We start from the raw sequence: 42,133 nt of genomic DNA, 5'->3' as shown, positions 1-42,133 counted from the left end.
AAACGATGATCAGCAGCGGCACCAGTGTGAGAAACCCCAGCGCCGCGAAGCCCAGCGAACGCGGCCCCAACTCCAGATCGCTGCTCCGACGCCACGCGCGGCCGACTGGTGAATGGCTGATCGTGCCCGTCGCCAGTACGCCCCCAGGGCTTGGCCGGCATCATTGACCTCTCGAAGTGCGACCAACAGCCCAGCATCCTGAGACAGGTTCTGTATACGTGCGGTCGCCAGACGGTGGCTGGCTAAGTCCCAGTCGACCACGCGGCCCTCAAGGTTCAGCACGCGCTCTTCCCAGACGCGGTTGAGGAGATCTCCGCTGGAGGCCGCGACGTGAGCGCACGCCTCCATGAGCAACTCCACCGTCCTAGCACGTGCCTCACTGCGCTTGCGTGCTCCTGGACCGGTGCGTGCCGTCCGCTGCCGTCGATGGCTGCGGCACGTCTCTAGGCAGGGACGCGGGCATGCCGGAGTGGTGCTCCGGCCTGATGGAGACTTGCGAGGGCCAGCCGGTAGGAGGTGATCAGCCCGGTCTCCACGTAGTCCAGACCCAGTTCCTGGCAGTAGCGCCGCACGATGGTTCGGGCCTTGGGCAGGTTGGGGCTGGGCATGCTGGGAAACAGGTGGTGCTCGATCTGATGGTTCAGCCCGCCCAGTGCGATGTCGGTGAGCCTGCCGCCGCGCACGTTGCGTGAGGTGAGCACTTGGCGGCGGAGGAAGTCCGGGCGGTCTTCGCCTGTCAGGATCGGCATGCCTTTGTGGTTGGGCGCGAAGAGGGAGCCGAGGTAGACGCCGAACAGGCACTGGTGGACGGCGAGGAAGGCGATCGCCATGCCGGGCGGCAGCAGCCAGAGCAAGGCGGTCAGGTAGGCCGCGAAGTGCGCGAACAGCAGGGCGCCGTCGAGCGTTCGGTGCTTGAGTGAGCGATTGGCCAGCGCCTTCACGCTCGACACGTGCAGGTTCAAGCCCTCCAGGGTGAGGAGCGGGAAGAACAGGAACGCCTGCCAGCGGCCGATCAGGCGGGGGAGACCCTTGGCGGCCCGGGCCTGATCCTGGGACCAGACCAGCAGGTCGGGGTCGAGGTCGGGGTCGAGTCCCGCATGGTTGGGGTTGGCGTGGTGGCGGGTGTGTTTGTCCTGCCACCACCCGTAGCCCATCCCGATACCGGCCCCGGCGATCCGTCCGGACACCTCGCTGGCCCGGCGTCGCCGGAACACCTGACGGTGGGCTGCGTCATGGGCGAGCAGGGCGACCTGGCCGAAGACAACGGCCAGGAAGACGGCGACCGCCAGTGTCCACCAACTGTCGCCGAGGAGCGCGACGGCGACCCACCCACTGACATACAGCCCGGCCACCACCGTGATCCGCAGCGCGTAATAGCCGGGACGGCGTCCCAGCAGGCCGGCATCAGCGATCTTTCTCGACAATCGGGCGAAGTCACTGCCGGACGTCTCCGAGAGCGGGGGACGGACCGTGGTGTTTCTGCTCATGGTGGTGAACTCTCTCCGAAGGAGGCGGATGGCTCGGCGCCGCCTTGGGAGCCGCTGAGACCGGGCCGCAGGTAGGGATGCGCTGCCTCCGCTGCGGGAATCGCATCGCGGGGGCTAGGACGATGCTTGGTCAGCCAGCGGCCGCGCAGGCCCTACATATGAACGCGGGTTCCCTGCCAGGCAGGTCTCACACCGTGACATGACAGGGCTTCTGGAGCGGTCCGCGCGCTTTCATGGCAGAACCGAACGCGGCCGGTAAAGCGGGTCAGCTCAGCACGGTGATGGCCGAAGGGCGTAGAGCGAGCTGCCGTTGACGCCTGGCTGGCTAAGCCACGGTTTCTGTGATCAGGACGGCGGCGGTGACCGGGCCCGCGGTGTCAGTGGTGGCTGCGGCGGCTACGGCGTCCCGGACGGCGCGGGCGACTTCCAGTGGATGGTGTCCGGGGGCGACCGCGAGGTGGATTTCGATGTGTCGGCCGGGGGGGTGGATCGTCATGGTCCGCCACCTTGACCGGGCGGCTTCCCAGCACGGTGGTTAGGCGGGCGACACCTGGAACAGCCGTCGTGACGTCCGCAAACTCCCTGGCGGGCCCTTGCATGGATCCTGTTCCGGTCATCGGGGGCGAGCTTCGCGGGGCCGCCGCTTCCGGCTCCGACGTCACGGCCCTCGTTGCGGTCCGCGACTTCGCGCCTGTCTCCGGGCCCTCATGGAGATCCGTGACGCGTAGGTCAGCTGTCACGGCGGCCAGGCCGAGCCGTTCGGCGGCCGCATTGAGCAGTGCGCTCCTCAACTGGTCGGCGGTCTCGGGCAACGGTTGCTCGAGGGATGCTGTGAAGGCGGCCTCGATCGATCCTGAGAGAGCCAGGCGATAGCGCGCTGGCCGGCGGACGGACGGCCGGCTCGGACACAGGCTCGAGCGGCGCCGATCCTATGCGCAGAGAGTCCAGCCACACACCGGGAATCTCAGCGGCAAGTGGTGAACCCGCCGCACGAGCGGCCCAGGCCCTCGCCTCCCGCACCACCTCCACCAGGCGGGCGACGAGGCTCTGCCACGGCGTCTCGTCCTGATGTTCTGGTCCTTCGGCCCCCTTCGACTCGCGTGCCGGCGGTGGGTCGGTGCGTGCACCCGCCGCATGCTGATGAGCCCGCACGATGGTGGAGTCGACCGAGATGTCCCCGTCGACCTCCCCGCGGCATCGGCCTCGGCCTGGACCTGCTGGAGCAGTCGCTCCCACCTGTCGTCTGCTGACCACAGCCGGAGGCGTTGATAGGCCCTGCCCGGGCCGAACCGCCCGGGCAGGTCACGCCAAGCACTCCGGTTCGTACCCGGTGCAGAATCCCGTCGATCACCTGCCGGTGGTCCCGCCACCTGCGACAACGCCTGTCGCTGACCGGCAGGAACAGCCGCAGCCGTTCTCCAGTCTGGCAGTTCTGCAACACGTTTTAGGGTCGGAGCCACGCTGGGCCGTGGTCAATGCCGCCTGTCAATCGAGGCGGCGGCAGCTGCGCCGCCTTGTTCGCCGGCCTCTTGTGCGAACCGGTCAACAAGGATCATCGCCACATCGTCCGCCAGACGGCCGTCGGTGTGGCGGATCAGCCCTTGGTGCAGTTCTTCCAGGAACTCGTGCGGAGCGCGGGTGTGCAGCGCCTCCATGGCCTCGGGCAGGGGAAAAAAGTCGTTGTCGCGATTGCGTGCTTCGATCACGCCGTCGGTGTGCAGCAGCAGACGGTCGCCGGGTGCGAACGGATAGGTATCCGTCTTGCCAGAGGGACCGACGATGAGGTCTTCCAGGCCGAGTGGCGGGAAGGGCGAGGTGGGCATCAGGGCCTGAACCGTGCCCTGGCGCAGCACCAGCGGAGGGGGATGGCCGCGGTTGACCACTTGGAACTCGTGGGTATCGGGCACCTGGGCCACCAGTGCGGTGACGAAACCCTCCAGCAGAACGATCTGATCGACCGCCCCGCGCAGGGCGACCTCCCGTCGCAGCGCGGCCGCACAATGGTTAATGACCTCCACGAGGTCATCCTCGTAGTGCACAGCTTCCCGGAACGCGCCCAGCACGGCTGCGGCCGCGCGCACGGCAGGCAGCCCCTTGCCCCGGACATCCCCCACGATCATGCGGACCCCGTACCGGGTCTGCACAGCCTCGTACAGATCACCGCCGATCTGCGCCCCCGTCTCAGCCGCGAGGTACATGCTGGCCGCCCGCACCGGGCCCAGCCGAGCAGGCACAGGCCGCAACAGGACCTCCTGGGCTGCCACGGCGATTCGTCGGACCTGGTGGAGTTCTTTCTCCCTGAGAGAGCGAACGGCGCTGCTTCCCATGACGGCGGCCACGGACACGACGAGAACAGCCAGGAAGTTGGTGTAGACCTGCTGGGTGCCCCATGCCTGGTTGTAGGTCGCGGTCGTCACGCTGACGGCCAGAGCGAAAACCGCTGCCGAGACAGTGCCCTTGGGGCCCATCGTCACCGCGGCCAGCGCCGGCGTCGCCGTGAGCATGGGACCCGTATACAGAAAGTGCACAGGCGAGAGCTCAATACCCACCACGACCAGCGCGATCACGAAAGGCACACACCGCGCCAGCGTGACAGCGACCCCGCTATGGCCGCTTACCCCCGGCCCAAAAGAGCGGAATGGCGACCGCATGGCTACAGCCTGCCTCGCGGAAGCCCAACGTTCCACTTGGCCTGCACGGCCTCGCCCCATTCAGCGACCCCTGACCAATCTTCGGCGACCCGACGGAAACGACATCCCCCAGAAGCCAGCACAAAAACCCGCTCACCGTGCAGATCGCCGAGTCCTCCGAAGCACCCCGGAGCAGCAGCGCACACGCCTCCAACGGCCCGGGTACCGGCAAGGAGTACGCCGGTCAGCCCAACGGCAGGGCCGCTCGCGCACGGCCCTGGGGTGTCCGATCCGCTACGGGACGCGGCGGGCCCGACGGCTCGCGATCCCGAGCGGGGTATCAGGCCGTACGGGACAGGATGCCGACAGCGGCAGCGTTTTCGGACTTATAGCGCCTGCCACCACTTCCGTGAACACCGTACGTGAGCGGACGACTATTTTCGGTCATAGGCGCGATCGCCACCTCAGGAGGCGGGGTCGACCAGGCATTCGCCAGGCGCGCGGGGCAGCGATCGTCCCGCCCCAGCCCCCTTGTGTGATGCATTCATCCGGACTTTGCCCTCATCCGGCGAAGAATTTGCTGTTCTGGTGAAGGAAGTGGAGAAGAAACGACCGAAAGTGGCGTTTGTGTTTTGACTGATGATCGGGGTGGCGGTGAAGGTCTGAGGCATGGCCCCCTCCCCTCCTGTCGCCGCCAGCACTCTGCTGCGCATCCGCGATTTCCGTCTCCTGCTCGCCGGCGCGGCCGCCGGACAGGTCGGCGCTCAAGTCACCTTGGTCGCCCTGCCGCTGGTGGCGATTCTCGTGCTGAAGGCGCCGGCGTTCGAGGTGGGACTGCTGACCGCGGCCGAGACCGCCGCGTTCCTGCTGATCGGACTGCCCGCAGGCGCCTGGGTCGACCGCATGCGCAAGCTCTCCCTGATGATCCGTGCCGATGTGGTCCGCGCCGTGGCCATGGCCAGTGTGCCCCTGGCGGCCGTGGCGGACGTCCTGACGATGGCGCAGCTCTACGTCGTCGCTCTGGTCACGGGGGCGGCAACGGTGTTCTTCGATGTCGCCCACCAGAGCTATCTGCCCGAACTGCTCCCCAAGGAGCAACTGATGGCGGGCAACGGTGCACTGGAGACCGTCCGTTCGTCGGCCCAGGTCACTGGCCCGGGCCTGGGCGGCGGACTCGTTCAGCTGGTCGGAGCGCACCTGGCGATCGTGGCCGACGCGATCGGCTACGCCGTGTCCGCGCTGTTCCTGCTGGCCATGAAGCGGGCACCGGAGAGCCCGCCCGAGCCGGTTCCGGGGGCCTCGCTGCGCTCGGACATCGGGGTAGGTCTGCGCTTCGTCCTCGGTCACCCCCTGTTGCGCGTCATCGCCATGACCACCGGTCTCGGAAACTTCTTCACCGCCGTGCTGATGGCCACTCAGACGGTGTTTCTCGTACGAGTGATCGGGCTGGCGCCGACTTCCGTCGGGCTGATGCTCTCGGCGTCCGCCGCGGGCGGACTCGTCGGCGCGCTGAGCGCCGGAACCCTCGCGGGCCGCCTCGGCCAGGCCCGCATCATCTGGCTCTCCGCGCTGGCGACGGGCCCGTTCGCGCTGTTGTGGCCGCTGTCCGGACACGGCGGCGCCGCAGTCCTGTTCGCCGTCGGCTCGGGGGTGGTCGCATTCGGCGCGGTCGTCTACAACGTGGCGCAGGTCAGCTTCCGGCAGACGCTCTGCCCGCCCCGGCTGCTCGGCCGTATGAACGCCACGCTGCGCTTCCTGGTGTGGGGCACCCTCCCGCTCGGAGCCGTGCTGGGCGGTGCGGTCGCGGGCGCGCTCGGCGCGCGTGCCGCACTGTGGCTCTGTGCCCTCGGCTTCCTCGTCGTACCGATTCCGCTGCTGTGTTCTCCCCTGCGCCGGATGCGCGACCTCCCGGCCCCTCCGGACGAGCCGGCCGTGCACGGCGACGGCAGTGGGGCCGAACGCGTCACCGTCGCCTGACACTCCCCTCCACGATCCGGCCCGCCCACACGTCTCGCCGCCCGAGCGTCCTCGGGACGACCACGCGCGTCGCATGACCACGCCGGACGCGTCCACAACCACGACAGAGAGGACCACGTGCACACGAGCATCACCGGCCAGTACCTGGCCCGTTTCCGACGCATCGCCGAAGCCGAGGCGGGTGCCGGACTGCTGCCCGTCACCGGCGCCCAGAGGCGCTTCGTCCTGGTACGGGCCATGGACCCTGCGGGGCGGCCGGACACGGTCCCGATGTTCTTCGCCTACCCTCGCGGCACCGTGGACGCGGTACGGCTGCGAGCGGCAGCGAATCACCTGGCGGCCCGTCACCCGGTGCTGCGTGCCCGCCCCGAGGTACTCCGGGGCACCCCCGCGCTGCGGCCTGTCGCGCCCGACGTGCCCCTGGAGCGCGTCGGTCCCGCCCCTGGTGAGGATGCGGCCGACGCCCTGCGCCGAGCCGTGAGCGCCTGGACCGCGCACGGATCGGCGATGCGGCTCTACCTGACCGAGGACGCGCGCACCGACGAGGAGATCCTGGGCATTGTCCTCGACCACACCGCCTGCGACGGCCAGTCGCTGGCACGCGTCGTCGAGGAGCTGGGCGGCGCCTACCGCGACCGGCTCGGACCGGCGGACCTCGCGCCCGCCGACGCGGAAGCGGAACTGGCGGCGTACGGCGAGGCGGTCCTGCTGCAGCTCGATGCCGAACAGCGAGCGGGCTCACCGGCCGCGCTCGGATACTGGGGCGACCGGCTACGCGCTGTCCACGAATGCGCACCGCTGCCCCGCCCGCAGAATCCCGTCCCCGGCGTGCTGCCCACCGGCGCCGCCGAATCACGGCAGGGCGCTCCGGTCGGCGGCGTACCGTTCCCCGCACTGCTCGACGCCTGCCGGTCGGCGGCCCTGGTCCTGTACGGGCCCGGGCACGTACCGCCGGTCGGGTACCCGTGGGGCGGGCGCCCGGCAGGCGCAGCGCAGGTACTGGGCTGCTTCCTCAACACCATCGTCTTCCCCGCCGGTACCGACGGCGCTCCTCACGGCTCCGGGGGCGACGCTCCCAGTGGATCCGAGGCCACGGCCGCCGCCTGGTGGGACGACCTCGACCGGGCGGACACCCCGTTCGACGAGGTGGTGCATGCCGCCCGGTCGGCGGGATCCACGTGGTCCGGCCGACTGGACGGCCTGCTGACCGTGGACGACGCACAGCGACGGCCCTTGCTGAGCCTTGGCGGAGTGCTGGGCCGCGAGGTGCACGTCGACGGGCGGCCGGTGCGCGCGCCGTTCGCCGTGTCCCTCACCCAGGGGCCGGAACTGCACATCCGCATGGTGTGGGACCGCTCGGTGCTGGACGACGAAGCGGCCGAGGACGGCTTCGCCGCCTTCTGCCGGGCCCTGCCCGCTCCCCTATCGGCAGCCCACACCGGCTGAACCGCAGGGAGGCCCCCGGGCTCCCCGCACACCACCGACATTCCACTGCACCCCGGCACGGAACGACGAACCGCAACACACTGCACGGCTGGACCGTGCATTACGGCCGCACCGCGCGATCCGCGAACGGCCTGCGAACTCCGGGCGGGAACACAACCGTTCCCGGCCGCCCCCCGCACCACCCGACCCGACAACCTCAGGGATCGCCCATGCTTCCCCTCTCCTCCTCGCAGGAGATCGTCTGGCTGCACGAACAAGTGCAGCCCGGCAGCCGCGCCTACAACTTCACGGCCTCACTCGACCTGTGGGGGGCGCTGGACGCCGAAGCCCTTCACCACGGGCTCGCCGCCGCCCTCGAACGCCACCCCGGACTCCGGCTGGAGCTCGTGGCCGTACCCGGCGCCATGCCCGCCCAGCAGGTGGCCGACGTCTGTGCGCCCCGTCTGCGCACCGTGGACCTGACCGGCGAGACCGACCCGGAGGCCGCCTTCGACGCGCTGCTGCGCACCGAGGCGGAGACACCACTGGACACCTACGAGGCACCGCTGCTGCGCTGGACCCTGGCCCGGCTCGCCGACGATCAGCACCGGCTCATCCACGTCGAGCACCACCTGATCCACGACGGGCACTCGTTCGCGATCCTGCTCGCCGACGTGTTCACGGTCTACCGCGCCCACGTGCTGGGAGAGCCCGTCGTCCTGCCTCCCGCGACGTCCTACGCGGACCATGTGCGCGCCCGGACCGGCGACGCCCGCTCCGCGGTGCGGCAGCAGAGCCTCGCGTACTGGGCCGAGGAACTGCGCGACGCCTCCTACGACATGCCCCTGCCGGGCCTGTCCCGTCCCGGCGCACGACGCAGGCACCACGGCGGTCAGCTGCGGCAGTCCATCGGCGCCGACCTCTCGCAGCGACTGCGCGGCCACGCCCGTGAGCGCGGTCTGACGCCGTTCTCCACGTTGCTCGGCCTCTTCGCGGAAATGCTGCGACGCCACAGCGGCCGCTCGCAGATGGTCGTCGGCACCGCCGTCGGCAACCGCCCTCGTGGCTTCGAGGACGCGGTGGGGATGTTCGTCAACACGATCCCGCTGCGGCTCCGCCTGGACCCGCTGGCTCCGGCCGAGGACACCATGGACGAGGTGACCGACACCCTGATCCGGGCTCTGCCGCACCAGGACGTGCCGGTGCAGGAGCTGACGCGTGCGCTGGGGCTGCACACCTCGGGCGCCGACAACCCGCTGTTCAGTGTCATGTTCAGCGCCCACGACGCTTCCCTGCCCGAGATCGACGTACCGGGCCTCGACGTCACCCTGTTCGAGGGCTTCAACACCGGCACCACCCGTTTCGACCTCGACGTGGTGCTGCTGCCCGACGACCGGCGCGGCGTGAGTCCCCGGCACGGCGCACCCGGCATGACCCTGGTCTGGGACTACGACGCCGACCTCTTCGGCGAGGACACCGCAGAGCTGCTGGCCGAGCGCTTCCTCGACCTGGTGCGCGCCTACCTCGACGCTCCTTCCACCGTCCTCGCCGATCTCGCCCCTCCGGCCGCCGCCGACGAACCCGCAGCCGTCACGGCGGCAGAGGAATCGGCGGGCGGTACGGACCTGCTCGACCCGGCCGCCGCGCACGACCCCTCGCTGCCCGCCCTGCTGATCGGGGCGCGCAGGCTCACGTACGGCGACCTGGACGAGCGGGTCGCGTCCCTCGTCCGGCGGATGCGCGCCGCCGGTGTGAGCCATGGGCAACCGGTCGCCGCCGTACTGCCGCGCGGCGCGGCGTCCGTGGTGGTGCTGCTGGCGTGCCTGCGGACCGGAGCCGTGTACTGCCCGCTCTCGCCCTCCGACCCCGCGTCCAGGCTGGAGCTGCTGCTCGACCGGCTGGGCCCCGCGCTCGTCCTCACGTCCGCCGACGCCGGAGTGACCCTGCCGGAGCACCTGCCGGCCGCCGACGTCGACGCGGACTCCTTCCCTGCCGCGCGTCCGGCCGACGTGGTGCCCGGGGCGGCGTACATCATCCACACCTCCGGATCGACCGGCATACCCAAGCCGGTCGCGGTGGGCAGGGCTGCCCTGGAGAACCATCTGACGGGCACGGCCCGGCGGTTCGGCCTGGCGGTCGGGGACCGGGCGCTGCTGTTCGCCCAGCCGTCGTTCGACGTGGCGCTGGAGGAAGTACTGCCCTCGCTGCACGCGGGCGCCTGTCTCGTGGTGCCGGACCGCGAGGTGCCCACCGGCGCGGAGCTCGCCGATGTGCTGGCCACGGCCCGCGTCACCGTCGCCAACCTTCCGACCAGCTACTTCCTCGCCGTCCGGGACGAGTTGCGCCCGGCGCTGCGCGAACGTCGCTGGGCGCCGAGGCTGCTGGTGCTGGGGGGTGAGCGCATTCCGGCGGACGCCCTGACCGGATTCCTGGCCGACACCGACGCCACCGTGCTCAACGTCTACGGGGTGACCGAGGCCGCGATCAGTTCCACGGTGCACGAGATCACCCGCGACCGGCTGACCGGCGGGGCGGAGATCCCGCTGGGCACCGAGCTGCCCGGCGAGAGGATCCATGTCCTGGACTCGGCTCTGCGGCCCCTGCCGGTCGGCGCGGTCGGTGAACTGGCCATCGCGGGCGCCGGTCTGGCCGAGGGTTACGTCGGCAACCCGGACGCCACCGCGGCGCGCTTCGTCCGCGTCGAGGCGCTGGGCGGCGAACGCGTCTACCTCACCGGTGACCTCGGCTACCGCGGCCGTGACGGGGCAATGCACTTCCTCGGGCGGCGCGACCATCAGATCAAGCTGCGGGGCTACCGCATCGAACTGGAAGAGGTGGAGGCTGCCGCGTCGGCCGTGCTCGGCGGCCGCTCCTGCGCCGTCGTCCTGGACAAGGCCGCCGTCGGCGGGCCGAGGCTGGTCGGCTTCGTGGAGGGCGCCGACCCCCGCGATCCGTGGGACGAGCAGGCCCTGCACGTCGAACTGGGCAGGCGTCTGCCCGCGGCGCTCGTCCCGGCCCGCTGGGCACGACTGGACGCCATGCCGACGCTCGCGGGCGGTAAGCCCAACCGCGCACAGCTGGCCCGACTGGCTGTTGGTTTGGAGGCTTCGGCGTCGGCCGAGGAGATCGCGGACGGGCATGCGGGCCCGGCGGAGTTCACCGACCCGACGCTCGCCCTGGTCGCGGAGGGCTGGCGGGAGGTGCTGGGCCACGACCGCTTCACCGAGTCGTCCCACTTCTTCCACTCCGGCGGGCACTCGCTCCTCGCCGCGCAGCTGGCGGCCTGGCTGGAGCCCCGGACCGGCTCCCGGCCGCCGATGCGCCTGCTCTTCCAGAACCCCGTACTCGCCGACCAGGCCCGCGCCCTCGGGCCCCTTTCCGCGGCGCCCGTTCCCGCCCACGCCGCAGCGACCGCCCCGAAGGAGTCCTGATGACCGACATGCTGAGTGACACGCACCCGTCCACCGCCTCCGCGCCGGTGAACGGCCACCGGACGGCCGAACCGAGCGTCCTGCACGGGCTCCCCCTGCCGGCGTCCGCCGCGACCGGTGTGTTCTCCCGTTACGAGGAGTGGGTACGCCGCACCCCCGACGCTCCGGCGGTGGTGGACGGAACCCGCACCTGGAGCTACCGCGACGTGGACGCGGCCGCCGACGAGACCGTACGCGCACTGAACGGACGCGTACGCACCGGTGACCTGGTCGGTGTCTGCCTGGACCGTTCGATCGGCCTGGTCGTCACGGCGATCGCGCTGGCGCGGATGGGCGCCGTCTATCTGCCGCTGGGGCCGCGTCCCGGTGAGTGCCGGATCCAGGCGGTGACCGAAGACGTCGACGTGGCCTGTCTCATCGGCGATCCGACCGTACTGCCGGCCCGCCATCAGGCGGCCGAACAGCTCATCCTTCCGCTTCCGGGTGCGGGCACGAACGCCGCCCCCACGGCCGTCGCCGCGTTCGCCCCGTCCGCCGAAGGGGCACGCCCGGCCCCGCCCGAGTCCTTCTACGCCGTACTGACCTCCGGATCGACCGGGCGACCCAAGGCCGTCGCCGTCGCGGAGCCCGCCCTGTCGGCCCTGCTGGACTGGTATCGCGCCGAGACCGGACTGGCCCCCGGGGACCGCCAGTCCCTGCTGATCGGCGCCGCGTTCGATCCGCACCTCATGGAGCTGTGGGCCGGACTGACGTCCGGCGCGGCACTGGTCCCCGCGCCGGACGCCGTCCGCTGGGACCCCGCCGAGCTCACCTCGTGGTGGCGCGACGCCGCCGTGACGGTGTCCGTGGCCGCCACGCCGATGGCCGAACCGGTGCTGAACCGGCCCTGGCCGCAGGACCTCCCCCTGCGCCACCTCGTCGTCGGCGGCGACCGGATGCGCCGCCGGCCGGGCGCGGACGTGACGGCCACCGTGCACAACGCGTACGGGCCCGCCGAAGCCACCGTGGTCACCACCACCCACGCCATGCGCCCCGACGACGACCGCGCCGGGGACGACAGTGCCCCGCCGATCGGCACCCCGATCCCGGGCGCCACGGTCCTCGTCACCGACGCGGACGGCCACGTCGTCCCCCGCGGCGAGGCGGGAGAACTGTGCGTCGGCGGCGGTTGCCTCGCGCTCGGCTACCTGGACGCCGGGCTGACGGCCCGCAGGTTCGTCGCCCCGCCGCAGGGTGCCGGCTTGGAGCGGGTGTACCGCACCGGGGACCGGGTGCGCATGCTCGACGACGGGAACCTGGAGTTCCTGGGCCGCCTGGACGACCAGGTGAAGATCAGCGGTGTACGCGTCGAACCGGCCGAGGTGGAGGCTGCTTTCGAACAGGACCCGGCGGTACGCAGCGCGGTCGTGACGGCGCCCCGGTCCGCCGACGGAAGCGCCCGGCTGGTGGCCTTCGTCGTCCCCACGGACAACGCGCCGGCCCCCGACGCACTCCTGAGCGCCGTACGGGCCTGGCTGCCCGAGCAGGCCGTGCCCTCGGCCGTCCGGGTCGTCGACGCCTTCCCGCTGGACGCCAACGGGAAGGTCGACCGAACGGCGCTGCTGCGCGACGCCGCGGCCCTGTCCGTACCGGCCATTGCGACGGGGCACGACCGCGACGACGAGTCCGTGACGGACAGCGAGCGCCTGGTTTTGCGCCTGGTACGCGACCTGCTGAACTCCCCCGGGCTCGGACTCGGCGCCGACTTCACCGAATCCGGCGGCACTTCGCTCGTGGCGTCCCGGCTGCTCGCCGCGCTCGAGAAGGAGAGCGGCGTCCGGCTGCGCGCACCGGAACTGCTCCGCCAGCCCGACCTGCGCGCCGTGGCCGCCGTACTGGACAAGCGCCGCTCCTCCGCGACGGCGGTGGCTTGAGATGGCGACCGTCCTCACCGGCACGCCCGCCCTCCACACCCGACACCTCACGGAGGAGCGTCACGTGTCCGCCGACCCCGCGCCGGCCGGTCCCGCCCCGTCTCTGCCCGCCCTGGTGGCCCGGCACGCCGAGGAGACCCCGCACGCCCTGGCCGTGATGGACGGCGACACCTCACTGTCGTACGCCCAGTTGGTGTCGTCGGCCCGCTGCCTGGCCGCCCATTTGCGCGCCCACGACGTCAGACCGGGTGACCGCGTCGGGCTGCTCGTGCCGCGCTCGGCCCGCACCGTCGTCGCGCAACTCGCCGTGTGGTGGGCGGGTGCGGCCTGTGTGCCGCTCGATCCGGCGCATCCGCGTCCTCGTACCGACGCGATGCTCACCGACGCCGGAGTGACTCTGACCGTCGGTGACAGCAAGCTCCTCGAAGGGCTCGGCACAGCCGGTCCCACACTGGCCCTGCCCGACGAGCCGCTGCTGACGGGCGAGGCGTCGGCCCCGCCCCACCACGCCCCGCACTCGACAGCGCTCGTCCTGTTCACCTCCGGCTCCACCGGGCTGCCCAAGGGTGTCTCCGTCACCCACGGCGGCATCGCCGAGCTGGTCGACGCCCCGCGGTACGTGACGGTGACGGCACGCGACCGGGTGCTGTACCACTCCCCCGCCACCTTCGACGCCTCGACGTTCGAGGTCTGGTCGGCGCTCGCCAACGGCGCTGCCGTCGTGGTGTGCACCGTGGAGCGGCCCTCCTTCGAGGACCTGGCGCAGCAGGTGGAACGGCACGGCGTGACTGTCGCGTTCTTCACCACCGCGCTGTTCCACCAGCTCGCGGCGCGGCGTTCGCGTATGTTCTCGGTGCTCCGCACGGTGGTGGTGGGAGGTGAGGCGCTGGCCCCCCAGCACGCCCGGGCGGTGCTGCGCGCCTTCCCCTGGCTGGAGCTGGTCAACGGCTACGGGCCGACCGAGACAACGACGTTCGCCACCTCCCACCGGGTGACGGACGAGGACTGCGACGGACTCGTGCCCATCGGCCGTCCGATCGCGGGTGCCACCACCCACGTTCTGAACGCGGACGGCCAGCCGGTGGAGGCAGGCCGACACGGTGAACTGTGGATCGGCGGCAGCCGTCTGGCGAGCGGCTACGTGGGGCGCCCCGAGCTGACGGCGGAGCGGTTCGTGGACCATCCGGCCCTGGGCCGTGTGTACCGGACCGGCGATGTGGTGTCGGCCCGCCCGGACGGGCTGCTGGAGTTCCACGGCCGCGCCGACGACCAGGTCAAGGTACGCGGATTCCGCATCGAGCCCGGCGAGATCGAACACATCCTGCGCGAGCAGCCGGAGGTGGACGACGCCGCGGTCACCGTGCGCCGGCCGGCCGATGACGACGCACGCCTGGCCGCCTTCGTCGTCGCGTCGCCCGGGCCCGTGCCCCGCGCCGAGGCGCTCCGGGCACGGCTCGCGCAGCGGCTGCCCGCGCACCTGGTCCCCGACGAACTGACCTTCGTGGAACGGCTGCCCCTGACGGTCTCCGGCAAGGTGGACCGCCGCGCCCTCACCGCGTTGCACGGCACCCCGGTCACCGGCGACGCCGTCGAGCCGCTGACCCCGCTGCAACAGGCGGTCGCCGACGTGTGGAGCCGCAGTCTGGGGTGCGAGGTGAGCCGGCCGGACGCCGACTTCCTCGCTCTCGGCGGACATTCCCTGCTCGCCCTGGTCGTCACCGACGATCTGCGCGAGGAGCTCGGAGTGGAGCTGTCCCTGCCCGACTTCTTCGCCGCCCCCACGGTGGCAGGACATGCCGCCCTGGTCGAACGCGCGCTCCTGGTCGACCACAGCGACCTTCACCCCGACGCCCCCGAGGACGACACCGATGGCCACTGATTCCACACCGAGTTCCGTCGCGTTCCAGGAGGCGTTGCTGCGCCGCGCCCGCGCTCGCGCCGGCAACCGCCCGGCCGCTCCGGCGCCGGAGCCGGTCCGCGGACCGTCGCCCGCCCCGCTCTCGCACGCCCAGCGCCGCATGTGGCTGATGGACCGTCTCGGCCAGGGCGGCTCGCTGTACAACGTGCCGTTCGCCACCCGGCTGCGCGGGCCGCTCGACGTCAATGTCCTGTCCGCGGCGCTCACCGCGCTGGTGCGCCGCCACCACATCCTGCACACCCGTTACGGGCAGCGCGGTGACGAGGCGTACCAGGAGGTGCTGGCGACACCCGACGCCCTGGACGTGGCCTTCGTGGAGTGCGAGGGCGACGGAACCCATCTCCTCACGGAGGAGGCCCGGCGTCCGTTCGACCTGAGCACTGGTCCGCTGCCGCGTGCCCTGGTGCTGCGGCACGGTCCGCAGGACCACACCGTGCTGCTGACGTTCCACCACATCACCATCGACGGTGCCTCGCTGGAGACCGTCGCCGGGGAACTGGCCCAGCTGTACGCCGCGGCCGTGGGCGGACGTCGGCTCACACTGCCCGAGCCGCCGCAGTACGGGGACTTCGCACGCCGGGAGCACGCGGCCGCCGAACGGCTCGGCCAGGGCCTCGACCACTGGGTGCGCCGCCTGGACGGTGCCGCACCCGTGCACCTGCCCCGGCCCGCGCCGGCGCCCCGCTCCCCGCGCGGGGCCGTCGCCCGGAGCACGGTACTGGAGCCCCGGGTGCTGCCGGCCCTGCGCGAACTCGGCCGACAGCACCGGGCCACCCTGTTCACCGTGTCCCTCGCGGCCTCGTTCGCCGCGCTGCACCGGCTGACCGGCGAGACCGACCTGGTCATCGGCTGCGCCGGCACCCACCGCGAGGGCGCGGCCATGCGCGACCTCGTCGGGCTGTGTGTCAACACCCTTCCGGTACGGGTGGACCTGTCCGGCGACCCGGGCTTCAGGACCCTGGTGGAGCGGGTGCGGGACGCGCTGCTCGATGCCCAGCAGCACCGTGACGTGCCGTTCGACCTGATCCTCGAGCGGCTCGGCGCCGGTGCGCGGGGAGCCGACGGTACACCGCTGGTCCGGGTCTCCGCCGACGTACTGCGGGAGCCCACCGTGCTCCGGCTGCCGGGAACGGTCGCCGAACCGGTCGACGTCGAGCTGGGCGAGGCCAAGTTCGACCTGTCGTTCGGTCTGGTGGAATCCGACACTCCGGCATGTCTTGTCCAGTACGGGCAAGCGGCCCTGGAAAGGGGAGCCGGAGACCGGCTGGCGGACGACTTCGGCGCTCTGCTGACCACGGTCGCCGAGAACCCGGATGTCGCTCTCTCACTGCTCCCCGGTGGGCGGCCGACACTCCCGGCCGACGGGAGCGGCCATCCGGCCGAAGCGCTGCTGCGGGGTCACCCTGCGGTCGCCGACGCCGCGGTGCCCGTACCGGCTGCCGGTCCGCTGATCGCCTACGCGGTGCTGCGTGGGGCCGTCGGCCCCTCCCCCGCCGAGTTGCGCTCCCACCTGCGGGCAGCACTGGCCCGGGACTGCGTGCCGGCGGCTGTGACACTGCTGGACGCGATGCCCCGGACTTCCGACGGCTCGCTCGACGCCACGGCGCTGCCGGGGGCGGGTGAGGCGCCCACGCCGACGCCCACCTTGGACGGGCCTCGTGCCCGCGCGGTGACGGCGGCCTTCGCCGAGCTGTTGGGCCGGACGCCCGCGCCGGACGACGACTTTTTCGTCCTCGGAGGGCACTCGTTGGTCGCCGTGCAGCTCGCCGAACGGCTGCGTACCGGGCTCAAGCTGCCTCTGACCGGCCTGGATGTGATGCAGCACCGGACTCCGCGCGCGCTGGCCGCGCTCCTGGACGAGCGGGAGAAGGAGCGGGCCGCTGTCCTCGCCACGGCCGCACAGGCTGCCGGCAAGCGGCGGACACGCGCGGGCACGGTGCTGGTGACGGGCGGCACCGGCGGTGTCGGCGCCTTCGTCCTGCGTGAACTGGCGGCCCAGGGGCGGCCCGTGCTCGCGCTGGCCCGGCCCGAGTCGGCGCACCTGGTGGTCGGCGACGGTGTCGACGTGGTCGAGGGTGATCTGACGGATCTGGACGGTCTGCGCGCCGCCGTGGAGAGCGTGGACGCGGTGATTCATGGCGCGTGCACGTTCACCCGCCCGGAGGTGGACGTCGCGGCGATGGAGGCGATGGTCGCGGCCTGGAGCCGAGGGCCGTTCGTCTTCGTCAGCAGTGTGGACGCGTACGGGCGGCCCGCCGGCCTCCGCGTGGTCGAGGACGCCGTCTCCGAACAGCCGCTGAGCGCGTACGGGCAGGCCAAACTCGACTGCGAGCGGATCCTGTTGAGGGCCGCCGGCACCGGAGGCCGCGGGGGCGCGAGCGTGGTCCGCTCACCCCTTGTGTGGGGGCCGCACGACCGTCTGCGCGATCAGCTGCGCTGGGGCGCCATCGGAACGCTCTACCAGGCGGCGCTCGCCGGGCAGCCCCTTCAGGTCCCCCGGCCCGGCACCACTGGGTACGCCTGGTACGGCGCGCCCTGGGTCCACGCGTCCGCACTGGCCCGCGCCGTGACGGCCTGCGTCGACACACCGGTCCACGGGACCGCCAACGCCGTGAGCGGTCACGTCGCGTGGCCCGACCTGGCGGCCGAACTGGCCGGGCTGCTCGACGGTGACAGCGAGGTCCGTCTCGTGGACCGGGTACATCCGGACCTGGACCACCGCTGGCACTACCAGGCCGACCGGTTGGCCCCCGCACTGCGCGAACTGCCGGGCGAGGACTGGCGGTCCGTGCTCGCCACGATGGTCGGGCGTCCCGGACGGGAGCGGGGCGAGCGGTGACCCGAGGGACCGGCTGCCGCAGCACTTCGGCGGCCGGTCCCCCCGGGGGCCTTCGTGAGCTCATAGGCCGGAAGGCTTTCCAACCCGAAGCGCCACTTCGGGAGCATCACCGCAGGCGGGTGAGTGGGGCGAATGCCAGAGCGTGCAATGCTCTCTGGCCACCCGCGACCGCGACCAGCCATCCGTGGTCGCAGGTGACCAACTGGTAAGCCGGAAAGGCCTCAGTGAGCGCCCCGCTCGTAGTTCGTATCGAGGGGCGTGATGACATCCACCCCTGACATCAACGTCGGCAGACGGCAGCAGCGCGGCGAAGGTCGAGCGAGCAGTCAGTCGGACCAGCATTCTCACGACTGGCAGCCGTACGCAACGGTCCGGGGCATTGCTTGACGGACTTGCCGCAGGTCAGGCAGGTGTTGCCCGTGATGCAGACCTGACGGAGCGGCATCATGCACCAGTCGTCGGGCAGGAAGCGGTCGGCGCGCCGGGCCCGGCGACTGCGGCCCGTCCGTCGGGGCGGATCAGGGCGTGAGGGAGCCGCTCTTCACGGTCGTCCAGCTGCCGCCCTTCACCGCGTACACCGTCAGCCGGCGGTCGACCGTGTCGCCGTACTTGTCGAAGGCCACGCGACCCGTGACGCCGTCGAACCTCAGTCCCGCCACCGCCTGCGGCATCTTCGCCCGAGCGTCCTTGGGGAGACCTCCGTGGGCCGCCACGACGGCCTTCACCGCCTCGATGACAGCCCAGGCCGCGTCGTACGCGTAGGGGCCGTACGAACCGGCCGCCTCGGGGTACCCCGCCTTTCGGTACTGCGCGAGGAAGGTCTCTCCTCTCGCCAGGCTCTCGGCGGGTACGCCGATGTTGGTGGCGAGGTCGCCCTCGGCCTTCGGATTGGTCGTGAGGAATTGCTGGTCGAAGACACCGTCGCCGCCCATCAGCGGGATGTTCAGGCCCGCCTGCTTGAGCTGCCGGGAGAGCGGCGCCGCGGTGGTGTAGTAGCCGCCGAAGTAGACGGCCTCGGCGCCGGAGCTCCGGACCCTCGTGGCGAGGCCCGCGAAGTCGCTCTCCGCAGGGTCGACTTGCTCGGTGCCGACGACGGTTCCGCCGAGCTTCGTGAATTCGGCCGTGAACCCGGAGGTGAGGCTGGTGCCGTAGTCGCTGCTGTCGTCGATGACGTAGAGCTTCGTCTTCCTCACTTCTTCGTGGAGGTACCGGGCTGCGAACGGCCCCTGGTCCACGTCCGTCGCAACGGTGCGGAAGTAGGTCTTGTACGGGCGGGACTTGGTGCCCTCGGCCCAGTGGGGGCCCAGTGTCAGCACGGGGTTGGTGTTGGCCGGCGACACGTTGACCAGGTTCGCCTGTGCGAGCGGTTCCGCCATGGTCCGGGCGACACCGGAGTTGAGTGGTCCGACAACGCCCAGCACTTTCTCGTCGGCGACGAACTGGGCCGCGTTAGGCGCGCCCTTGGCGGGAGAGGAATCGTCGTCCAGGGCCTTGATCTGAAAGTTCACGCCGGGTACGTGGCGGGTCCGGTTAGCGGTCTCGGCTGCCAGGTCGGCGGAGTTCTTGATGCCGACGCCCAGGGAGGACAGGGCGCCGCTGAGCGGTGCGTCCACCCCGATCACCACGGTCACGGGGGAAGCCGCAGAGCCACTGCCGGCCGCACCACCGCCGCCGGGCGGGGTGTCGCGATTGAAGGTCCAGGTCAGGACGGAGCCGACGGTGAGCGTGGCCACGGCCACCCCGAGGAGGGTGGAGCGCCGGGTGAGTGCGCGCCGCCGGGCGGTCACCCCGTCGGCGCGCCCCTCTTGGTCCCTCCCACCGAGCGAGACGACGTCCTCGGCCTCGGCCGTGGGAAGGGGCACGGGCGTGGTGGTCGGCCGGTTCGGTACGGGCCTGCTTGGGGAGTCGGGGGCGGATGCGGAGTCCCTGACCGTGGGCGTCGGCCGGGGTGGCGGGGACGGCAGTTCCGCCTCCCGCTCCGTCGGGGTGGGGGCGTGCTCCGTCGCCGCGTCCGGAACAGGTGCCGGATCCGGTGCGGGTACGGGTACGGCCTCGGGCTGGACGCCCTCGGCGGTTACGCCTGCCCGGGACCGGGAGGACCGCAGCGCCGACGCCAGCAACTCGGCGGCCTCGGCGACCCCCGGTCGATGCGCCGGGTCCTTGGTGAGGAGCGCGTCCAGCACGGGCGCCAACGGGCCGGCGTGGGTCGGCGGCCGGTGGGGGCGGGTGAAGACGGCCACGGCTAGGGCGTGGAGCCCCTCGGCGTCGAACGGCGGCTGCCCCTCGACGGCGTGGTAGAGGGTGGCGCCGAGCGCCCACAGGTCGTTGGCGGGGGTCGGGCGCTTGCCCTCCAACTGCTCCGGCGGCATGTAGTGCGGGGTGCCGATGACGATCCCGCTGTGGCTGAGCTTGGTCGTGGCGTCCGCGAGGTGGGCGATGCCGAAGTCGGTGAGGACGACGCGGTCCTTGGTCAGGAGCACGTTGTCCGGCTTGATGTCGCGGTGGACGATCCGCGCGGCATGTGCCTCGGCAAGCGCGTCGAGCATGGCGGAGCCGATCTCCGCCACCCGCTGCGCGGGCAGCCGGCCCTGCTGGCGGATGGCCGCGGCCAGGGACTGTCCCCGGATGAACTCCATGACGATCACGGGAGCGCCCCGGTGCTCCACGACGTCGTGAATGGTGATGATGCCGGGATGGCTGAGAGTGACCGCCGCACGGGCCTCGCCGGTGAAGCGCCGGAGCAGTGTGGCGCGGTCGCCTTCGTCCAGCCCCACCGGGAAGAGGATCTCCTTGATGGCGACCTCGCGTCCGAAGAGCTGCTGGTCGACGCCCCGCCAGACCCGGCCCATGCCGCCCTGGCCGATGCGTTCGACCAGCTGGTACCGGCCGGCGATGAGTTCGGAGTTCTGCTCGGTCACGCGCATACTCTAGGTCCTGGTGGGCCGATCAGGTGACGGAACGATGGCCTGATCACGGCCGTCGCCGGGGTGACACGGTGAGGCCGCTGGAAGCGGCCCCGCCCTCCGCCGTCGCCCGTCTGCCCGGAATCGTGCGCAATGCGCTGGAGCCACCGCCTGGCAGGACGCCGGCGACCTGATGACCGGCGGGTTGGCCAGGCAACCTTTCTCACCCCATTCGTCCCAGTGGCCCCTGCCTCGGAAATCTTGAGCCCGCCGTGACCAGTCAGCACTTCACGGGCCCACGCGAACAGCGCGTGTCGCCATCCGCACGCGCTGCCCGCCGCCGAGGCACCCGTACCACCTGACCGCACCTGCGCACCACGAACTGATCAGCCCAGGTCAGCGTGGCAACCCAAAGCCCGGGCTACAGCACTGAGGCTTCCTGCCTGGCACACGGCCACGAAGACGCGGCGGTCACCGAAGCGGGCCCCGAGTTGCAGCTTGGAAGTAGTGAGCAATTCCCAGGGTTGACTGGGATGAACGGTGCCGGGAAGATCACCACCGGGCGCCGGGCGGCAACCCGCCCCGCATCTTCGCGAGGATCCGGACTGAGGTAAGTCGCCAGGCGGGTGCTGACCCCACCCACCGAAAGGAAGCCGGCCTGTGACCGCTCCCGTTTCCCCCACCGACCGGGCCGTCTCGCTTCTGCGCCGACTCGGTGCTCAGGGCATTGCCCACCCCGGGGGCACTCTCCTCGCCCACCTTCAGCGCGTGCGCGCGCAGCTCGCTGCATGGGAGGCTCGCCCCGCCCTGCAACTCACCGGCCTGTGCCATGCGTTTTACGGAACCGACGGCTTCCCCACCGCGTTGCTGCCTCTGGACCGCCGTACCGACCTGGAGACCGCGATCGGCACCGAGGCCGAGGCCGTCGTCTACCTCTACGCCTCCTGCGACCGAAGGGCCACCCACCCGGTCCTCACTGCGCACGACGTCCCCTTCCGTGACAGGTTCACCGGCCTCACCCATACGCCGTCGGCGCAGGCGTGCCGGGACTTTGCCGAACTGTCCGCCGCCAATGAACTCGACCTCGCGCGTATCGACCCAGCCTTCCGCGAGAGGTGCGGTGCCGATCTCCTGGCCCTCTTCACCCGATGGCAGAACCTGCTCAGCGCTCCCGCTTGGCACGACTGCCGCACGGTGCTCGCCGTGGCGTAACCCCCCTCTCAGCCACTCCCCTGGAGGACCTCTCGCCAGGACCATCTCCACTGCGACAATAGCGACAAGGCGCCTTCCGCCCGAGGACCGCAGCCGCCCTCGGGCCTGATCGAGTCGGCCAGTTGCCGGGCCGTTTCGTTGAGCCCCTGACTGGTCACGACTTCGAGGTGGAACAGCCCACCCGAACCGGTGACCCCGCCAGAGCTATCGCCCGACTGAGCAGTGTCTCCGGTTGGGGCCCCGGCGGCGACGCCGGCACGATGGGCAACTCCCTCTCCCTCGCCCGCTTCTGCCGAAGAATCCCCGGCGCAGGACGCTAGCTCAGCGTCTTCAGCGCCGCCGCGTCGTACGGCTTCAGTTCCTCGACCCGGCCCGCCAGGACCTTCGCCGCCCACTCCGGGTCGTGGAGCAGCGCGCGGCCGACGGCGACCAGGTCGAACTCGTCGCGCTCCAGGCGGTCGAGGAGGTTGTCGATGCTGCCGACCGCGGCACCCTCGCCCGCGAACGCGCGGAGGAAGTCGCCGTCGAGGCCGATCGAGCCGACGGTGATGGTAGGCCTGCCGGTGAGCTTCTTGGTCCAGCCCGCGAGGTTCAGGTCCGAGTCCTCGAACTCCGGGAGCCAGTAGCGGCGGGTAGAGGCGTGGAAGGCGTCGACGCCGGCCGCGGCAAGCGGGGTCAGGATCGCCTCCAGCTCCTCCGGGGTCTGGGCGAGCCTCGCATCGTAGGCTTCCTGCTTCCACTGCGAGTAGCGGAAGATCACCGGGAAGTCGGGCGAGATGGTCTCACGGACCGCGGCCACGATCTCGGCCGCGAACTTCGTACGGGCCACGGGGGCGCCGCCGTAGGCATCGGTACGGCGGTTCGTCCCCGCCCACAGGAACTGGTCGAGGAGGTAGCCGTGGGCGCCGTGCAGTTCGACGCCGTCGAAGCCGATGCGCTCGGCGGCCGCGGCAGCCTCGACGAAAGCGCCGATGACGTCGTCCAGGTCGTGCCGGGTCATCGCCTTGCCGGTGCCCTCGGTACCGTCGACGCGGAGGCCGGAAGGGCCGACGGCGGGGGCGTCGACGTAGGGCGCATCGCCCTGCTTGCGCACCATGCCGATGTGCCACAGCTGCGGGACGATCGTGCCGCCCGCCGCGTGAACGGCCTCGGCGACCTTCGCCCATCCCGCCAGCTGTTCCTCACCATGGAACCGCGGCACACGGTCACTCTGTCCGGCCGACTCGTGGCCGACGTAGGTCCCCTCGGTGACGATCAGGCCCACACCCGCGGCGGCGCGACGGGCGTAGTACGACCGCACGTCCTCACCGGGGACGCCGCCCGGGGAGAACATGCGCGTCATCGGCGCCATCACGATGCGGTTCGGGACGGTCAGGCCGTTCAGCGCGACGGGCCGGGACAGGATCTCGGCCGCGCGGGGGGCCGAAGACGCAGTGACGGTCACGGAGGTGCTCCTCGTAGGTACTTGCTAACTTTGATGGTTGATAACTTCAAGCAACGAGAAGACGGTAAATGTAAATATTTGAGAATGTCAAGCTTCCTGGGTAAAGTGACGCCCATGACAGGAACCGCCCGCGTCGATATGGCCCGGCTCATGGAGCTGCTCTCGGTGTGCCTCGGTGCCTACTACGGCGACTTCACCGTCGCGGCGGCGAGCGAGAACCTCACCGCGAGCCAGGGCAAGGCACTGACCGTGCTGCGCCGGGGCCCCGCCGCGATGCGTGCCCTGGCCCACACCCTGACCTGCGACGCCTCCAACATGACCGGGATCGTCGACCGGCTGGAGAAGCGTGGCCTGGTGCGCCGCGAGCCCAGCCCCTCCGACCGGCGCATCAGGAACGTCGTCCTCACAGCCGAGGGCGAGCGCGTCACCGACACGATTCGCGCGAAGATGCGCGCCACGCAGGAGGGCCTGGACAGGCTCAGCGACCAGGAGCGGGACTCCCTGCACACCCTGCTGGAACGAGTTTTCATTTCCCAGGCCGCCGCCTGAACCGGGGGTGGCGGCAAGACCCCGTTGAGAGCTCCGACGCTGCAGTCGAGTCGGGGTTACGCGTAACCACTGCCGCGCGCCGCGACTGCAACAGCACCGGGCCGCCCGGCCAGGCCGGCAAGCTCTTCGACACTCTCCTGCGCAGTGGCCGAGCGGCGCTGTCTGGCGCGCGCCCGGCCGCTGGCCAGGCCGGCCGCGGTCTCCAGCAGGTCGTCCCTGATGCCGATTCCGATTTGGTTCTGCCCTCAGTTCGGCGTTCAAGCGGAAGATGAAGACGCTACCCATCCTCGCGAACTGCTTGCAGCCACGCGAGGGATGTTGCGGGTCCGCCTGCAGGCGTCGGATCGCCTGAGTCGCAGCCTCGGTGACGGCCCTGGCTGCCTGCGCAAGTCCAGGTCAGCGCCAGCCGCGAAAGCCAGCCGTCTGCGCCTGGAGGCGGTTGCTTCTCCTGACGTTCCGGCCCACGACCCTGCCCTTTGCGATGGTGCTCGCGGACGACAGAACGCGGCGGGCATTCCGCGACGTTCACGTCTAGAACCCGACTCCGGGCCCAAGCGCGGGCGGCGACACGGCGGCGCGGCGAGATGGTGTCCGACGGCAGGCCGGCGCCGAGCGACGGGCGGCGGCAAGGCGGGCGGGCGGGCGGGCGGGCGCCGGACCGTCGCGGGCCCGGCGGGCACAGCGACACGGAAAGCGCAGGCCCCGGGCCCGGCGGCGGCCCCGGCGGGCCGCGGAACGCGGGGCGGATGGACAGCGGCTCGGGCCGTCGACATGGAATGGCGTGCCCGGGCACCGGCCGGGGCACCAAACGACAGCGCGGCGGAAGTCCAGGCGGCGGACGGCGGACGGGCGTCGCAACGCACAGACCCAGCGGCGACACGGCGGCCGGGCGCGGCGAGCGCAAAGCGGCGGGCGGCCGGGCCCCGCCCTACACCGCCCCAGTGGCTGCGGGGTGCCTGGGTGGGCGTCCTCGGGAGTCACCCCACCGCCGTCATCGAGCTGACGCACACCACCCCTGAGGGCTACCGGCTTCGGGTGGTGACCTGGATCAGGCATACCGGCGAGATCCGCGACCCCGCAGGCACACGCTCCGGCGGGTACGCCCCCTGCAACCACCTCATACCGTCTGGCCGGTCCTGCCGCACTGAACCGCGGCAAGCACAGCGAGGAACCCGTTCGCCGTACGCGCCGGCCACGGGTGAGAATGAGCGCCGCTGCCCCCTCGACCAGGAGATTCATGTACAAGCGCCTGCCCACACTCATCCTGTGCCTGACGGTCGCCTCCCTCGGCACCTCGGCATGCGACGACTCCGGCGACAACCGCTCCGGCGTCCCGGCCCCCGCGGCGTCGGCTGCCCACGCGCCCTCGGAAACCTCTCAAGAAGGCGCCCCGGCGGGCTCCTCCGAGGACCGCGCCAAGCCGCGCCAGCTGACAGGCGTTCTGTCCAAGCTCTATCTCAAGACGATTCGGGACAACTATCCGGACATGGCAAGCATCAGCGACGAAGCGCTCCTCATCCACGGCAATGCCTTCTGTGCCGCCCAGGGCGTGGCGCTCGCCGACCAGGCGAAGAAGACGATGAAGGAACTCGGCACTACCTCGAAGCAGACCGCCCAGATCATGGGCAGCGCACACGGGTACTGCCGCTAGCCGGCCGAGTCAGGTCGGCGGGACGACGACCGACGGGACCCACACCCGGCCAGACCGCCTCCTACCTGGCGGGCCACCACGACGCACCTGCAGGCCCCGGCCTCGCCCAACTCCCCTGCCCCTGAAGCGTCCTGGGCGCGGTGGTCCTAGGCTCTGCGAGAGTTCCGGCCCACGCTGAGCCCTGCCTGGGGAGAAGCCAGTGCACTGCTCAGGCTTGCTGGTCTGCATCGCGCAGGACAAGGAAATCGCGCAGGCGACGCACTACGACCTGAGCACCTTCCTCCATGTCGAGCCGGAGGCGTTTCGGCACAGCCGGGCCACGCTCACGGAGTACGGGAACATCGCGAGCGCCGACGTACTTGACGCGCTACGTCGGCTGTTCGACGAGGGTGGCGCCGCCGCCGACCAAGCGCGGCCTCCCGGCCGGGTTCGGCCCGGGCATCACGGCCGAGATGGCAGGGGGCCGCTGGAGCCGCACGCCGCGACCCTTCCGGCAGGAGACTTGATGACCGAGCACTCCCACCCCGTCTCGATCTCGGCCACCACATTCAGTCGGACGGCGCCGGAATGGGCCCGGGGACGTGCCAGGATTGCCAGCAGACCATCTGTGGTCAGGGGATTTCGCGGGAGCTGGTCACAGTGAGACGCCAGCCACCGAGCGCCGCCTTCGCCATGGTCGCCTCGATCGTGGAGGCGCGTTCGGAACGCTGACTACTGATGAACGTGCAGTACAGCTCTGTGCCGGATGTTTGGGCGCCAAGGCAGGTCCTGTCCCGCCGACCATCGCTCCTCTGAGGCCAACTCCTCGCGTCGGGGTGTTTCGGCCATCTACGGGGCAGGACCGCTGCGTAGGTTTGCCGAAGGCAGTCATCTTGTGCCCACTTCCCGTACGGGCACGAACCGCGCCTTCTTGATGCCCGGGCCGTCGGCTGTTCCGGGGAAGACCCAATAGCCGTGTTCCTCTCGGGGCTTGGAGAAGCCCCGGTATCCGGCGAGGAGTTCGGCGCGGCCGTCGCCGTCGAGGTCGGCAGCGGCGACGTCCCAGCCGAAGTTGTCGGCGTCGGCGCTGTGCGCGGGACGGCTGGGCAGATAGAGCCCGTAGCGGTCGATGGTGAGTGGGGGCGCGTAGCCGCCTTTCGGCTGTGAGAGCAGAACGGTCAGGGTGCCCGCCGGTTTACTGCGGGAGTCCCGGTCCACCAGGTCGTCCTAACCGTCGCCGTTCAGGTCGGCGAGGACGGGCCCTCCGGTATAGCCGATGGTCCGCAACGTTCCGGGTGGGTCCTCGCCCCGGGTGTCGTAGGCAGCGGGAAGCCGACTGGTGCGGGCGCCGGGGCCGTGCGGCCCGCCGTGCAGGATTGTGCCGTCGGTCTGGACGATGTCCGTGAACCCGTCGCCGTCCAGTTTCCCGGCGGTGAGCAGCGGTGTGGTCCGGTCGCCGCCCGGCAGTGGCAGAGCCTTGCCCACGCGAGTGGGCAAGGAGGCCACGGCCGGCCCTGCGGGCGTACCGCGGTAGTAGCGGGTGTCCACGAGGCCGGGCAGCAGGCGGTCCTTGTTGTACCCGTCGGACACGTCCTGATCCTCCGGTGGCATCGGCAGCCCTCCTCGGGTGACCACGTCATCGCGGCCGTCTCCGTCGAAGTCGCCGGTGACGAGGGTGGACACACCCACGTATCCACCCTGGGTCGCCTCGACGGCTACGGTCCTGCGGGGTGCGCCGGTGCGGGTGAACGGCCCGTAGAGGATAGTGATGCAGGCCGAGCGGCGCAGCTCGTGGAAGCCCGGAGGCCGCACCTCGCGGCCGTCTCGCAGCCCCACCAGGTCCAGCGCCCCGTCTCCGTCGAAGTCACCGGCCGCCGGGAACAACGGGTACTCGGCGGGGAGTCGCAGCACGCGTGGCGTGCCCTTCCGACTGCCCCAGACGATGCTCTGTCCGGTCCAGGAGCGCTCGCGGTCGTGGAACAGGTTCTGGATGACGAGGTCCGCCAGGCCGTCGCCGTCGAGGTCCCCGGTGAGGTGGGCGGCGCTGTTCGCGACCAGCGGGCGGGTGCTGGTGGCCGGGTCGAGTCCGGGAAGGCTCAGTGAGACGCCGGCCGCCGGGGCGATGCCTTGCGCCGAGCCGGGGACGACGGCGCGGTGGTGCAGCCAGCCGCCACCCTCCTTCGGGCGGTACCAGGCGTCGAGGTGGATGTCGGGGAAGCCGTCGCCGTTGAAATCCGTGCGGTTGGCTGTCTGTTGCGGAGCTGACCGGGCGGAGCGCGCCGGGGCGGCGGGCGGTGCGGCGGCGGGCGGTGCGGCGCACTCGGCCGGGGTAACGTTCGGCGCCTTGCCGTCCGACTCGACCGGCGGCGTGCGTTGCAGTATGCCCGGGTTGCGGTGGCCGCCGGAGGAACCGGAGAGGTGTACGTGCAGCACTACGCTCGCGAGACTCAGCGCGAGGACGACGACAGCGGCGGCGGCGATAGGGCGACGGGGCACACCCCGAGTCTCGGACCGGGCGGCCGGGCGCGACCAGGCCTGACGCGTTCCGGATCGGCAACGATCTCCGACCAGCCTGCAGCGGACGCCTTGCGGCGGAGGTTTGTCACAGGTTCTCAGCTTGTTCTTCAACCTCGCGCGGCGACGGCTGCGTACGGCATGGTGGTCAGACTCGCGGGCGTGTCATCGAAGATGCTTGCGCGCGTACGGATGGGTGGCGCGAGTGGTTCCGCAGTGATCTCGATGAGTTCCTCGCGCTGGCCCCGGACTCGCTGCGTGTCGCGGCGAGTCCGGGCGATGCTGTGGCACCGGGGCCGCCAGTCGTCGATGTCCTGTGCCCGATGCCCGATGCCCGATGTGCGATGTGCGATGTGCGAGTGGATCGCCGCAGATGTGTCGCGGGGTGCGCCAGCGCGGCTTGAGCTCGGCAGCAGCGCGTTCTCCGAGAGCGCGGACGCCTCTGATCAGGTTGTTGGTGGTGCGTGTGTCGGCATGCAGGGCCTGTTCGGAGCGGCCCTTCGGCCGCCGCACCGGGACGAGGATGTTGATTCCGGCGCCGATGTAACCCTTGTCGGCCAGGGTGGGGCGGCCGTTGGCCGCTGCGCGGTACAGCGCGGGGAGTGCGTGGATGCGGGCGGCGGTGATGTCGGGGGTGGAGGGGCTCGACGTCGGAGACCCACAGCGGGGTGCCGCCGGGTGCGGCAAGGAACTGCACGTTGCCGCCGAATGCTTTGTGCAGATCCGGGACTTGGTCGGTGAGTGTCGATGCCCTCGTGGAGGTAGCGGTAGCCGGCGTCGCGCGCCAGGCAGTGCACGCAGCCGCGTTCGCGGAACCAGCGCAGGGCCAGGACGGCCTGGCGGAACGGGCCGCGTGCCCGGCTGCCACGCGGGGTGCCGATCCGCCACCGGTTTGCGGCCAGCAGCGTGAGTGGTGGTAAACGACGTGGCGCGGGACGTCGAGCGTGGCGACATGGGTGACCAACCTGAAACCTCTGGTGGTTGCCGACATGATCTTGTGGTGAGGCCTGTCCTACCAGGGGCTTTACGTGTGTCTGCCGTCGGGTGTGGTCCGCCCGACTCGTCTTCGCCAGGCGGTGGTTCACACCGCTTCGCGCAGATCATTTCGCTGAGAAGACGTCACTGGCTGGCCCGTTCGTCCTAGGGCTCGGCGGACGAGCCGGCTAACGCGCCACGCGGTAGCGGAGGTAGACGACGCTCGAGCTGAAGGTGCGGCTCTCGACGAGTTCGAGATCCACCCGGCGCTCGCGCTGGGGAAAGAACGGAACTCCACCGCCAACCAGCACCGGGTAGACCCTGGCCCGGTACTCGTCGATCAGACCCAACGCGGCCGCCTCGGCGGCGAGAGTCGCGCCGCCAATCGCGATGTCGCCCTCCCCCGGCTCGGCCCGCAACCGCTCGATCTCCTCCGCCAGGCCGCCGGAGGCCAGGCGGGCATTGCCCCGCACTGCCGACAGCGTGGTGGAGAACACCACCTTTGGGAGCGGCTTCCAGAGCGCGGCCCACTCGAGCATCGAGTCGTCGAGCGATGGATCCTGGTCGGCGGTCTCCCAGTACAGCATCGTCTCGTACAGCCGTCGTCCCAACAGGTGGACACCGACCTCCCGGATCTCGTCGGTGACGAAGCGAAAGACCTCCTCGTCAGGCGCCGTCCAGCCGAAATCGCCGTCCGGCCCGACGACGTAGCCGTCAAGGGAGACGCCCATCGAATAGGTCACGCTGCGCATCAGAAGTCCTCCTCGGGAACAGGTTCGACACTACGACTACCGGCCGCCGCAGGACTCATCGCAGCTCGCGGGATCCCCCTGGGCCGGGTCACCTCACGAGATCATTTCGTTGAGAAAACCTCTGTAGTGGTCCTTCGGCCCTCCGCTTCGGCGCCCCGCGCCGCGCTTATCGCGTGCCGAGCCAGTAACGCTCGCCTGCCCTCAGCAGGTTCTCCAGGGTTTCCGGGTTGGCCCGGGCCAGCTCGCCAAGTACCGCGTTCTCCTCGGCGTGAAATTCGAGCCACGTGCGGAAGCCATTCACTGCCGCAATGGATTCGGGGGTGGGACCGCCCCCAGAAGCCAGCTGTTCCGGGGTGAGGAGGGGGAGCCCTGACCGGAGCCGTATCACGCCCGGGAGATCGATGCTGCGGTTCCGGCTGGCCACCGTATTCTCCGCGATCGCGAGGGTCCCGGTCGCCGTGCACTCTGCGGACCGCAGGCCGGCCAAACGTGCCTCACGGACGATGGCGAGAACCCCTTTGAGGTCGAAGTCGACGGTAATTGCCAGGTCGATGGCCCCGGCCTTGACTCCATCGATGATCAAGTCGACGCAAGGACGGTGGGTTGACGTGATGTGATGGCTCACCAGAGCGACAAGCTCCTCGCTGTCCGGGGCGTCGCGGGTACGGCGGGCGGCAGCCGTGAGAGCGGAGTGCTTGCGCCAGCCCGCACCCAGCAGGTCGATCAGATCCATGGCGAGGAACCCGTTGACTACGGTGGCGACTTCACGCTCGACGACGCGGCCTGCCGAACCCCCTATAGCCCGCGCACCGTGCGACATCGTCTCCGCGACATCGCGCTCATGAAGATGACCGGCGAGGACGTCGGTGGTACTCCCGCCCTCTTCGCCGAACAGGAGGGCCCGTACGGACATGGGCTCTGCGGGACTCGCCACGGTCATCGATCGTCCTCCTCCTGAACATGCTGCTCGCCGGGGTCGCGGTGAGGCTCCAGCCGTACCGTGCGGTCCGGCGAATCGGAGTCGCGGCTCTCGCGCACGCTGTCGAGACCGGGGCCGCTGCGCAGTACGGCATGCACGTGGCGGCGTGCCCAGCGCGGTCCCCGGTGGCGGACGCCGATGACGGCAGCCGTGGTGACCATCGCGGTGCCGAGCAGCACGAGCACGATCGGCAAGGCTCCCGCCCCCTCGTCACCGTCCGGCGTCCGGTCTTCGGTGCCGGGGTCGTCCGTGCCCGGGCCGTCGGTAATGGGTCCATCCGTGTCGGGAGGATCGGTCCCAGGGGGTACGGGCGGTGAGTCAGGTGTTGGCGTAGGCGGAGGTACTTCGGAAGGCGCCCCTGGAGGTACTTCGGGAGACTGTTCGGGAGGCGCCTCTGGAGGTACTTCGGGAGGAGGTTGTTCGGGAGGAGGTTGTTCGGGAGGAGGCGGCTCTTGAGGCTCTACGTCATCCTCGTCGAATGCCGGACAACCGGGGCACGAGGGGCAATTGTCGCAATAGCCGGGGCCCAAAGGGTGTCCGGCAGCCCTTGCATCCGTGACCACCGCCGCCTGCACGGGTACCGTTTCGCACCTGCTCCTGCTCTGCCCCTCGGCGGCAGCAAGCGAGACCACCGCGGCGAGGAGCGCCACGACCAGGAGCCGGACGGCTTGCCGTCCTGGCACTGGCATGGGTCAGTCCCTTTTCAACGCCACTTGCCCTGCAGGACTGAACACCCCTGCGGCTTGCCCGCGGGGGCGCCAGCTGAGCGGCGGACGAGTCCAGTCATGGCGCATTTCCCTTCAACCGGGCCACACAGTGCCAGTGTGCGCCGACCCGACGCGCGTCGCACCTGGGGCGGGTCAGCGCACCGGCCCGCATCGCGGAACGACACCCCTCCAGTCCGCAGCCGCCACCGCCACCGCCAAGCAGCCCCGGCCGCTGGGAGAGTGTCTTGACCCGGCAGGGGTGCTGGCTCGAGGTTCAGGCGTCGCACCAGTTCGGGGTGGTTTCGGGATTCTCCCGGAGGGCATCTCCGGGACGCGAGAAGGACCCTCCGCCCTCCCATCTGTTGCGCCGCGCGTCACGCGCTCCGCCCTGCGGGAGGGCCTCAGCGGAGCGAACAGCCGGGCGTGGTGACCGATGAACAGGGCTCGTCGCCGTATGGCTCTGGCCCAGGGATTGAGCAGGACCGAGCCCCAGGCACGCGGCCCGGGGCTGGTCCAGCGATATGCCACGCAGCTCCTGGACCAGCCGATGCGCTTATGGCAGTACGGGCGTGCTGACCCCGGCAGCCGTCAGGCCAGCGCGCAGTGATCCGGCAACGCCCCCGCTGGTGCTGTGGAAGGTCAGGACTCCGACGACCTTCCCACGCAGGCGGCCATCATGAAGACGATGACGGCGTGAATGGGACCGTTCCATAGATGATCTCTCCACCGCGCCCTGAGCGTCGGACGCGCCGGGCTTGGCCGCCTGTGGCTGGCACCCCCGACCAGCGGGCGCGTCCCGCGTGGCCCCCAACCAGTAGCCCCTCCCCCGAATTGGTACACTCACCCCACGATTTGAACGCGTTCAAACAGGGAGTCAGGCCATGCCTCAGCCGACCACGCCCGACCGAACCGACACACCCGCAGTCGCACTGGGCCCCACCGCCGTCGTCCTCGGAGTATTCGCCGTTATCGGCCTGTGGACGCCCGCGCTCGCGTTCGCGGTCATCGCCGGGCCCCTCGCCCTCATCTTCGGCGTGGCCGGCATCCACTACGCGCATCACGGCATCGGCCGCCTGTGGACCGCCATCGCCGGAACCACCCTCGGCGCCGTTGGATTCGGCAGCACCATCACCCTCGTGGGCGTGCTCAGCGCCTAGGTAACAACGGCCGCAGCAACGCCCACTGATCATCTGAAAGATCCCCTCGCCCCACACCCAGATCATCAGGGCACGAGGCGAGACACGGACCTCAGTTCTCCAACTCGCCCTAGCCGTACGCAGGGCGACCGAGCCGCGTTCCGGCACGGCCCAGGCGGCATATCTCCCGTGGCAAAAGCTTTCGCAGAACTGATCAGAGTGGGACGATCCGCCGAGGAAGAGCGTCCGAAGACCGGGGGTCCACGGGGACGATACGCGAGCGAGTACTTCCAGCGCCGCCTCCCCGAGGGGACCGTAAGCTGCTGCGGTCCAGATGCAGGCGCCCGCACGCCCCTGGCGCCGCCCGTTTCACGCCAGGTTCTTCTCCAAGGCCGTGACGTAGGCCTTAATGAAGTGGTCGCGCACCCCGTCGCCGGCCGGTGCCAGGAGGTCGGCCGTCAGGCCCCTGGCCCGGTCTGTGAGTGAGCCGAGCAATGGCATGGTCTCGTGCAGCTTGCCGCGGGAGTCGATGTAGCGCAGTGCGCTGACGTGCGTGTAGGCGGGCTCGGGGGGCATCTGGGGCACGATGTCGTTGTTGTTGACGAAGCGGTACATGCGGTTCTTGAAGCCCTTGTTGTACGCGGCGGCCAGGAGCCGGTCGCAGGTGCGGGGCTGGCCGTAGGTGTACACGCCGTCCGCGGCCAGGCGTGGCTCTTCGAGGTACATGCGTGCGCCGGCGAGCATGGCCAGGGCGCCGCCGAGGCTGTGTCCGGTGAACCAGACGCTCTGGCCGTTGGTGCGGAACTCCGCGAGGGTGTCTTTGACCTCGGGGTAGATCGATTCCAGTGCTGCGGCGAATCCGTGGTGGACGTATCCGGTGCCACCGGGCCCGGTGCGGGGCGGTGTAGTGCCGTCCGAGAGCCAGTCTTTGATCCGGACCGGTTCCGTGCCACGGAACGCGGTGATGATCATGTGGTCGCTTGCCGCGGTGTAGGCCTGCGTCCTGCAGAGGGAAGTCTCCGAGTCTGGTTCAGGTGGCATCTCCGCGCGTTTCGCGCGCCGGGTCGGGTACGCCGCGGCGCTGCTTCCAGCCGCGGTCGCGACGATCGGCGCGGTTGCGGAGGGGCGTTCGGGCCCCATCCACTCCTCGATCCTGACCCCCTGCTCCGCCACCCATGGCATGGACGGGTCCGGGTCGTTCCCCCACAACGCGAGCGCGCCCCGGGGGAGAGCCCGCAAGGCGGACGGGACGGCGCGTACGGGGTCGGTCCAATGCCAGGACTGGGCATACGAGACGAGGCCGAGCGAGCCGTCGGCCAGCGGCAGCCGGTTACCGTCCCCGCGCACGAGCGGGACCCCCGGCAATTCGCGCCGGAACTGCTCCGCCATCCCCGGCGCCTGGCTCCACGCCCACCACCCGGGCCCCGCACCTCGCCAACGCCGTACGACTCGCACCTGGACGTTGGCGTCAGCCCGCGGCGCGGTGACGATTCGCCCAGCGCTGGTGGCTATGGCCAGGCCGTTTGCCTCAGTCCTGCCTCGCGGTGATACGGCCTGCGGGTCCGGAATTGGTGTGGCCGCGATCCACACGGCGGCCGTCCCGTGCGCCACCGGGCACCGCGAACCACTTCAGGCAGCCATCCACGGAACACGGCAGGTGTGGGGGGCCATTCCCTCTGGACACAATGTCTTGATCACTGTCTTGCGGGTCGCCCGCCGTGTCCGCAGAGAACACACCAAGTGGACGCGCAGCTCGATCAGTTGCCGTGCGCCGCTGCTCTGGGCAGGATGTTCCACGGCCCGCTGTTCCGCCAGAGAGGCCTACACGTCAGCGGTCGACAGCTCGCTCCCGGCAAAAGTGTGTGCGACGGTCTCACTGATGATCCGGGCGCTCCGGGAGCCCACAGCGTCCTCAACGAGTTTCTCGACCCATGCCAGCCCCTGCCCCTGCTCGTCTGCGAACAAGCCGAACTTCAGGTCGCGCGTCCTCATCGCATCAGACCTTTGTGATGGTCGTCATCGCTCTTGGCGAAGACGGCAGTGAACCAGGAGTAGACGGGAGCGAGCGTTGGTGATGCGGGCCATCCATTGATCATTGCCAGGAGTTGCCAGTAGCGCTCGGCGTGTGGATCGGCGGCTGTCTGCAGGCGGGCGAGGAGCCAGCGGCGCAGATCGCTTTCGTCGGCACGCTCGAATGCGTCGGCGTAGAGTCCGCCCAGCGAGTCGGTAAGGGATGCACCTTTGGCGGAGGCGGGCAGGAGGCCGGCGGATGCGGCCTCGGCGATCCGTTCACGCATCGCTTGGTCGAGAGCATCGTGCAGAGTGCTGAGGTCCTGCTGGGAAGGCTCTTCCGCCTGGTCCTCAGCTGTGCGGCGTATCGCGACACGGAAGTCTGCGTTCTGGCAGAGTCCGGCGAGTTCCACCCAGGCCTCGACCTGCTCGGGCGTGGGATCGTCGGGGAGCTCAGGCATGGCGGATCGCATCAGGGTCACGAACTCGGGGTTGGTGTGAAGACCTCTGAAGGCGTCGTCGATGAATCCGGATACCAGTCGGCGTCGTTCGGCCTGGGAGAGCGTGGCGAGTCGGTGCATGAGGTCCATCTCCATGGTGGTGGGGCCGCGTCTGGCGACTGCGCGGAGGACTGCCCGGCGCAGGCGGAGAGTCTGGATCTGCACGTCCAGGGCATTGGCGTGTGCTTCGGTGACTTCCGGTATGGATGCCTCCCGGTCCAGCACCTTGCGCACGGTCGCCAGATCGAGCCCGAGAGCACGCAGCGTGCGGGCCAGGTCCAGGCGTGCGAGTGCGTCGAGGCCGTAGAGCCGGTAACCAGCCGGGCTCCGGTCGGTTGGCGGGACGATGCCCTTGTCGGAATAGAACCGGATGGTCTTCACCGTCAGGCCGGTCCGGCGGGATAGTTCTCCGATGGAATAGAGCGTGTCGCTGTCCATGCCCCCCACCTTGATGTCTCCCCCCACGGGAGACTCAACCGGGGCCAAGACGTCATGCGGCGACCACGGGCTCTGTCCAGGGAGCCCAGGAACACCGGCCAGGGACAGAGCAGCATAGTCGCGAGGAGTTACTGGAGCAGGATCGATTTTGCCGAGGCGGCCGCTGCGTATCTCGCCGAAGTCGCGGACATGCCTGGCGGCCGTGTCCAGTTCGGGACAGCGGGCCAGAACGTCTTTCAGACCGGCGCGGTCCTCCTCGGTCAGGGCCGTGGGGTGACGGGTGAGCCACCACTCATCTGCCGCACCGTCGGCGGCCGGGGCGCCGCCCCGGCCGGAGCCCCGCGCAAGGTAGCGATGTGGGCACGGACCATGGCCTAGGTGACGGGAGCCTGCTCGGGGCCCAGTTCACCGTGCAGTCGGGTGACGCTGGTGCGTCCGCGGCGAATCGTCGCTCCAGTTGTCCGGGAAGCCCGTCCCACCTGTGGGGGATCGACAGACGGATCACCGTACGCAGCCCGCACGCGCCCCCACCAAACAAGGCGACGGTCCGCCGTCACCTGGAGGCTGAGCCGGCGCATCCTCGACCCCGGGGTTCAGTCGGGCCGGCCACGGGATGGTGAAGTTCGGCCCGAGGCCGGCGGCTTCCGTACCGGCGAGGTTTCCGAGGCCGGTCGGGCCGGGTATAGCGGCGTGGCTGAGCTTGGGCGCCACGTGTTGCTCCTTACGTACGACGAACGTGACATCCGCCGCGCCGCGCAGGTGTTCGCAGACTTCCCTATGGACATCGGCGACGTCGTCGAGGTGCAGCTGCCGCCCTGCCGTGACCGCGATGAGTGGCACCCGGAGGACCGGGGCCGGGCTGGCTGGCAGGCAGGCGATCGCGTCCTGGATGTTCCGGCAGGCCCGCCACAAGCACCACCGGCAGCGGCCCTGTGAAGAGTGGAACGACGGCAGCTGGCAGCGCATCGGCGCCGACGGGCTGCCCGGTGAGCTGACCGGGGAGGAGTTCACCGCGGCCTGCAGCGGCCGTCGGAAGAACATCGCCAACACCCGGCCGCTGGAGCTGATGACCTATTCCGGCGGCAGACTGATCCTGCACAGGGCCTACGGCGAACTCCTCGACCGCTGGGAGAAGGTGACGGAGCTCCGAGCTCTCTCGGCTACCTCACCCTGTGCCCGCCGTGCGCTGGAGCCACCTTCCAGCGGTACACCGGTCACCTGCGGAGCGTGCCGCACGACTCGGTCCGCACGCGCAGCACCCGCGCCGACGGCTACCTGTGCCGCCTGTGCGCGAAGACCCGAGCTGCGGTCTGGGATCACTGCCATGACCACGGCTTCGTCCGCGGCCCGCTGTGCGGCAGCTGCAACACCTACGAGGGATAGAGCAGGGCGCAGTCTTTCCTGCAAGACAAAGAGGGCGCTGCGCTGCACCTGCTGGAGTGCCGCGGCTGCCTGGAACGGCGGACCCTGCCCGCCCGGTACCACGCCACCCTCGCCCGGATGCACGTGACGGCGACCGAGCGCCACACCATCGGTACCCGCCGCTGCAGGCGCGCGCCGTGGGTCGGGCACGTGGAACTCTCCCACGGCATGTGCCGCTTTGAGCTGGACTGCTGGTGGCACAGGACGACGTGGGAAAGACGTCACGGTCGCCGATACCGCGGCGCTCGTACGGCACTTCGTCGACCAGGTGCTAGCGACCGCCCAGCCGGACGCCGTGGAGCCGGACGCCCGCCGGGCATCGGACACGATGTCACGCGCGTGATCGCGTCCCCGATACGCGAGCGGGCCCGGACCAGGCGGTCCGGGCTCGCGGGCTGTTCGGTGCGCGCCTGCCAGAGGGCGAAATTCCAGGTGCTCGACTCCGTGAACCGGATCTCCTCCGGCTGTTCGTCATGGCGGCCGCAGTCCTGGAATTCGCCAGCTCATTGATCTCTGCCAGAAGCCGAGCCTGAGCGCCGCCGGGCCGGGCTGCGTAGCCTTCGTTACAAGAAGAGGGAAAGGGGTTCCGCATGACGCCGAAGCAGCCCAAGACCGAGCTCGACGCCCGCTACAGCTCCGCGCTCAACCCGCGCCCGGGCGCGGAGAACATTACCGCCACCGACTGGGCCGAGGCCCAGCGCCAGCTGCGGGCCGCCGAAGTCTTCTGGATCACCACGGTCCGGCCGGACGGCCGGCTGCACGTCACGCCGCTGATCGCCGCCTGGCACGACGGGGCGCTGCACTTCAGCACCGGACCGGGCGAGCAGAAGGCGAAGAACCTGGCCGGCAATGCCCACTGCGCACTCACCACAGGGCACAACTCACTCTCCGAAGGCCTCGACATCGTGATCGAGGGCAAGGCAGAGCGGGTGACGGATCCGGCGCGGCAGGACGAGGTCATCGCCGCGTTCGAGGCGCAATACGGGGACCACGTCACCTCGCCGGAGGGGACCTTCCACGGCTTCGGCGACAGCATCCGCAAGGGCAACGACCTGCTGTTTGCGGTGGCACCCGGCACGGCGTACGGCTTCGGGCACGACGGCCAGGCGTTCAGCCACACCCGCTACACCTTCTAGCGGGTGTGGCTGAACACAGCCCCCGGGTCGCACCGTCCATGGCAACGCCGCGGTGAGCGTGCTCAGGGCCCGCGTCACAGCTGCAGGTCCCGGATCGCCCGACCGAGACGGACCGTAGGGACATCCCCGCTGCCCAGACGCCGGGTGGTCACCAATTCCCCAGGCGCCTCACGCGCAGCATCGACCAACTCGTCGATGACGGGACCGGTTCGGGACACACCATCTCCCACAGGACGGGGTAGTGGGCCTGTCAGTGACCTGCCCTGAACGGCGTCGAACCGGTATCCAGACTATTCGGCTGCCAGTACCTCGCCGGATACCTCAACGCCCGCCTGGCGGAAGTCGTTCACGGCGGCAGCCGTTGTGTGCGGGGCGACCCCGACCGAGTAGTCGAGGCGTACGCGTGCGCGAAGGCCCGCCGCGACGGCATCCAGGGCGGTCGCACGCACACAGTGGTCCGTCGCGATGCCCACCACGTCGACGTCCTCGACCCCACGGATGCGCAGCCACTCCGCCAGGGATGTTCCCTGCGCGTCCGCGCCTTCGAAGCCGCTCTTGGAGGCACTGTGCGCGCCCTTGAAGAAAACGGCGTGCACCTTGCCGTCCGTGACTACAGGTGCGAAATGCGGATGGAATTCGGATCCTTCGCCTCCTGCCACACAGTGGACGGGGAAGCTGTCCCGGAAGTCCGGGGTCTCGGAGAAATGGCTGCCCGGATCGATGTGGTGATCCCGGGTGGCCACAACGTACTGGTAGTCGCGCCCCGCACTCTGCTCAACCAGTTCCGCGATCGCCGAGGCGATCCGCGCGCCTCCCGCGACGGGAACGCTGCCTCCTTCGCAGAAGTCGTTCTGTACATCCACGACGATCAAACCTCGGCTCATCACGAACACCTTTCGAACGCAGGACAGGACCGCTTCGGAAAACTGAACCAGCGCGAGATGCGTGCACCGGTGAGCCGGGCGCTTTGGACGGAGCCTGCCCAGGTGACCGGAATCCAGGAGGCGACGGCATCCGCGCACCAGCCGTCGTCGCAATCCACTTCTCACACTCCCCAGGCCTACAGGCCACCGCCCGCCCGGTGGACGGAGCACGGGCCGCCATCACCCGCCCGGACGAACAGGTTCACCGCAAAATCGATTCGCGACGCCAGCAGGCCAGCGCGTGCAAGCACCGGACTCAGGAAGTGCCACGGGGTGCGCCGTCAGCTCCTGCTTCTTCCGCGCCTGCGATTTCGGTGCCCGGGGCCTCTTCCAGACGGGCTCGCAACGCCGCGGCCCATACGCATCGGCGCGCTCCTGGGCGGCTTCCTTCACCGGGGCTGCGGCGGCCTCGACCCTCGGGTCCTCCGACGGCATGGTCATGCGACTCCTCCAGTGGGTGTGTTCCTGCCCGGTGTGGGCGGGAGGTCGGGCTGCTGGGTGCACCGGCGTCGGCGCTGCCGGGCCGGCTGCGGTCGGGAGCCGTGGGCGACAGCACGTTCCCGTACGCCGTCCTGGAGCTTGGCGGCCACCTCGGCGGCGGCCTCGAACACCCGCCGGGTCTGCTCCACCGTGGCGACGTCGGTCGCCTGCTTCTGATCCCGTCCGGCCTTCCGGTCCGTGCGGTCCGGCCGCAGGCGCGGCGCCGGGCTCGCGGGCACAGCGACGGTTGCGGCAGGGACCGGGAGCCCAGACGCCGCGAGCGACGCACCGCGTGGACCCGGGCGGTCAGGGCGCCGACGGCGAGACGGGACCGCTCGTAGCCGTAGGCTGTCCGGTCGCGGGTCAGCGGGCGCACCACGGCCCGGTCCTCGATCTCGCGCGGCTACAGCGCGGGCAGGTCTGCGGTCAGCGCGCAGCCGATGGGGCGGGTGCAGCCGTCGACGGCGGCCTGCACGATCTGCTCATCCAGGCCGGGTTCGTGGCGGCGGCCGCGCAGGACGTACGTGGGGCGTCGACGGGCTTCGGCCAGCCGGTGCCGGTGCTGGTGCTGGTGCTGGTGCTGGTGCTGGTGCTGGAAGGCTCCACGCATCACGTCCACCACGGCCCCACGTCCCCTTCTCGTCCGGCCGCCGCGCCTTGATCGAAATTACGGCGTGATCGTGCAGCAGCGGCTTTCCGGCCCTGGACTCGTAGTACCGGAACACCGCAACGATCAGCCCGTCCTTCACCGGGGCGCGATGCTTGTCGCCGCTCCCCCAGCGGATCTGCGCGACCGACTCCTCCAGCCACGCCAACGTCTCGTCCCGAGCGATGTCCTGGCACAGCTCCAGCACCCGGCGGGTGGGGGCATCAAGCAGCCCCCACGCGGCCTGAGCGGTCGCGGGCACCCGGCAAACCAGGTCCATCGCGAGCCACGGCGACTCGATGAGCGGCGACTTGATGTGCTCGATGGGCCGCCCCAGCACCGTCGCCCGCCGCACCGTAGCCGGATCGTCGCCCGCCTCGAGGCGCTCGCGCTCGATCCGGTCCGCGTGCGGGTGCCGACCCCGGCCTTCGCCGCAAAGGTTCCGCAGCTGCGCCTCGATGACGACGTCGCCCACCGCCAGGCCGAGGACGCCAAGGCTCCTGCCCATCCATCGCCCGGCCGGGACACCAGCCTCCTCCTGAGCGGTGCGCAGCGGGGGTACGGGTCGGACGGCGGCCGCCACCGACGACGACCTGGCGCAGGAAGTAGCAGTACATCCGCCCGGCGGTGACCTTCCCGATATCCATCACGCAGGACACGCCACACGGCCTGACCGATAGGCAATCCACGCGCACAGCCGGTGTGTCATCGCTCTGGTATCCAGCCCATTTCACTGCGGTGGCACCTGCCCTGCATGCTCGCTGAGAAGTGCTTGCCTGGATCGCTCCGAGAAAGAGACCAGGGACTCCCTCATTGCATCCCGCGCGACGGAGAGATCACGCCTCGCATCCTGCATACCCGGCGCCCCGCCTGCCTGGCTGTGGTGGGCGAATGCCCGGTGTGCGAGCACGCCCTCCTGCGCTGTGCTCCGCATGTCGTACGCCGCGTCCCACACCGCTTCAGGGCCGAACAAATGCGTACTGCTGCACGCGATGATGAGGGCGTTTCGAGCATCATCCACCTGACTGCTCAAGTCGTCGAGGGCCGTGCCCCGGCCGACGGCCACGCGGTACGCCGCGAGCAGGTTCGCCAGGACGCTGTAGGCGCGCACCACCTCTCCATAGGCGGCCCGTCGCTCCTGGCGGATCCAGTGGGCGAGTTCGTTGCGGCCCTGGAGCTCAACCTGGCGGGCCGTGGCCTCAGCCGTTGCCTTAGCGCCGGCGAGGGCCCCCTGCTTCGCGATGTATCCGCCAAGTACGGCTCCCAACAGTCCGGCTATTCCGGCGATGAGCGCCGACCATCCCTGATCCACTGATCCCCCATATGATCGTCTGCAGTGCGAGGCTACGCGGCTGTGAATTTCCGAGCAGCCCGATGACGACCACCAGCAGTGGCTACTCGCAGTGGATCTTTAGGTCCACCCATGGACTGGGGAGACGCGCCCGCCCCTGGCAACGCCACTACAAGGTGCACGCCGCCCTCGTCGACGCCGACGGCACCCTGCCCGACGTCCAGCCCGGGGTGCTGTTCGAGGGTGACGAGCTGGGCAAGTGGCTCCTGAAGCAGCGGCAGTCGGGCATCTGGCGCAGCTCTCGACCGAGCAGCAACGACTCTCCAAGCTGGGCGTACAGCGCTCATCGTCCCCCGAGTCGGCAGTCAAAGGTGCGCCGAAGGGCTGAGTAAGGCGCAACAGGCATTCAAGCGCGGCCTGGCAGCCCTCGCGAATGGATCGAGCGGGAAGGCGTGCCGGTTCCCCGCAGGCACCTCGAACCGATCGCGGTCGAGGGCCAGGAGCAGCCCACAGAGCACCGGCTTGGCGTACGGGTATCCCAATCACCCGCGCGAGGCGCGACAAACTCACCGAGTCCCAGCTCGCCGTCCTCACCGAACTCGGCGTCGACTGGGCGTAGGAGACTGAGGAGACAGTGCGTCAAGGGTGTCGTCGAACCCAATCGGGACGCCTTGACGGAGCTGGAGCATCCGGAGAGCAAGAGCCGGTTCGACGAAGGGCTGGCCCGCAGCTTCAAGAACGTGTTCTTCGCCCCCGTCGGGCCAAAGCCGGAGATCGTGCTGCGGGACACGATGAACAACGACGTCGAGATCGTCGGCAACGCTGGCATGAGTACAGGACGTCGAGGTTCAGAGGACCCCGAGGTC

General features: G+C 70.4%; 30 protein-coding genes and 5 pseudogenes. 14 read left to right on the top strand and 21 right to left on the bottom strand.

What is annotated here, in order from left to right; genetic code table 11:
* The 5 genes and pseudogenes from ACWIHY_RS33415 to ACWIHY_RS33395 form a co-directional block, all read right to left on the bottom strand.
* A pseudogene (locus ACWIHY_RS33415) lies at positions 1–136 on the bottom strand (ribonuclease BN); the annotation flags it as partial.
* A gap of 307 nt (positions 137–443) precedes the next feature.
* Positions 444–1,487, bottom strand: a complete 1,044-nt coding sequence (locus ACWIHY_RS33410; RefSeq protein WP_454380066.1) for a fatty acid desaturase family protein — start codon at positions 1,485–1,487, stop codon at positions 444–446.
* 325 nt (positions 1,488–1,812) lie between these two features.
* Positions 1,813–1,983: a hypothetical protein gene (locus ACWIHY_RS33405; protein WP_454380065.1), complete on the bottom strand. Its 171-nt coding sequence runs from the start codon at positions 1,981–1,983 to the stop codon at positions 1,813–1,815.
* A gap of 623 nt (positions 1,984–2,606) precedes the next feature.
* Positions 2,607–2,871 (bottom strand): annotated as a pseudogene (locus tag ACWIHY_RS33400) (transposase); the annotation flags it as partial.
* 88 nt (positions 2,872–2,959) lie between these two features.
* The gene (locus ACWIHY_RS33395) at positions 2,960–4,054 is read right to left on the bottom strand and encodes a PP2C family protein-serine/threonine phosphatase (RefSeq protein ID WP_454380064.1); all 1,095 of its coding nucleotides are present in this window, start codon (positions 4,052–4,054) and stop codon (positions 2,960–2,962) included.
* A gap of 732 nt (positions 4,055–4,786) precedes the next feature.
* Between ACWIHY_RS33395 and ACWIHY_RS33390 the strand changes: the two genes are divergently transcribed.
* From ACWIHY_RS33390 to ACWIHY_RS33365, 6 genes are all read left to right on the top strand, one after another.
* Positions 4,787–6,094 (top strand): MFS transporter, encoded by a 1,308-nt coding sequence (locus ACWIHY_RS33390; protein WP_454380062.1) that lies wholly within the window; start codon positions 4,787–4,789, stop codon positions 6,092–6,094.
* Positions 6,095–6,211: 117 nt separating this feature from the next.
* Complete coding sequence (locus tag ACWIHY_RS33385; RefSeq protein ID WP_454380061.1) at positions 6,212–7,540, top strand: non-ribosomal peptide synthetase; 1,329 nt, start codon at positions 6,212–6,214, stop codon at positions 7,538–7,540.
* 209 nt (positions 7,541–7,749) lie between these two features.
* Positions 7,750–10,950: a non-ribosomal peptide synthetase gene (locus tag ACWIHY_RS33380; protein WP_454380059.1), complete on the top strand. Its 3,201-nt coding sequence runs from the start codon at positions 7,750–7,752 to the stop codon at positions 10,948–10,950.
* Positions 10,950–12,863, top strand: coding sequence for a non-ribosomal peptide synthetase (locus ACWIHY_RS33375; protein ID WP_454380058.1), 1,914 nt, complete (start codon positions 10,950–10,952; stop codon positions 12,861–12,863). The genes ACWIHY_RS33380 and ACWIHY_RS33375 overlap by 1 nt, the downstream gene beginning before the upstream one ends.
* Position 12,864: 1 nt before the next feature.
* Positions 12,865–14,742: an amino acid adenylation domain-containing protein gene (locus ACWIHY_RS33370; RefSeq protein ID WP_454380057.1), complete on the top strand. Its 1,878-nt coding sequence runs from the start codon at positions 12,865–12,867 to the stop codon at positions 14,740–14,742.
* Positions 14,732–17,620, top strand: coding sequence for a condensation domain-containing protein (locus ACWIHY_RS33365; RefSeq protein WP_454380055.1), 2,889 nt, complete (start codon positions 14,732–14,734; stop codon positions 17,618–17,620). Before ACWIHY_RS33370 ends, ACWIHY_RS33365 begins: the two co-directional genes overlap by 11 nt.
* 518 nt (positions 17,621–18,138) lie before the next feature.
* On the opposite strand, the gene ACWIHY_RS33360 is transcribed toward ACWIHY_RS33365, so the two are convergent.
* Positions 18,139–20,538, bottom strand: coding sequence for a bifunctional serine/threonine-protein kinase/ABC transporter substrate-binding protein (locus ACWIHY_RS33360; RefSeq protein WP_454380053.1), 2,400 nt, complete (start codon positions 20,536–20,538; stop codon positions 18,139–18,141).
* Positions 20,539–21,183: 645 nt separating this feature from the next.
* Between ACWIHY_RS33360 and ACWIHY_RS33355 the strand changes: the two genes are divergently transcribed.
* Positions 21,184–21,735 (top strand): DUF6817 domain-containing protein, encoded by a 552-nt coding sequence (locus ACWIHY_RS33355; RefSeq protein ID WP_454380052.1) that lies wholly within the window; start codon positions 21,184–21,186, stop codon positions 21,733–21,735.
* Positions 21,736–22,051: 316 nt separating this feature from the next.
* On the opposite strand, the gene ACWIHY_RS33350 is transcribed toward ACWIHY_RS33355, so the two are convergent.
* Positions 22,052–23,179, bottom strand: a complete 1,128-nt coding sequence (locus ACWIHY_RS33350; protein ID WP_454380050.1) for an NADH:flavin oxidoreductase — start codon at positions 23,177–23,179, stop codon at positions 22,052–22,054.
* Between the two features lie 114 nt (positions 23,180–23,293).
* Here ACWIHY_RS33350 and ACWIHY_RS33345 point away from each other — a divergent pair, with 114 nt between their 5' ends.
* The 3 genes and pseudogenes from ACWIHY_RS33345 to ACWIHY_RS33335 form a co-directional block, all read left to right on the top strand.
* Positions 23,294–23,728, top strand: coding sequence for a MarR family winged helix-turn-helix transcriptional regulator (locus tag ACWIHY_RS33345; protein ID WP_454380048.1), 435 nt, complete (start codon positions 23,294–23,296; stop codon positions 23,726–23,728).
* 1,237 nt (positions 23,729–24,965) lie between these two features.
* Positions 24,966–25,379 carry a hypothetical protein gene (locus tag ACWIHY_RS33340; RefSeq protein ID WP_454380046.1) on the top strand — a complete coding sequence of 138 codons (414 nt, stop codon included), beginning with the start codon at positions 24,966–24,968 and terminating at the stop codon, positions 25,377–25,379.
* 265 nt (positions 25,380–25,644) lie between these two features.
* Positions 25,645–25,885: pseudogene (locus ACWIHY_RS33335) on the top strand (type III polyketide synthase); the annotation flags it as partial.
* A 361-nt stretch (positions 25,886–26,246) separates the two neighbouring features.
* Here the strand turns inward: ACWIHY_RS33335 and ACWIHY_RS33330 are convergent.
* From ACWIHY_RS33330 to ACWIHY_RS33305, 6 genes are all read right to left on the bottom strand, one after another.
* The gene (locus tag ACWIHY_RS33330; protein WP_454380044.1) at positions 26,247–26,576 is read right to left on the bottom strand and encodes an FG-GAP repeat protein; all 330 of its coding nucleotides are present in this window, start codon (positions 26,574–26,576) and stop codon (positions 26,247–26,249) included.
* A 9-nt stretch (positions 26,577–26,585) separates the two neighbouring features.
* Entirely contained in the window at positions 26,586–27,854 is a 1,269-nt protein-coding gene (locus ACWIHY_RS33325) for an FG-GAP repeat domain-containing protein (RefSeq protein ID WP_454380042.1), read from the bottom strand.
* A 183-nt stretch (positions 27,855–28,037) separates the two neighbouring features.
* Entirely contained in the window at positions 28,038–28,826 is a 789-nt protein-coding gene (locus tag ACWIHY_RS33320) for a transposase family protein (RefSeq protein ID WP_454380040.1), read from the bottom strand.
* Positions 28,827–29,035: 209 nt separating this feature from the next.
* Positions 29,036–29,599: a dihydrofolate reductase family protein gene (locus tag ACWIHY_RS33315; protein ID WP_454380039.1), complete on the bottom strand. Its 564-nt coding sequence runs from the start codon at positions 29,597–29,599 to the stop codon at positions 29,036–29,038.
* A gap of 166 nt (positions 29,600–29,765) precedes the next feature.
* Positions 29,766–30,512, bottom strand: a complete 747-nt coding sequence (locus ACWIHY_RS33310) for a hypothetical protein (RefSeq protein ID WP_454380037.1) — start codon at positions 30,510–30,512, stop codon at positions 29,766–29,768.
* Between the two features lie 23 nt (positions 30,513–30,535).
* Entirely contained in the window at positions 30,536–30,772 is a 237-nt protein-coding gene (locus ACWIHY_RS33305; RefSeq protein ID WP_454380035.1) for a hypothetical protein, read from the bottom strand.
* Positions 30,773–32,166: 1,394 nt separating this feature from the next.
* Between ACWIHY_RS33305 and ACWIHY_RS33300 the strand changes: the two genes are divergently transcribed.
* Positions 32,167–32,442 carry a hypothetical protein gene (locus tag ACWIHY_RS33300; protein ID WP_454380034.1) on the top strand — a complete coding sequence of 92 codons (276 nt, stop codon included), beginning with the start codon at positions 32,167–32,169 and terminating at the stop codon, positions 32,440–32,442.
* Between the two features lie 348 nt (positions 32,443–32,790).
* On the opposite strand, the gene ACWIHY_RS33295 is transcribed toward ACWIHY_RS33300, so the two are convergent.
* The 3 genes from ACWIHY_RS33295 to ACWIHY_RS33285 form a co-directional block, all read right to left on the bottom strand.
* On the bottom strand, positions 32,791–33,810 hold the full coding sequence (locus ACWIHY_RS33295; RefSeq protein WP_454380033.1) for a lipase family protein: 1,020 nt from the start codon (positions 33,808–33,810) through the stop codon (positions 32,791–32,793).
* Between the two features lie 599 nt (positions 33,811–34,409).
* Positions 34,410–35,369 (bottom strand): MerR family transcriptional regulator, encoded by a 960-nt coding sequence (locus ACWIHY_RS33290; protein WP_454380031.1) that lies wholly within the window; start codon positions 35,367–35,369, stop codon positions 34,410–34,412.
* A gap of 501 nt (positions 35,370–35,870) precedes the next feature.
* Positions 35,871–36,209, bottom strand: a complete 339-nt coding sequence (locus tag ACWIHY_RS33285) for a hypothetical protein (protein ID WP_454380030.1) — start codon at positions 36,207–36,209, stop codon at positions 35,871–35,873.
* 387 nt (positions 36,210–36,596) lie between these two features.
* On the opposite strand from ACWIHY_RS33285, the gene ACWIHY_RS33280 reads away from it, so the two are divergent.
* Both ACWIHY_RS33280 and ACWIHY_RS33275 read left to right on the top strand, forming a co-directional pair.
* Positions 36,597–36,752, top strand: a complete 156-nt coding sequence (locus tag ACWIHY_RS33280; RefSeq protein ID WP_454380028.1) for an endonuclease domain-containing protein — start codon at positions 36,597–36,599, stop codon at positions 36,750–36,752.
* 629 nt (positions 36,753–37,381) lie between these two features.
* Entirely contained in the window at positions 37,382–37,927 is a 546-nt protein-coding gene (locus ACWIHY_RS33275; protein ID WP_454380026.1) for a pyridoxamine 5'-phosphate oxidase family protein, read from the top strand.
* Between the two features lie 290 nt (positions 37,928–38,217).
* Here the strand turns inward: ACWIHY_RS33275 and ACWIHY_RS33270 are convergent, their stop codons facing one another.
* From ACWIHY_RS33270 to ACWIHY_RS33250, 5 genes and pseudogenes are all read right to left on the bottom strand, one after another.
* A complete protein-coding gene (locus ACWIHY_RS33270; protein ID WP_454380024.1) occupies positions 38,218–38,811 on the bottom strand; it encodes an isochorismatase family protein in 594 nt (197 codons plus the stop codon).
* Between the two features lie 476 nt (positions 38,812–39,287).
* Positions 39,288–39,569, bottom strand: coding sequence for a hypothetical protein (locus tag ACWIHY_RS33265; RefSeq protein ID WP_454380023.1), 282 nt, complete (start codon positions 39,567–39,569; stop codon positions 39,288–39,290).
* 164 nt (positions 39,570–39,733) lie between these two features.
* Positions 39,734–39,940, bottom strand: a complete 207-nt coding sequence (locus tag ACWIHY_RS33260; protein ID WP_454380067.1) for a hypothetical protein — start codon at positions 39,938–39,940, stop codon at positions 39,734–39,736.
* Between the two features lie 76 nt (positions 39,941–40,016).
* Positions 40,017–40,484: pseudogene (locus tag ACWIHY_RS33255) on the bottom strand (relaxase domain-containing protein); the annotation flags it as partial.
* Positions 40,485–40,706: 222 nt separating this feature from the next.
* On the bottom strand, positions 40,707–41,288 hold the full coding sequence (locus ACWIHY_RS33250) for a hypothetical protein (protein WP_454380022.1): 582 nt from the start codon (positions 41,286–41,288) through the stop codon (positions 40,707–40,709).
* 650 nt (positions 41,289–41,938) lie between these two features.
* On the opposite strand from ACWIHY_RS33250, the pseudogene ACWIHY_RS33245 reads away from it, so the two are divergent.
* Positions 41,939–42,133: pseudogene (locus ACWIHY_RS33245) on the top strand (hypothetical protein); the annotation flags it as partial.

This window comes from Streptomyces sp. NPDC055287, assembly GCF_053646035.1.
This window is presented reverse-complemented; position numbering and strand designations above follow the sequence as displayed.

Coding starts and splice junctions, on each gene's coding strand:
- ACWIHY_RS33410 (WP_454380066.1), bottom strand. CDS start 1,487: ATGAGCAGAAACACCACGGTCCGTCCCCCGCTCTCGGAGACGTCCGGC.
- ACWIHY_RS33405 (WP_454380065.1), bottom strand. CDS start 1,983: ATGACGATCCACCCCCCCGGCCGACACATCGAAATCCACCTCGCGGTC.
- ACWIHY_RS33390 (WP_454380062.1), top strand. CDS start 4,787: ATGGCCCCCTCCCCTCCTGTCGCCGCCAGCACTCTGCTGCGCATCCGC.
- ACWIHY_RS33380 (WP_454380059.1), top strand. CDS start 7,750: ATGCTTCCCCTCTCCTCCTCGCAGGAGATCGTCTGGCTGCACGAACAA.
- ACWIHY_RS33375 (WP_454380058.1), top strand. CDS start 10,950: ATGACCGACATGCTGAGTGACACGCACCCGTCCACCGCCTCCGCGCCG.
- ACWIHY_RS33370 (WP_454380057.1), top strand. CDS start 12,865: ATGGCGACCGTCCTCACCGGCACGCCCGCCCTCCACACCCGACACCTC.
- ACWIHY_RS33365 (WP_454380055.1), top strand. CDS start 14,732: ATGGCCACTGATTCCACACCGAGTTCCGTCGCGTTCCAGGAGGCGTTG.
- ACWIHY_RS33345 (WP_454380048.1), top strand. CDS start 23,294: ATGACAGGAACCGCCCGCGTCGATATGGCCCGGCTCATGGAGCTGCTC.
- ACWIHY_RS33340 (WP_454380046.1), top strand. CDS start 24,966: ATGTACAAGCGCCTGCCCACACTCATCCTGTGCCTGACGGTCGCCTCC.
- ACWIHY_RS33320 (WP_454380040.1), bottom strand. CDS start 28,826: ATGTCGCCACGCTCGACGTCCCGCGCCACGTCGTTTACCACCACTCAC.
- ACWIHY_RS33315 (WP_454380039.1), bottom strand. CDS start 29,599: ATGCGCAGCGTGACCTATTCGATGGGCGTCTCCCTTGACGGCTACGTC.
- ACWIHY_RS33310 (WP_454380037.1), bottom strand. CDS start 30,512: ATGTCCGTACGGGCCCTCCTGTTCGGCGAAGAGGGCGGGAGTACCACC.
- ACWIHY_RS33300 (WP_454380034.1), top strand. CDS start 32,167: ATGCCTCAGCCGACCACGCCCGACCGAACCGACACACCCGCAGTCGCA.
- ACWIHY_RS33295 (WP_454380033.1), bottom strand. CDS start 33,810: ATGGCGGAGCAGTTCCGGCGCGAATTGCCGGGGGTCCCGCTCGTGCGC.
- ACWIHY_RS33290 (WP_454380031.1), bottom strand. CDS start 35,369: ATGGACAGCGACACGCTCTATTCCATCGGAGAACTATCCCGCCGGACC.
- ACWIHY_RS33275 (WP_454380026.1), top strand. CDS start 37,382: ATGACGCCGAAGCAGCCCAAGACCGAGCTCGACGCCCGCTACAGCTCC.
- ACWIHY_RS33270 (WP_454380024.1), bottom strand. CDS start 38,811: ATGAGCCGAGGTTTGATCGTCGTGGATGTACAGAACGACTTCTGCGAA.
- ACWIHY_RS33260 (WP_454380067.1), bottom strand. CDS start 39,940: ATGCGTGGAGCCTTCCAGCACCAGCACCAGCACCAGCACCAGCACCAG.